At 45.6% G+C, this 57,671-nt stretch carries 55 protein-coding genes (2 of these 55 cut by a window edge); 15 read left to right on the top strand and 40 right to left on the bottom strand.

What is annotated here, in order from left to right:
• The 4 genes from KZE55_RS02100 to pth all read right to left on the bottom strand — a co-directional run.
• Positions 1 to 332 carry the 5' portion of an FtsB family cell division protein gene (locus tag KZE55_RS02100; RefSeq protein WP_222258891.1) on the bottom strand. It extends 25 nt beyond the left edge of the window, so the window shows 332 of its 357 coding nt (coding positions 1-332); its start codon is at positions 330 to 332; the stop codon falls past the left edge of the window.
• A 101-nt stretch (positions 333 to 433) separates the two neighbouring features.
• Positions 434 to 700, bottom strand: a complete 267-nt coding sequence (locus KZE55_RS02095) for an RNA-binding S4 domain-containing protein (protein WP_222258889.1) — start codon at positions 698 to 700, stop codon at positions 434 to 436.
• Positions 701 to 714: 14 nt separating this feature from the next.
• Positions 715 to 4,254 (bottom strand): transcription-repair coupling factor, encoded by a 3,540-nt coding sequence (mfd, locus tag KZE55_RS02090; RefSeq protein ID WP_222258887.1) that lies wholly within the window; start codon positions 4,252 to 4,254, stop codon positions 715 to 717.
• Between the two features lie 18 nt (positions 4,255 to 4,272).
• Complete coding sequence (pth, locus tag KZE55_RS02085) at positions 4,273 to 4,833, bottom strand: aminoacyl-tRNA hydrolase (RefSeq protein ID WP_222258885.1); 561 nt, start codon at positions 4,831 to 4,833, stop codon at positions 4,273 to 4,275.
• 210 nt (positions 4,834 to 5,043) lie between these two features.
• Here pth and cbpA point away from each other — a divergent pair, with 210 nt between their 5' ends.
• Together cbpA and KZE55_RS02075 are read left to right on the top strand one after the other, a co-directional pair.
• On the top strand, positions 5,044 to 5,682 hold the full coding sequence (cbpA, locus tag KZE55_RS02080; RefSeq protein ID WP_047770394.1) for a cyclic di-AMP binding protein CbpA: 639 nt from the start codon (positions 5,044 to 5,046) through the stop codon (positions 5,680 to 5,682).
• Positions 5,683 to 6,350: 668 nt separating this feature from the next.
• Positions 6,351 to 7,700 (top strand): IS4 family transposase, encoded by a 1,350-nt coding sequence (locus KZE55_RS02075; protein ID WP_222257956.1) that lies wholly within the window; start codon positions 6,351 to 6,353, stop codon positions 7,698 to 7,700.
• A gap of 60 nt (positions 7,701 to 7,760) precedes the next feature.
• Here KZE55_RS02075 and KZE55_RS02070 read toward each other — a convergent pair whose 3' ends face one another.
• Both KZE55_RS02070 and KZE55_RS10460 read right to left on the bottom strand, forming a co-directional pair.
• Positions 7,761 to 8,105: a hypothetical protein gene (locus tag KZE55_RS02070; RefSeq protein ID WP_222258883.1), complete on the bottom strand. Its 345-nt coding sequence runs from the start codon at positions 8,103 to 8,105 to the stop codon at positions 7,761 to 7,763.
• Between the two features lie 289 nt (positions 8,106 to 8,394).
• Positions 8,395 to 8,457, bottom strand: coding sequence for a hypothetical protein (locus KZE55_RS10460; RefSeq protein WP_302500217.1), 63 nt, complete (start codon positions 8,455 to 8,457; stop codon positions 8,395 to 8,397).
• 263 nt (positions 8,458 to 8,720) lie between these two features.
• Between KZE55_RS10460 and KZE55_RS02060 the strand changes: the two genes are divergently transcribed.
• Positions 8,721 to 9,638 (top strand): hypothetical protein, encoded by a 918-nt coding sequence (locus tag KZE55_RS02060; RefSeq protein ID WP_222258881.1) that lies wholly within the window; start codon positions 8,721 to 8,723, stop codon positions 9,636 to 9,638.
• Here the strand turns inward: KZE55_RS02060 and KZE55_RS02055 are convergent.
• From KZE55_RS02055 to KZE55_RS02020, 8 genes are all read right to left on the bottom strand, one after another.
• The gene (locus tag KZE55_RS02055; RefSeq protein ID WP_463674776.1) at positions 9,617 to 11,326 is read right to left on the bottom strand and encodes an IS1182 family transposase; all 1,710 of its coding nucleotides are present in this window, start codon (positions 11,324 to 11,326) and stop codon (positions 9,617 to 9,619) included. The two genes, KZE55_RS02060 and KZE55_RS02055, sit on opposite strands and share 22 nt — an antisense overlap.
• A gap of 283 nt (positions 11,327 to 11,609) precedes the next feature.
• Positions 11,610 to 15,071 carry a phospholipase D-like domain-containing protein gene (locus KZE55_RS02050; RefSeq protein WP_222258879.1) on the bottom strand — a complete coding sequence of 1,154 codons (3,462 nt, stop codon included), beginning with the start codon at positions 15,069 to 15,071 and terminating at the stop codon, positions 11,610 to 11,612.
• Entirely contained in the window at positions 15,064 to 15,498 is a 435-nt protein-coding gene (locus tag KZE55_RS02045) for a hypothetical protein (RefSeq protein ID WP_222258876.1), read from the bottom strand. Before KZE55_RS02045 ends, KZE55_RS02050 begins: the two co-directional genes overlap by 8 nt.
• A gap of 115 nt (positions 15,499 to 15,613) precedes the next feature.
• Entirely contained in the window at positions 15,614 to 16,963 is a 1,350-nt protein-coding gene (locus KZE55_RS02040) for an IS4 family transposase (protein WP_222257956.1), read from the bottom strand.
• Between the two features lie 129 nt (positions 16,964 to 17,092).
• On the bottom strand, positions 17,093 to 20,107 hold the full coding sequence (locus KZE55_RS02035) for an Eco57I restriction-modification methylase domain-containing protein (RefSeq protein WP_222258874.1): 3,015 nt from the start codon (positions 20,105 to 20,107) through the stop codon (positions 17,093 to 17,095).
• 19 nt (positions 20,108 to 20,126) lie between these two features.
• Complete coding sequence (locus KZE55_RS02030) at positions 20,127 to 20,336, bottom strand: helix-turn-helix domain-containing protein (RefSeq protein WP_222258872.1); 210 nt, start codon at positions 20,334 to 20,336, stop codon at positions 20,127 to 20,129.
• Positions 20,337 to 20,522: 186 nt separating this feature from the next.
• A complete protein-coding gene (locus tag KZE55_RS02025; RefSeq protein WP_222258871.1) occupies positions 20,523 to 21,248 on the bottom strand; it encodes a hypothetical protein in 726 nt (241 codons plus the stop codon).
• Between the two features lie 22 nt (positions 21,249 to 21,270).
• Entirely contained in the window at positions 21,271 to 22,011 is a 741-nt protein-coding gene (locus KZE55_RS02020; RefSeq protein ID WP_222258869.1) for a hypothetical protein, read from the bottom strand.
• Positions 22,012 to 22,205: 194 nt separating this feature from the next.
• Here KZE55_RS02020 and KZE55_RS02015 point away from each other — a divergent pair, with 194 nt between their 5' ends.
• Complete coding sequence (locus tag KZE55_RS02015) at positions 22,206 to 22,742, top strand: helix-turn-helix domain-containing protein (RefSeq protein ID WP_222258867.1); 537 nt, start codon at positions 22,206 to 22,208, stop codon at positions 22,740 to 22,742.
• Positions 22,742 to 23,638: an IS3 family transposase gene (locus tag KZE55_RS02010; RefSeq protein WP_261313284.1), complete on the top strand. Its 897-nt coding sequence runs from the start codon at positions 22,742 to 22,744 to the stop codon at positions 23,636 to 23,638. Before KZE55_RS02015 ends, KZE55_RS02010 begins: the two co-directional genes overlap by 1 nt.
• 60 nt (positions 23,639 to 23,698) lie before the next feature.
• Here KZE55_RS02010 and KZE55_RS02005 read toward each other — a convergent pair whose 3' ends face one another.
• Together KZE55_RS02005 and alr are read right to left on the bottom strand one after the other, a co-directional pair.
• A complete protein-coding gene (locus KZE55_RS02005) occupies positions 23,699 to 24,067 on the bottom strand; it encodes a type II toxin-antitoxin system PemK/MazF family toxin (protein WP_056962142.1) in 369 nt (122 codons plus the stop codon).
• Positions 24,068 to 24,077: 10 nt separating this feature from the next.
• Positions 24,078 to 25,202 (bottom strand): alanine racemase, encoded by a 1,125-nt coding sequence (alr, locus tag KZE55_RS02000; RefSeq protein WP_047768991.1) that lies wholly within the window; start codon positions 25,200 to 25,202, stop codon positions 24,078 to 24,080.
• A 282-nt stretch (positions 25,203 to 25,484) separates the two neighbouring features.
• On the opposite strand from alr, the gene KZE55_RS01995 reads away from it, so the two are divergent.
• From KZE55_RS01995 to dltD, 5 genes are read left to right on the top strand one after another with little or no spacing between them, the layout of a single operon-like run.
• A complete protein-coding gene (locus KZE55_RS01995) occupies positions 25,485 to 25,622 on the top strand; it encodes a teichoic acid D-Ala incorporation-associated protein DltX (RefSeq protein WP_082126064.1) in 138 nt (45 codons plus the stop codon).
• A gap of 16 nt (positions 25,623 to 25,638) precedes the next feature.
• Positions 25,639 to 27,165, top strand: a complete 1,527-nt coding sequence (gene dltA / locus KZE55_RS01990) for a D-alanine--poly(phosphoribitol) ligase subunit DltA (protein WP_222258864.1) — start codon at positions 25,639 to 25,641, stop codon at positions 27,163 to 27,165.
• Positions 27,165 to 28,388, top strand: coding sequence for a D-alanyl-lipoteichoic acid biosynthesis protein DltB (gene dltB, locus KZE55_RS01985; RefSeq protein ID WP_222258862.1), 1,224 nt, complete (start codon positions 27,165 to 27,167; stop codon positions 28,386 to 28,388). The genes dltA and dltB overlap by 1 nt, the downstream gene beginning before the upstream one ends.
• A gap of 22 nt (positions 28,389 to 28,410) precedes the next feature.
• On the top strand, positions 28,411 to 28,650 hold the full coding sequence (dltC, locus tag KZE55_RS01980; protein ID WP_222258860.1) for a D-alanine--poly(phosphoribitol) ligase subunit DltC: 240 nt from the start codon (positions 28,411 to 28,413) through the stop codon (positions 28,648 to 28,650).
• Positions 28,643 to 29,938 carry a D-alanyl-lipoteichoic acid biosynthesis protein DltD gene (dltD, locus tag KZE55_RS01975; RefSeq protein ID WP_222258858.1) on the top strand — a complete coding sequence of 432 codons (1,296 nt, stop codon included), beginning with the start codon at positions 28,643 to 28,645 and terminating at the stop codon, positions 29,936 to 29,938. Before dltC ends, dltD begins: the two co-directional genes overlap by 8 nt.
• Positions 29,939 to 30,002: 64 nt before the next feature.
• Here dltD and KZE55_RS01970 read toward each other — a convergent pair whose 3' ends face one another.
• The 4 genes from KZE55_RS01970 to KZE55_RS01955 all read right to left on the bottom strand — a co-directional run bounded on the left by KZE55_RS01970 (position 30,003) and on the right by KZE55_RS01955 (position 34,542).
• A complete protein-coding gene (locus KZE55_RS01970; RefSeq protein ID WP_222258856.1) occupies positions 30,003 to 31,502 on the bottom strand; it encodes a DEAD/DEAH box helicase in 1,500 nt (499 codons plus the stop codon).
• 71 nt (positions 31,503 to 31,573) lie between these two features.
• Positions 31,574 to 32,953, bottom strand: a complete 1,380-nt coding sequence (locus KZE55_RS01965) for a UDP-N-acetylmuramoyl-tripeptide--D-alanyl-D-alanine ligase (protein ID WP_222258854.1) — start codon at positions 32,951 to 32,953, stop codon at positions 31,574 to 31,576.
• A 127-nt stretch (positions 32,954 to 33,080) separates the two neighbouring features.
• On the bottom strand, positions 33,081 to 33,971 hold the full coding sequence (gene htpX, locus KZE55_RS01960) for a zinc metalloprotease HtpX (protein ID WP_222258852.1): 891 nt from the start codon (positions 33,969 to 33,971) through the stop codon (positions 33,081 to 33,083).
• A 10-nt stretch (positions 33,972 to 33,981) separates the two neighbouring features.
• Entirely contained in the window at positions 33,982 to 34,542 is a 561-nt protein-coding gene (locus tag KZE55_RS01955; protein WP_222258850.1) for a LemA family protein, read from the bottom strand.
• A gap of 134 nt (positions 34,543 to 34,676) precedes the next feature.
• On the opposite strand from KZE55_RS01955, the gene KZE55_RS01950 reads away from it, so the two are divergent.
• On the top strand, positions 34,677 to 35,138 hold the full coding sequence (locus tag KZE55_RS01950; protein WP_222258848.1) for a low molecular weight protein-tyrosine-phosphatase: 462 nt from the start codon (positions 34,677 to 34,679) through the stop codon (positions 35,136 to 35,138).
• Positions 35,139 to 35,193: 55 nt separating this feature from the next.
• Here the strand turns inward: KZE55_RS01950 and KZE55_RS01945 are convergent, their stop codons facing one another.
• The 6 genes from KZE55_RS01945 to KZE55_RS01920 all read right to left on the bottom strand — a co-directional run bounded on the left by KZE55_RS01945 (position 35,194) and on the right by KZE55_RS01920 (position 40,621).
• Entirely contained in the window at positions 35,194 to 35,904 is a 711-nt protein-coding gene (locus tag KZE55_RS01945) for a class A sortase (protein WP_222258846.1), read from the bottom strand.
• Between the two features lie 109 nt (positions 35,905 to 36,013).
• Positions 36,014 to 36,259: a type B 50S ribosomal protein L31 gene (locus KZE55_RS01940; protein WP_003714015.1), complete on the bottom strand. Its 246-nt coding sequence runs from the start codon at positions 36,257 to 36,259 to the stop codon at positions 36,014 to 36,016.
• Between the two features lie 93 nt (positions 36,260 to 36,352).
• Positions 36,353 to 37,630, bottom strand: coding sequence for a UDP-N-acetylglucosamine 1-carboxyvinyltransferase (locus KZE55_RS01935; RefSeq protein ID WP_222258844.1), 1,278 nt, complete (start codon positions 37,628 to 37,630; stop codon positions 36,353 to 36,355).
• A gap of 219 nt (positions 37,631 to 37,849) precedes the next feature.
• The gene (locus KZE55_RS01930) at positions 37,850 to 39,454 is read right to left on the bottom strand and encodes a CTP synthase (RefSeq protein ID WP_222258842.1); all 1,605 of its coding nucleotides are present in this window, start codon (positions 39,452 to 39,454) and stop codon (positions 37,850 to 37,852) included.
• Between the two features lie 174 nt (positions 39,455 to 39,628).
• Positions 39,629 to 40,174, bottom strand: a complete 546-nt coding sequence (gene rpoE, locus KZE55_RS01925) for a DNA-directed RNA polymerase subunit delta (protein ID WP_222258832.1) — start codon at positions 40,172 to 40,174, stop codon at positions 39,629 to 39,631.
• A 45-nt stretch (positions 40,175 to 40,219) separates the two neighbouring features.
• A complete protein-coding gene (locus KZE55_RS01920) occupies positions 40,220 to 40,621 on the bottom strand; it encodes a YwiB family protein (protein WP_261313283.1) in 402 nt (133 codons plus the stop codon).
• Positions 40,622 to 40,781: 160 nt separating this feature from the next.
• Here KZE55_RS01920 and KZE55_RS01915 point away from each other — a divergent pair, with 160 nt between their 5' ends.
• Genes KZE55_RS01915 through KZE55_RS01905 form a run of 3 tightly spaced genes read left to right on the top strand, consistent with a single transcriptional unit; the run spans position 40,782 to position 43,843 of the window.
• Positions 40,782 to 41,606 (top strand): lipoate--protein ligase family protein, encoded by an 825-nt coding sequence (locus KZE55_RS01915; protein ID WP_222258830.1) that lies wholly within the window; start codon positions 40,782 to 40,784, stop codon positions 41,604 to 41,606.
• 1 nt (position 41,607) lies between these two features.
• Positions 41,608 to 42,969, top strand: a complete 1,362-nt coding sequence (locus KZE55_RS01910) for an HD domain-containing protein (RefSeq protein ID WP_315853384.1) — start codon at positions 41,608 to 41,610, stop codon at positions 42,967 to 42,969.
• A 55-nt stretch (positions 42,970 to 43,024) separates the two neighbouring features.
• Complete coding sequence (locus tag KZE55_RS01905) at positions 43,025 to 43,843, top strand: Cof-type HAD-IIB family hydrolase (protein ID WP_222258828.1); 819 nt, start codon at positions 43,025 to 43,027, stop codon at positions 43,841 to 43,843.
• 62 nt (positions 43,844 to 43,905) lie between these two features.
• On the opposite strand, the gene KZE55_RS01900 is transcribed toward KZE55_RS01905, so the two are convergent.
• Positions 43,906 to 44,784: a linear amide C-N hydrolase gene (locus tag KZE55_RS01900; RefSeq protein WP_222258826.1), complete on the bottom strand. Its 879-nt coding sequence runs from the start codon at positions 44,782 to 44,784 to the stop codon at positions 43,906 to 43,908.
• A gap of 77 nt (positions 44,785 to 44,861) precedes the next feature.
• Positions 44,862 to 45,572, bottom strand: coding sequence for a hypothetical protein (locus KZE55_RS01895; RefSeq protein WP_222258824.1), 711 nt, complete (start codon positions 45,570 to 45,572; stop codon positions 44,862 to 44,864).
• A gap of 227 nt (positions 45,573 to 45,799) precedes the next feature.
• Between KZE55_RS01895 and KZE55_RS01890 the strand changes: the two genes are divergently transcribed.
• Complete coding sequence (locus tag KZE55_RS01890) at positions 45,800 to 47,128, top strand: ISL3 family transposase (protein ID WP_222258013.1); 1,329 nt, start codon at positions 45,800 to 45,802, stop codon at positions 47,126 to 47,128.
• A 274-nt stretch (positions 47,129 to 47,402) separates the two neighbouring features.
• Here the strand turns inward: KZE55_RS01890 and KZE55_RS01885 are convergent, their stop codons facing one another.
• The 12 genes from KZE55_RS01885 to metG form a co-directional block, all read right to left on the bottom strand.
• Positions 47,403 to 48,383, bottom strand: a complete 981-nt coding sequence (locus KZE55_RS01885; protein ID WP_222258823.1) for a ribose-phosphate diphosphokinase — start codon at positions 48,381 to 48,383, stop codon at positions 47,403 to 47,405.
• Positions 48,384 to 48,466: 83 nt separating this feature from the next.
• On the bottom strand, positions 48,467 to 49,834 hold the full coding sequence (gene glmU / locus KZE55_RS01880; RefSeq protein ID WP_222258821.1) for a bifunctional UDP-N-acetylglucosamine diphosphorylase/glucosamine-1-phosphate N-acetyltransferase GlmU: 1,368 nt from the start codon (positions 49,832 to 49,834) through the stop codon (positions 48,467 to 48,469).
• A gap of 1 nt (position 49,835) precedes the next feature.
• Positions 49,836 to 50,672: a pur operon repressor gene (gene purR / locus KZE55_RS01875; RefSeq protein ID WP_222258819.1), complete on the bottom strand. Its 837-nt coding sequence runs from the start codon at positions 50,670 to 50,672 to the stop codon at positions 49,836 to 49,838.
• Between the two features lie 132 nt (positions 50,673 to 50,804).
• Positions 50,805 to 51,602: a metal ABC transporter permease gene (locus KZE55_RS01870; protein WP_222258817.1), complete on the bottom strand. Its 798-nt coding sequence runs from the start codon at positions 51,600 to 51,602 to the stop codon at positions 50,805 to 50,807.
• Positions 51,596 to 52,270: an ABC transporter ATP-binding protein gene (locus KZE55_RS01865; protein WP_222258815.1), complete on the bottom strand. Its 675-nt coding sequence runs from the start codon at positions 52,268 to 52,270 to the stop codon at positions 51,596 to 51,598. Before KZE55_RS01865 ends, KZE55_RS01870 begins: the two co-directional genes overlap by 7 nt.
• Positions 52,270 to 53,181, bottom strand: a complete 912-nt coding sequence (locus KZE55_RS01860; protein WP_222258813.1) for a metal ABC transporter solute-binding protein, Zn/Mn family — start codon at positions 53,179 to 53,181, stop codon at positions 52,270 to 52,272. Before KZE55_RS01860 ends, KZE55_RS01865 begins: the two co-directional genes overlap by 1 nt.
• Positions 53,182 to 53,599: 418 nt before the next feature.
• Positions 53,600 to 54,451 carry a 4-(cytidine 5'-diphospho)-2-C-methyl-D-erythritol kinase gene (gene ispE / locus KZE55_RS01855; RefSeq protein WP_222258811.1) on the bottom strand — a complete coding sequence of 284 codons (852 nt, stop codon included), beginning with the start codon at positions 54,449 to 54,451 and terminating at the stop codon, positions 53,600 to 53,602.
• 201 nt (positions 54,452 to 54,652) lie between these two features.
• The gene (locus KZE55_RS01850; protein WP_222258809.1) at positions 54,653 to 54,886 is read right to left on the bottom strand and encodes a Veg family protein; all 234 of its coding nucleotides are present in this window, start codon (positions 54,884 to 54,886) and stop codon (positions 54,653 to 54,655) included.
• Positions 54,887 to 54,967: 81 nt separating this feature from the next.
• The gene (rsmA, locus tag KZE55_RS01845) at positions 54,968 to 55,861 is read right to left on the bottom strand and encodes a 16S rRNA (adenine(1518)-N(6)/adenine(1519)-N(6))-dimethyltransferase RsmA (RefSeq protein WP_222258807.1); all 894 of its coding nucleotides are present in this window, start codon (positions 55,859 to 55,861) and stop codon (positions 54,968 to 54,970) included.
• Positions 55,854 to 56,420: a ribonuclease M5 gene (rnmV, locus tag KZE55_RS01840; RefSeq protein ID WP_222258806.1), complete on the bottom strand. Its 567-nt coding sequence runs from the start codon at positions 56,418 to 56,420 to the stop codon at positions 55,854 to 55,856. Before rnmV ends, rsmA begins: the two co-directional genes overlap by 8 nt.
• Positions 56,407 to 57,219 (bottom strand): TatD family hydrolase, encoded by an 813-nt coding sequence (locus tag KZE55_RS01835; RefSeq protein WP_222258804.1) that lies wholly within the window; start codon positions 57,217 to 57,219, stop codon positions 56,407 to 56,409. Before KZE55_RS01835 ends, rnmV begins: the two co-directional genes overlap by 14 nt.
• Positions 57,220 to 57,222: 3 nt before the next feature.
• Positions 57,223 to 57,671, bottom strand: the final stretch of a protein-coding gene (gene metG, locus KZE55_RS01830) for a methionine--tRNA ligase (RefSeq protein ID WP_222258802.1). The gene runs 1,576 nt beyond the window's last position; only the last 449 of its 2,025 coding nucleotides appear in the window; the start codon falls outside the window, past its right edge — the gene reads right to left on this strand; the stop codon is at positions 57,223 to 57,225.

Raw genomic sequence — 57,671 nt, 5'->3', positions numbered from 1 at the left:
TCGCCCTTCTTTGAGTAATTGTACTTTGCCCGCAAAACTTGCTGAACATATTCAGGGTCATGAAGCAGCTTTATCTGGTGTTTCAGGTGCCTGCTTGTCTGTTGCTGGTCCTTCAGCTCGGTCTGACAAGCCGCAATATTGTTATTGACCTTGGCAAGGGTTCGTCGACTGCGAACAATCTGAATTCCGAGAACCAGGAAAATTACCAAAAAGGCAATAATTATTCGCTGACAGCGACGCTTATGAAACTGCCGCCTTTGCTGATCAGCTGAAAACTTATGGACATATGGCGTATCAAGCTGTGAAACTTTATTACCGGTCCGGTTTTTCATAATTTCCCCTCACTTTACTGACTTATAACAGTTTAAGTATAGCAAGGTTACCAACTAAATGTCCATATCAATGTTAATTAAATATCAATTTTTTTATAAAGTTAGTTAAAATTCTCGGCATAGGTTTCGTCAAGGAGCTCATACATGTCCTCAGCTTCGCTCTTTTTGGTTGTTTCCACAATCCGGTTGATTTTAACTGTTTCTGTTTTATTACCAAACTTAATGGTCAAGGTGTCACCGATCTTGACCTTCGTCGATGACTTAGCCGGAAGGTCATTTACCAAGATTCTTCCCTGGTCAGCAATTTCTTTAGCCACTGACCGCCGCTTGATAATCCGGGATACCTTTAAAAACTTATCTAATCGCATTACTTTTCCTCCAATTACTTACTACTTACTTTTTTGCCTTTACCGGTAACCTCATTGGCAAACCCGGTGATCAACTTTGATAGCTGGTTTAACCAATCAGCAGTTGACATCTTGGGCTGGATAACCAGACGAACCGTCAAACGATCATCCTGCTCCCCTAAAGTCGCTTTAAACTTAGTCTTAGCCAGCAGTTTAATAATCGTCGGTGCTTTAATCAAATGGCTCTCAACCTTCGTGAAGGTAACCAAGATATTATCACGCTGCCGCTTGACCTGCTCAATCATTGCCAGGTCGGCGTGCTGTTTGATTTTGCTGATCAGCAACAGGTTACCAACCGCTGCCGGATAGTCACCAAAGCGGTCAATCAGGTCACCCTGGATGTCGAGGAGTTCCTCATCACTTTGGGCCTGGCGAATCGTCTTATATAGCTCAATCTTTTGCCGTTGGTCGTTAACATAACTATCCGGCAGGTAGGCCTCGACACCGAGTTCAACCTCGGCATCTGCCCGCTCGGTCTTCTTCTTTCCCCGCTTCTTGGCAACTGCCTCGTTCAACATTGATGAGTACAGGTCATAACCAACGGAGTCAATAAAGCCGTGCTGCTGCTTACCCAAGATATTTCCAGCCCCACGAATTGCCAGGTCCCGCATCGCAATTTTAAATCCAGACCCCAGTTCCGTAAAGTCGCGGATGGCGGCCAGGCGCTTTTCACCGAGTTCGGTTAGGACCTTGTTTGGCTGGTACATGAAGTAGGCATAGGCCACCCGATTACTCCGGCCAATCCGTCCCCGAATCTGGTAAAGCTGGGCAAGCCCCAGGCGGTCAGCGTTTTCCACGAACAGGGTGTTAACGTTGGGAATATCAACCCCAGTTTCAATAATCGACGTGGTAACCAGAACGTCATAGTTACCCTGGATAAATTCGTACAGGACTGTCTCAAGCTCATTTTCACTCATTTTACCGTGAATATAGCCAATCTTGGCCTCCGGCACCAGTTCCTGAAGACGCATCACCGTCTCTTCAATGTCCCCTACCCGGTTGTGGAGGTAGTAGACCTGGCCGCCCCGCTGCATTTCACGAAGAATGCCGTCACGAATAGCCCCAGCATTTTGCTCCATCACGTAGGTTTGAATTGGGAAACGGCCCGCTGGCGGAGTCTCAAGGACAGACAGGTCGCGTACGCCAAGCATCGACATGTTCAGGGTTCGGGGAATCGGGGTTGCAGTCAGAGTTAGCACATCAACGTTGTTCTTTAATTCTTTTAGACGTTCTTTATGTTTGACGCCAAACCGCTGCTCTTCATCAACAATGACCAGGCCGAGATCTTTAAAGTGAACATCCTTCGACAGGATCCGATGGGTCCCAACGACAATGTCAATGGTCCCGTCGGCCAGACCCTTATCGGCGGCCTTCAATTCCCTGCCCGTTTTGAACCGGGACATAAGAGCAATCTTAACCGGGAAGCCGGTAAAGCGCTTGCTTAGCGTATCAAAGTGCTGCTGGGCCAAAACGGTGGTTGGTACTAAGAAGGCTACCTGTTTGCCGCCCGTGACCGCCTTGAAGATTGCCCGCATTGCCACTTCTGTTTTCCCGTAGCCGACGTCCCCCACTAACAGGCGGTCCATTGGCCGGGGCTTTTCCATGTCCTGCTTAACTTCCTTTATGCTCCGCAACTGGTCGCGGGTTTCATTATACGGAAAGTTAGCATCAAACTGGTTCTGTAGGTAGTCATCTTTGGGGAAGGCGTACCCCTTGGCCGCTTCCCGCTTGGCATAGAGGTCGACCAGCTCATCAGCGATGTCCTCAACTTTGGAGGCTACCCGCCGCTTGGTCTTCGCCCATTCATTACCACCCAGCCGGTTGATCCGGGGGTGCTTGGACTCTGATGAGACGTACTTCTGCACCAGGTTAAGCTGGGTAACCGGGACGAAGATCTGGGCGTTATTTCGGTAATTGATGATCATGTAGTCCTGGTGAACACCATCAACTTCCATGGTCTTGATACCACTGAAAATCCCAATTCCATGGTTGACGTGAACAACGTAGTCACCAGGCTTCAAGTCGGTGTAACTCTTTAGTCGTTCAGCGTTGGTAAGCTTTTGAGGCCGGTGGCGGCCCTTCTTGACCTGCTTGAACATTTCACCCTCAGTTATCACTACCAGGCCGGCCGCCGGCATTTCAAAGCCGTTGTTTAAACTCCCCGCCACGAGCTGGACAACGTTGACTCTTAAGTCAGTGGTGCTTGTTTCGGTCACCTGAATATCAAAGTCACGCATCGTCTGGGCAATTTGTTTACGACGCTCCTGGTTGGCCGCCATCAGAATCACCGTCTGCCCCTGGTCACGCCAGCGCTGCAGCTCACTCTTTAACAGGGGCAGTTGGCCAAAGAAACGCTGCATGGGCCGGCTAGTGAGTTCCGTTAGTTGGTCGAGGGTCAGGTTACCGACCCCTTTTTTAAACAGGGCCCCCAAGACCTGGGCGTGGTCATCCGCCTGTACCAATTGGGCAAAGTCATTGCCAACGGTGGGAACCTTCGTCAGCTGGTGGTACTTAGCCTTGTCCTCTAACCAGCCCTGGTCCTCATCCGTCAGTTTTTTGGCACTGTCCTTCAGGCGGGCAAAGTCATCCAAATAGATGATTCCTTGGTCACCGAGGTAGTCAATCAAAGAGTGCGGCGTTGGGTAAAGGAGGTTGCCAAATTCCAGTAGTTCGCTTGGTAGTTGGTGGTCCTTTAAGGCCGTCAACAGCGGTGTAAAGCGGTTGTTAACCTGCTGGGTAATATCCTCATCGCCATCCTGTAACCCAGCTGTGATGGTGTCATACTCCTGTTTAATTGCCGCCGTTACCCGGGGGAACTCCGCCGGTGGCAAAATCAAGTCAGTCGCGGGTAGAATCTCGACCTGCTTAACATTATCGATACTCTTTTGGGTGCTGGCGTCAAAGTAGCGCAGGGAGTCAATCTCGGTATCAAAGAGGTCGACCCGGACCGGGTTATCCGTATTCAGGGCGTAAATGTCAATGATCGAGCCCCGGACAGCAAAGTCACCGGGCCGTAAAACCATTTTTTGCAGTTGGTAACCCATTGCGCTCAGCTGCTGACGGGCCTTTTCGGGATCAATTTCCCCGCCCACTTTCAGCTGGAGGGTCGCCTGGGCAAAGAAGGCGGGACTGACGACGTTCCGCCGCATCCCCGCCACCGAGGTCACAACGACGACTGGACGGTTACTACTGAGGGCATTCAGTGCCTGGACCCGTTGAAGGCGGTAGTTTGGAGAACTGGTGGCCACCTCGGCCGCCAGGACCTCCTCGACCGGGAATTCGAAAACCTGGTCCGCCGGTAACAGGTTGCTGAAGTCATCCACTAGTTCTTCTAGATGCCCCAGGTTATCGGTGACCACCAGGAGGGGCTGTTGGCGGTCCTTTAACAACTCCGCTAACACAGCTGTCCGTGCCGAACCCGAAATGCCAGTAATCAGCTGGCGCTTCCCGGGCACTGCCTCCTTACTAATCTTTTTAAACTCTTTTGTTTTGGCAATAAAGTTTCCCAGACGCACTCCTCTTTTACACCTCTCTTAGTTATAATCGTTCATCAACTTGGCAAAGTCTTCCCCGTTAATCCAGTCTTCCAGCGCGTGCTCGGCCTGTTCAACTGCGTCGTCAAACTTAGGCCGCTCTTCTTTGGTAAACTTACCCAGGACGTGACTGACGACCGTCCCGTGTTGGGGGTGATCAATCCCCAGCTTGACCCGGTTAAAGTTCTTCGTACCGAGGGCACTGATAATGCTCTTTAATCCGTTATGGCCACCGGATGCCCCGTGGGTCTTAAGACGGACCTTACCAACCGGCATGTCAAGGTCGTCGTTGACCACCACCAGGTCCTTAAGGTCGAGGTTGTAATAGTCCACAAGGGGGCCCACTGCCCGGCCAGAATCGTTCATGAAGGTTGTCGGCTTAACCAGCATCACCTTTTCACCATTGATGACTCCGCTGACGGCCACCGCTTCCTGTTTTAAATGGGTAAAGGCGCCAAGGTGGTAATTAAGGGCCAGCTGGTCAACCACCATGAAGCCCGTGTTATGCCGCGTCTCGTCGTACCGTGAGCCAATATTTCCTAAACCGACGATCATTTTCATTGTGTTTTTCTCCCCTTTTTAATACAAAAAGGCCGCACGGGAATAACCCCCGTCCAGCAATAATATCTTCATCATTATACAGTAGAAGCGTCCAAAACTAAAACGATTGGTATCCTGTGGAGTCCTCTAATTTTTCTCATTTTATTCTCATACTGTTTTCGAAATATGTTATGATTGGAGTGCATTAAATAGGATTCGAGGAAGTTAAAAATGATTTTTAGTTCACTGATTAAGAAAAAAGACACCCTGACGACTCTGCCCGAGACCGCCACTTTAGGTGAAGCCCTGGCGTTGCTTGAGGATACTGGTTTTCGGTGTGTGCCCGTCCTCGATAAGAGTGGTCACATTTTTCGGGGAAACATTTATAAAATGCACCTTTACCGCCATAAGTCCCGGAACGGTGACATGTCCCTCCCCGTCACCGCCCTTTTGAAGAACGCCACTAAGTTTGTCTCTATTAAGGCCGAATTTTTCTCCGTCTTCTTCGCCATGCGTGACCTACCATACATCGCTGTCCTTGACGATGAAAACCAGTTCTATGGCATCCTCACCCACAACAGCATGCTCCGGATGCTCGCTGCGGGGTGGAACGTCAACAACGGCAGCTACGTTTTGACCGTAACCACTCCGGACGAACGGGGCTCTTTGATGAACGCCAGCAAAGAAATTACCCGTTACTGCCAGATTGTAAACGTCATTTCCTTTGACCCTGAGCACTCGGCAATGAAGCAGGTTCTCTTTACCCTACCGGCGAACGTCGACCATGACAAGATGATCAAGGTGGTTAAACGGTTGGAAAAGAAGGGCTTTAAGGTCCCCGAAATTGAAGATCTCCATAATCAGTATTAAAAAGTAAAGAGGAGCGGAAAGATGAAGTGCCCTTTTTGTTAATATAGTCTAGTTTCCAAGTAAATCAGCAATCTTTACTGTATGAGCATCATTCTTACCACCTGCGGTTGTATCACTATCAGATTGTGTCCAGTAGGTAACCGTATCGCCATTAATTTGGAACTCAACAGTACTATCAGCGCTATGATACTCATTGCTTACATAATAACTATCTCCGTCTTTTTCAACAGAATCAACCTGTTCAGATGGGAAAACACGGGCGTAAACTGCTCTGCCAATCTCATCTGGATCAGCATTTTGACTGTTACCTTTATCGCTAGTGTTTTCTTTATTATTGGATTGGCTATTGCTTTGATCTGAATCAATATTTTTATTGTCTTTATTTGATTCACTTCTTAGCTTATCTAGTTCTTTTTTATACTTTTTATAGTTCTTATTAAACTCTTCTTCAGTAATTGCATCCTTTTTATTGAAATAATCTCTATCTTTACGATTGCCGATTTGTTCCCAATCGCCATTCTTTTTTATTTCATAGCTGAAACTTGAAAGCCCTGAATTGCAATGAAATCATTGTGGTTCAGGGCTTTTGGACGAAAAAAATAAAAAACGCAAGAACTCTTACGCTATACTTTAAGTGTCAAAATCAAAGTAGAAAAGAGTCTTGCGCTATGCAAATTATAAACCATTTCAGTACTGAAAACGATTCTCAAAACATTATTTCTCACTTCTTAAGCCTAATTGGTCTAGCTAAGCTAACTCACAGGGTGAATTTTAAGCGTCACTCATTATGTTCATTGAAAATGATCGTAGCTTGGTTAATGACAGCTCATTTTGAGCGTCTTTCGATCAATCGTGCTCATCCAGATTGCCATTTTACCCCAAGAACGGCACGGAATGTTTTGAATGATGGCCGTATTAACTGGCAGAAATTAGTCTGTTTAGTAGCGATTCAATTAATTCGCATCTTAACCCCGTTTATTGATGGTCGACGTCGTTTGGCATTAGTGCTTGATGATACTCTGTTAGCACGTCGTTGGTCCCAAAAGACTGAATTATTAGCCAAGACCTATGACCACGATAAGCACGAGTATGTAAATGGTTACCGTGGCTTAACTCTCGGTTGGAGTGATGGTAATACTTTTTTGCCTATTAATTTTGCTTTAATGTCAACTCACCAGCCTGCTAATCTGATTGGATGCTTAGCGCAGATTACTGACCAACGTCAAATTGCCGGTCAAAGAAGGGCTCAAGCTCAACGCCCAATGAACCAAGTGGCTCTAGAATTGATTAGACAAGCGCAAACACTAGGCGTGTCAGCTAAATACGTCCTTTTTGATTCTTGGTACAGTTCGCCGAAGATGTTTTGGCAACTCGCTCAGCTTCAGCTTTTTGGTGTGGGTATGCTCAAACGCAGCGCAAAAGTCTATTATCGATATCGTGGTCGTCACTATAGCATTAAGGGTCTTTATCAACGTTTAGCAGCTTCTAAAATGAATTGTCGGCATCACTATCTTTACAGCAGTGTCATTCAAGCCCAATATCATGGCCATCAGTTTCCGCTAAAAGTGGTTTTTGTATCCAAAAAGGGGCACCGTCAGGACTACCTAGTTTTAGCGACCACTAACTTAGCTATGCGGCCAGAAGAAATCATTCAATTGTACGGACGCCGCTGGCAAATTGAGACCTATTTCAAAGCTGCTAAGCAGTATTTAGCTCTTAATCGATCACAAATTCAAAGTTACGACGGTCAATGTGGTTATATTGCCGTCACCATGATTACTTATGACTTATTGGCTTGGCAAGAACGACTTAATACTGATGATCGCACAATTGGTGGACTCTTTTACATTATGAATCAAGCACTGCCAGATATTCGTTTTATGGACGCATTGGTCTACTTATTTCATGAACTGGGTCGAGCTGAGCTCAGCCTAACTGATCACATTGATGACATCATTAATCGATTCATAGCTCAGTTGCCAATAACGATCCAAAAAGCATTGAATACTGGCATCTAAAAGTCTAATTTAGGCTGAGAAAAGCCGAAGCTGACGCAGCTCCGGCTAGTTTTCGTGCTTTCAAGTTTCAGTTTCATAGGTTGACTTAACATAAGCACTTGATTTGCCAAAATATACTTTTGGTATTCTCTGAGTCACAACAATCTTGTCACCCTTAAGCTTCCAGTTGCCGTACCAAACTTCACTATATGTAGGAGATATTATTGTAACTGCTTCTTTATTTTTCTTTAACCATATATAACTTTTCGGCTTAATAGGCTCATGCCTATTTGATGAAACTACATAATCCATTCTATAAATACCGACGGGTCTATTTTCTCTGTAATAGTTATAGCCAAAGATTCCCCCGATAATTATAATGACTAGAACTAAAACACCTAGAATCCACTTATTTTTCTTTGACATAAGGTTTCTCCTCCTTGAATAACAATGTTAGTTTATCGAAGAATAAATCCTTATGTCAATAATATTTATCAAACAATTACCAAGGCTAAAAGCGAACACTAATTAGCATTCTAAAATGAATGTTTTATAAAACAACATCACTGAGCATTCGTCAGCTACTCACTAACTCTCATTCATGTTATAATATAAGTACATAAAAAGCAGGCCCGTTTCAAAGACGGTGACCTGGTTACTTAGAGCTAATAAAAGATCGTCCGTAACCGGCCAAAGTTAGTAGGACGGTCTTTTATTATGCACAAAATGTGAAAATAAAAGTCAGCAAAGCAACTATGAAAGTCGCAAAAGCCAGCATTAACATAAGTGCTTGGTAAGCGCTCATGTGCCGATAATCCTTTCATCAGTCTAAGGTTCATAGGAACCACCTCCGAAATGTTTGTCGGCCACCGTCCATTAAACTTGCCTGCTATGTAATTTTAGCATTGTTATGATATTTAACCAATAAAGCGTCCCACATTAAATTGTGAGACGCTTTCGCTATTTATAAATAGTCTAGCTTTATATGTTTTGCGTTACAATAAAATATTAGAAAATCAATTAAACTAATGAGATGATCTTATGTATATTAGATATGCCAAAAATTGTAAAGAAAATTATGACCTTAATCAAAATGATGATTTAAGTGCTGTTATATTAGATATTGTTTATTCTGCCGCACTGGATAATCCAATGCAACTTGATTTAAAAAAGTCGGACAATTATTACGCAAACGAAGATATTCTATATATTTTTCATAATGACAGCCCTTCATTTCTATCTTATGATTTTTATATCATTACTAATTTCCGCATTCTAGCAATCGATACTGATTATATTAATAATATTTTAGATAACAAAAAGCTAGAAAAGACCGTAGACAAAAATTATCTATTATCTAAACTCGATACAATTAAAAGCAAAAAAAGTAACAAGGGACTCTATTATGTAGATATTACAGGTAACGATGATACATTCCCTATAAAATCTAGCAATCCAAGTACCTCTAAACTAATTGAAACAGACATTACCCCACTTTTGTTTAAACTAAATGATAGGATAGTTAAAGCATACAATAAAACTTTACTATTAAGTGATAATCAATTAGACGTTAATTCTATAACTATCTCTCCAAAGGAAAAGCCTTTCCTCAATGCTGAACAAAGGATTCCCTTCCCTACTGATGTTGAAAAGGAAAATTCAGCTTTTGAAATGCAAAGTAGAGTCAGAAAAACTAAGCATAATGCTCCGCAAGTTGCCTTTGGTCCTGCACCGGAGGGTTATCACTTAGACCGAATTGCTTATTCACAGGGACAAGTTATAAATGTCATTAACGAAAATGGTAATTTTATAAAAGCTATGCAACGAGCTATTGATTCTATTGAACAAGACCTTGCTCCTGATGAAATGATGTGTAATATAAAATTTCAGACCCAAAATATGGAAGAAACTTTGGCCGTTAATTTAGGCTGTGACATTTATAAGAAGGATAAAAAATAGTAATCATGCAGTAGAAAAGGGGTTGTGACAAAAAGCCTCTGAATCAGAAGCTCCATTCGGAATTTAACAAAAATTCTGAATGGAGCTTTTTGATTATCTGAATATTTTGAGAAAATGAGCGGCCTTCCGGCCATTTTCTTCATGTTTAATGCCATTAAAGCAATCCCAATTTGTCTTTTGGCTTTCTTAAGACCACGTACTGTGAATCTTTTAAAACCCAAATAAGCCTTCAAGTTACCAAAAACAGTCTCTACATCGTACTTACGACGGGAGTAAGTGTTGGAATTTGAAAGCGACTCGCGAGCTTTCGACTTAAAATATTCCCACTGTGGGTTCACCATAAGGTACTTAGTGTTCCCATATGGTGTTAATGCCTGAGAAATAATTTGATGATTCTCATCATACTTCTCTGCTTGATATACTTTGAAATCACGACGGAATTTGTATTTATCATTTCGGTATGCGTATCGTTTAAAGTTGAATCGGACGCCCTGTGGGTTTACATAAAAGTCATCAGCCTCATGATATTCCCAGTTCATTACTTTTCGATCATCAGAACGCCACTTACGGCTATTCTCTTTAATCATGGTGCTGTAAGGAATTAAAGCTGTACAATCAGATAGCTCATCTTCGATATACTTATAATTGCGTTCTGATCCGTAACCAGCATCGGCAACAATTTCTCGCCCCAAAACTTCGTTCTGGGCGAGATGAGATAAGAATGGGATTAATGTTCTAGTATCGGTTGGGTTCTGCATGAGTTCATAACCCAGCACGTACTGTGAGCTAGTCATAATTTGAAGATTATACGCTGGCTTTGTTTGACCATTACGCATCGGATCTTCCTTTAAACGCATAAAAGTAGCGTCATGATCGGTTTTGGAATAGCTATTACGTTGGCCAGCAATCTGCGATTGGGCTTGGTATTCAAGATGCTTTTGACGACAATGGTCTAAAGCATGGAGATACTTTTTGGCATGACGTCGTTCCTGCTTGACCGGATTGGGCGAAACCTTTGCGGTTTCGGCCACCCGTTGGTTTAACTCTTCAATCCGTTGTTCAAGTAAGGCAATAATCGTATCAAGTTGATCAATGTCAAAGCTATCTTCATCAACATCAATCTTAACTTCTGCTTGCTTAATTTCACGAATTAGTTTTTGAGCCTTTTCAACGTTTAATTCGCGATACTTAATGGTGCGTTTCTTCCAAACAAAGGAAAACTTATTTGCGTTAGCTAAAATCTTAGTGCCATCAATGAATGAAGCCTCATCGATCATTCCCTGAGCCTTTAAATAGTCATGAAATTCCTTGAAACTACTCTGAATCATATCTTCCAATTCTTGGGAGACAATGAAGCGAGCAATGGTGCGGTAGGCTGGACGCTGTTCTTGAGTCAACCACATCGCAACAATGTTTTCACGAGCAAAGCGTTCAATTTTCCTAGAGGAAATGATACCATAGCTGTAAGCCAGTAAAACTAACTTTAACAGCATTCGTGGATCATACTCTCTTGGTCGACCCATAATATTGGGTCGCCGCAGCGCTAAGCTTTCAACCAGCCGATTAATATAACGTGCTGGATGATTTAACTCAGGTTCATAAGCAGTAGGTATGTTCAAACTAAGTTGATTCATGTTATAATCAGGTTCCAATGTTTTTGTATCCTTTCGAGGGTATTTTGGAGGCATCGACGGTCAAGTCGATGTCTTTTCTTTTACTAATATTTTAAAGGAAAATGGAGTTAAATGAAATCCGAAAATTTCATCTAACTCCAATTATTTGGGACTTATGTCACAGCCCCTTTGATTATATAAAATATCAGTTTTATAAATATCCTGTTAAAACGATAGTCGGTGTAAGTCTATCAATGCAAAACTGAATTGTGGATTAATCTTTCAATTATTCCCACTCGAATTAAGTACAGAGTTGCTTTTTCCATTATACTCATTAAATTCGCTATTTTATTAGTTTCTACTTGTATGGTAAAACCAGGTTGCCTGTCAATACGCGATAATCTGTCTGGTTAAGGTCAGCTTTCCGTTGATCTACTCGTCTAATGTTCTTCCCCACCCGCTCCATTTCTTTGATCTGGTCAGGATTGAAGAACTCAATGTAGTCTTTGATGTTCATCCAGAACACATCTGCATTCCCGGCAATTTCTTTAACTATTGGGAAGAGGTCATCATCCTTGTCGATTGTTTGGATGTACTGGATAATGTCCCCAAATTGTCTTGGTTCAACGTTCACAGACTGGAGCTTTTGCAAAACCATATTTTCATTCTTGCTTGCGCTCTCTCGAAGATTCTTGGCTGCCCGAATAGCCGTACTGTTCGTAAGACTCCGGGAGTTCTCATCAAAAAATTCTCGTTGTTTGTTTAAGCGCTCAACCAGCCGTTTTTTGACCTGTCCAAGTCCTTCTTGGATACTTTGAGTTTTGGCTGATGCAACCGATATAGAAAGAGCTTGTGAGTTATGCCAGTCATGATTGATGGCCTCATTAAGATTCTTTTCAGCGTCAATGATGCCTATTTCTTCTCCCTTATCCGCATTCACCAGCACTCTCTCACGGCTTATTTGTGCACCATTAACGTCCTTATAGTTAATTTCCATAACTACTACGGAAAATTGCTCAGAATTGTCAGAGAAACTATATGTAGGTAGCAGAGGGTGTTTTTGTGGCTTAATCTGATTAACCTTGAAGTTGTACATACGTCGGTTAGCCATTTGATAAGCCTCGGAATGCTTTTCAGAAGAGAATTTTGTATGATTCATCAATTGTTTCTCAGTCTGATCAAGCATCGACTTAACAGCGTTATGCTTCTTAGCCTGACTGGCCTTCAAGTAGCCTTCGTATTGAGGCAGCACCACGTTATCAAACTCGGTGTCATTAAGCACGCCAGCCATTTTATTTCCTAACCGCTTTAGCATTTTCAGTTGTGAGTTAATGGACTCGTAAATAGGAAACGTGTAGATGTAGATCTGGTCCTTATCACTACTTTCTGGCAAAGGCCGGTCAATACGTCCGATCCGCTGTTCAAGTGTCATCGGATTGTATGGCAGGTCAATATTCATCAAGGTTACGGCATCTTGTAGGTTTTGTCCGGTTGAAACAGTATCTGTCCCCACTACCAGGTCAATCGTCTTGCCTTCTTTGATTAATTCCGGCCTCTTCTTTGAGATAGGTGAGAAGTGAACTAGAACATCTGCCTTATTGGAGCTCTTCTGGTTTAGCATAGCATTTGTTTCTCCGTTACCTTTGTTAATGCCGCCGGTAATCATACCCATCGGGAACGTGACTTTGGAGCCGTTATAATGCTGATACAGACGCTCATAGTAATACCGAACCGTATCCGCAAATTGCGAGATTAGGAGAACCTTGTGGCCCTTTTGATGCTCTTCATCGACACACTGAATAATCTTATCAACCTTCTCGTCAATCTTGCTATAAGCTGCCTTCAAGTTGCTAATCAAAGACTTCAAAGTGTCTAAATCCCGGTCACAGTCGGCTGTCATCTGAGCAACTGCTTTTTTAGCTTGGGGGAGCTTAATACCTTCGACCTGGGCAGTAATTTTTTCTAAATATTGGTGCTGACGGACCTTGGCCTGCATGCTCTGGTCAGCACTTTTAACTGCGCCCTGTGTCTCATCCAATGCATCGAAAGCGCCGATGTTCTTGAATTGATACTCGGTTAGATGATAGGCCACTCCCAGATAAGCTTTGTAGTGTTCCAGGAGACCGTGCCCTTTGAGCTGGGCAAACTGGTCCAGATGCAGGCTCTTAAGCTGCTCCAACTTATCAACAATATGCTGCAAAGAATTGGCAAAGGCTTCCCAGCTTGAATCAGCCCGCTTCAGAAGCATCATCTTCAACTGTTTGGCACCAAGTTCTTCTTTGCTATCATCAATGTATTTGATGGGGTCCTGATAAGGGAACTTCAGTTGCTCAATAATCTGGAAGTTATCCGCAAAAATTTGGTTTTTCCGTGGTTCGTATTGAATATCAACGCTTGGAAAGTTCCGGTGTGGAAATCGTGCTCCTTGGCCACCGTAAGTCTTCCGAGTTCGCTGCAAGTAAATATCATTCCAGAATTCCTCAAAGGCCCTATCATCGGCTGCTAACCGTTTGACTACCTTATTTGACACTACATTTGGGGACAAAAGAAAGTATTGCTTGTATAGGCGGTCATTCGGGATAGCATCAATGTTTAAGAACAATGATCCAATATTGATAACATCTTCCCGCTGGTTATTCCAAGGAGTTGCTGTCATCATCAAGCCCTTCATTTTTGGGTTGGCCTGCTTCATCATGGCTACTTTGCGGTAGGCCTTAGTGTTGTTATTTTTGAAGCCAAGGTGTGCCTCATCAATCACCATTAAGGTATAATTTGCCTCTCGTAATTGTTTATCAGGCAGTTCTACCAGCTTTTGGCGGGAGATAAATTGATAATCATTAGGCTTCACCCCCACTGCCTTTAGTTCTGACCGCCATTGGCCCTTCAATTTTGTGTCAGCTACAACTAAGATATTATTGATAGTTTCAGACGCCAGGTAAAGTCTAATTACCCCTGCTGCTGTCCGGGTTTTTCCAAGCCCAACACCATCCGAAAGCACTGCTGTATCTAATGAGTCGAGTTTCTCTTTAACACTGATTACCCCAGTGCGCTGGTGCTGGTAAAGTTCTTTAACCCAGTTTTGTTTAGGATCTAATTCAGAGTATGGGTGGCCATACATGTTGGCAAAGTTATAGTAATTTTCCTTAACTGGAATATATTCTTGAACAGCTTGCTTAGCCCCGCTACTTTTAACGATCTTAATTAAATCGGGCGAAAAGTCAGCAACTTCATCATTGGATAGCCAAAGATCGTTATACCAGTTATGTAGAGCAAAGAATCCATCCTGGGTAAGTACATTCAACTCGGTGTTTCCTTGCAACCCGGCCTTTGAAAAATTAGATGAACCGACAATAGCTGTTCCTCGATCAGAATTAAGGGTAGACGCAAACAAATAGCTTTTAGCATGGAAGTAATTAGCCTGGCCAACGTAAACCTTCACTTCTATCCGGCCAGAGGTAATCCACTCAGCAATTTTGCCAAGAAACTCTTTATCAGAAATATTTTGTGTATCGCGTTTGCTCTTAGATGCAATTAGCTCAGCATAGTTTCGATAGTTAGAGCCATCTAGAACATTAACGGTATCTCCATTAGTTTCGTTCCCCATTAGGATCCGAAAGTGGCCATTTCGCCGATCCATGAAATCTGTAAACTCATCTTTCAATAGTAACAGACCGGTGATATAGAAGTACCCCACTGCAACATCCAGGGTTTTAAACTCTTCCTGCTTTAACAAGTATTTAAGAGCATCAACCATTGACACGCGGCGGTTATCAATAACGTGTTCTGAATATAATTTATGTTCAATTGATTGGCTACTCATTCTGGTCACCTTCGCTTAATCTATCATAGCAGTCTATAATTCGCTGGGTTTCCTCTTGCACAAATTTTTTATATTTAGCACTTTTAAAGGTACGCATTAATGTGATCGCTTCTTGCCTGGTTATTCCGAAATCAATCATTACTCTAGCGTTGAGTTCTGCAATTAAAGTATCATGTTTATAGCCTTGATAATCTTCTCCAGGGACCAACGCATCTAAATCTCCATATTCGTCTTTATTTTCTTTAAGTAATTCTTTAACAATTTGAATTATAGAATTACTATCCTTAAAGTCTTCTTCATTAGGTAGAGGTACAGTGTATAAAGAGGTAAGACTTACAGAAGAAGAGGTTATAACCGAACGTAGTACCAAGTCCAAAACATACGAGTTCAAGACACCGAGGATAAAAAGCTTATTTTTCATATCCATCTTATTAGCATTTATTTGAGTTTGGACATTCATAGAAGTAATAACTGAAACTTGAAAGCACGAAAACTAGCCGGAGCTGCGTCAGCTTCGGCTTTTCTCAGCCTAAATTAGACTTTTAGATGCCAGTATTCAATGCTTTTTGGATCGTTATTGGCAACTGAGCTATGAATCGATTAATGATGTCATCAATGTGATCAGTTAGGCTGAGCTCAGCTCGACCCAGTTCATGAAATAAGTAGACCAATGCGTCCATAAAACGAATATCTGGCAGTGCTTGATTCATAATGTAAAAGAGTCCACCAATTGTGCGATCATCAGTATTAAGTCGTTCTTGCCAAGCCAATAAGTCATAAGTAATCATGGTGACGGCAATATAACCACATTGACCGTCGTAACTTTGAATTTGTGATCGATTAAGAGCTAAATACTGCTTAGCAGCTTTGAAATAGGTCTCAATTTGCCAGCGGCGTCCGTACAATTGAATGATTTCTTCTGGCCGCATAGCTAAGTTAGTGGTCGCTAAAACTAGGTAGTCCTGACGGTGCCCCTTTTTGGATACAAAAACCACTTTTAGCGGAAACTGATGGCCATGATATTGGGCTTGAATGACACTGCTGTAAAGATAGTGATGCCGACAATTCATTTTAGAAGCTGCTAAACGTTGATAAAGACCCTTAATGCTATAGTGACGACCACGATATCGATAATAGACTTTTGCGCTGCGTTTGAGCATACCCACACCAAAAAGCTGAAGCTGAGCGAGTTGCCAAAACATCTTCGGCGAACTGTACCAAGAATCAAAAAGGACGTATTTAGCTGACACGCCTAGTGTTTGCGCTTGTCTAATCAATTCTAGAGCCACTTGGTTCATTGGGCGTTGAGCTTGAGCCCTTCTTTGACCGGCAATTTGACGTTGGTCAGTAATCTGCGCTAAGCATCCAATCAGATTAGCAGGCTGGTGAGTTGACATTAAAGCAAAATTAATAGGCAAAAAAGTATTACCATCACTCCAACCGAGAGTTAAGCCACGGTAACCATTTACATACTCGTGCTTATCGTGGTCATAGGTCTTGGCTAATAATTCAGTCTTTTGGGACCAACGACGTGCTAACAGAGTATCATCAAGCACTAATGCCAAACGACGTCGACCATCAATAAACGGGGTTAAGATGCGAATTAATTGAATCGCTACTAAACAGACTAATTTCTGCCAGTTAATACGGCCATCATTCAAAACATTCCGTGCCGTTCTTGGGGTAAAATGGCAATCTGGATGAGCACGATTGATCGAAAGACGCTCAAAATGAGCTGTCATTAACCAAGCTACGATCATTTTCAATGAACATAATGAGTGACGCTTAAAATTCACCCTGTGAGTTAGCTTAGCTAGACCAATTAGGCTTAAGAAGTGAGAAATAATGTTTTGAGAATCGTTTTCAGTACTGAAATGGTTTATAATTTGCATAGCGCAAGACTCTTTTCTACTTTGATTTTGACACTTAAAGTATAGCGTAAGAGTTCTTGCGTTTTTTATTTTTTTCGTCCAAAAGCCCTGAACCACAATGATTTCATTGCAATTCAGGGCTTTCAAGTTTCAGGTAATAAGTGGTGGAATTAGGGAGGCTATTAAAGTTCTTTGATTGGTAGAACTAGCTATTCTTCTTACAGACACTTGATACTCATTAAGATCCTCCTTTACCTTATTTTTAACATATTCAATAGGCAAACCATATTTTAATTTACTTCGCATAAATTTAAATTGGTTATAATATCTTCCTTCTGCAACAGGAATTAAATTAGGCTTTGAATCTAAATTAATTAAATGAGTAGATTTAAGATTCTTATCAAATTCACGCTTAAATTGAATAATGTTACTATTCCTAATTGCCGGATAACGAGAATCAATTTTTTTAATTAGCTCGAATAAATCCTTGCTTGTTGCTTCAAACATTGCGTAAGTATCTGGTTCCATATTTAACAAAACCTTGAATGGGTAAAAAAGTTTTATGTCATTTTTATTTAGATCTTCAATTGAATGACGATAAAAGAACACATTAAACCCTTTTTTCTCGGTGCTAGATTTCCTGCCTTTAAATGATAAAACAGCGAATTTATAACTTCTATGTACCGCTGTAAATATTCCTTTTCTATTTTCAAATGAGAGGAATTCATCAATTTGATAATTATCAAAAACTAAATGTCTAACACCAGTAGACCCATCTCCCATCGCAAAATCGTCCTGAACCAATACGCTGAATGAAGCATCTTTTCTTGCTAATTGAGTAAAGCGCTCTAGCGAAAGTCTGTATAAGTTCAAATCAGATGATTTTGTTCTTCCATTAATTTTCCATGATTGGTAACGGAAATTATCATTCAATCTATAATATTTAGAACCAGCTTTAATTCTTCCTTGCTCATCATGCCATTTTTCAGCAACAATAGGCATCTTAGCTATTATTTTTTCTTCTAATTCAACCTTGGCGCGCTTATTCGGTAGGCCGCGATATCTCTCATCGTATTGAGAGAAAAACTCATCAGAGTTGCTCTTCCATTTATCCCAAGGTGGGTTACCAATAACAATGTCCATTCCACCATGAATATTAAGGCTGCCATCCTCGTTAAAATAAATTTCGGGTAAGGCGAATTCAATACAACCAATTTTAAGGAAATCGGCATAGTTTGCCACATCTCCAGCTTCGGGGATGACCTTATCAGTTAACTTATCTCTCAGTTTTATAAATTGGTTGAAATCTGTAAACTTCAGTTTACGTAGTCTGGCAATATCGTCCTTATACTTCGCAAATACTTCTTCTCTCCTGTAATAAGGGACTGCATTAATAAGCGAGTTCTGATGGATTAAGGTTCGTCCGATTAATTGAGGCAGTTTTGTGTTCTTAGGCTTATGTTGAAGAGTTGAAAGTGTAAGTGTTAGGCTGGCGATAATTACTGCTTTGTAGTCAATATCAACGCCATAGATCATGTGTTTAAGCACATAGTCTTCCCACTGATATTGACTATCAGCTGAACCATCCAAGAAATTATACTTATTTTTAATCTTTTCTGGGTAGTCCAAACTATTAAGCAGCTGAAACTGATCGGCAAGCTTTAAGAAAGCGCCGCGCAAGAAAGAACCACCGCCACAGGAAAAGTCGGCAATCTTTAAATTGAGCAAATGTTTAATTGTACGGTCGATTTCTTCTGCCTTACCACCCTTCACTGCTTTACTAATTGCTTGGAATCGCTTCTGAAATTCAGGAGCAACTGTCTGGTTAACCATGTAGTTAACAAAGCGTTGGTCGGTGTAATATGCCCCCTTATTTTTCTGCTCAACTTCATCGTCGCCGAAGAAAACTTCTGGCTTATTTTTCTCCTTATTAAAAGCAATCTGAACGTTCTGACTCATTGAATCTTCATATTGCTTTTCAATAGCTTCAGGTGGCATATCCTCAAAACGAAAACTGTAATTTCCGGCTTTCGTGTCAATATAGGGCTTCACCCAGTCGATCTTATTATGCTTGGCTAATTCGTAATCAATCTTAGTGGCCACTTTGCCAATGCTGCCAGCAAAAAGGTCACCGCCATATGCTAAGCGGAATTGTTCGTTAGCCTTCTTGCTTAAATCAGCAATATAATCACCTTGGCCTTTTTTGACTTCAACCCGCGAAGTAACATTTAGTTCCTCATCAGTAAAGCCAAGGTTAAAAAGGTCTAACTGCTCAATCGGCGCCTTTTCTCGGTTGATCTTTTTAATTTTCTTTTCTTCACCCATATTGCGGGCAATGGTAACAGCACGTTCAATGGCTTCGTCAAGTGTTCCACTACCAACACCAAGAGCAATTCCATTCACATTAAATGAATCAGCACCGTAGTACCCTTCCAGAAACCGTCGCATAAGTTGGCGTAAAGAAATGGTATCGACAACAGTTGAAAGGACGGACTTGTAAGACTCGTTCTGGGCCAGTGAATTTATATCTCGCCGTTTGATATAGAACTTGGCTTTATCATCAACCAAATCATAAAGTTGGTTCTTTAGATCAGAAGCTGTGATCCACTCAGAAAGTTTTTTCCGATACATTGAAACCATCGTTAGGAAGCCTGAAGACAATTCTCTCCTAAAGGCTCCGTCATTAACCTTAGCTTCCGCACCAAATCCAAAAGGGCTCGTTTCCACAACAATACTTTCATTTTTTAGATAACTAAGGTTACGAATGTAGAGGTCTTTATCAATAGTTGCTGGGTTAAGGTCGAGACGAGTATCACGGTTGCCCCCAACAGTCTTAAAAAAAACAAGCCGTTTCTTACCAATAAAGCCAATTACAGGAACCGTAAAGTCAACACTCAGTTTATTATCTTTGATTTCAATAACCTTTTCATATAATTTACGGACATCAACTGTGGTTGAGCTAGTTGTTAGCTCTGGTAGAGGGAGGACAGCCACTACTGCTATATTTTGACCATTATCAGTGTCCGTAAAAAATATACGAGTATCTCCTTCAGGGTCAACAGGATTCTTACCGATTTTATACCCTAAGTATTCAGAAAGGATTCTAGCTGATTCTTGGTCGCCTTCCATACTTTGAATTAAAGTTTGTTCTTTTGTTTCAGTCATAGTTATCTCCTAATTTGAATTACCTTTTACGAGGGTCCTTGACCCCAGTAATAGCTTCCATTCCCTCTGTGGTAACGATCCATTGTTTACCGAATTTACGGATACTCCCTTCAGGGAATTTTGAAGGATCACTCTTATAAGTCCTTCTTACATAATTCTTAGCATGACCCCAAATTTCAGATGCATCTCCAGCATCCATAATATCGGGATCATTAAGGTTAATTTTCATTAAATCACCCCTTAAAGTGCTTACAGTATTATGATAGTACCGTATGGTACGCATAACAATAGCAAAAAAGGACAAGAAACAAATAAACTCCCACCCATATTCTGAGTGAGAGTTTTCGTTTATAAAATACACATTTTATTTGGAAATTATTTAATTCCAAAATATTCGCTTCTAGTCCTAAAGCTATTAATTACTTCCATGTTCTGCTTGATAGCGCGCTAGATTCTCAGGACTGTTGACAGCTTCTTCTCCTGCCTCCCATTGACTCCATTCAGCGGCGGAATGTCCACCGACATCCTTAAATCCCTTTGCTCTCGCAACATCATTAGGATCACTTTGATTGGTTGTTGTTTGAGACGTCGTATTACTTACTTGGGTTTGTTGATTACCTGCAGGAGATGATTGATTATTAGCAGAAGAATTATTTACTTTTGTTGAAGATGAACCATTATCATTATTCAGGAGTTGATCAATAGTACTCTTCTGTTGCTTAATGCTATTGTTTAATTGCTTCTTGCTATACGTTTTATGACCATTACCTGATCCCATATGGTCACCCTCAACTTCATCATAGGTAACATCAACAGAATCCTTATTGACAGTCATGGTAGTAGTATGGCCTCCAAAACCAATTGTGTAACTATTGCCATTTGCTTGCCAATTCATATTTGCGGTGTCTTGTTCTAAGTCCGAAGCAGTTTGATTTTGTAATTTCAAATATGCTGCTAAAGCATATTCATCATCCTTGTACTTATTAACATTTTCATCAGTCTTGGAGCTATTTTTAGCTCGTAAGCTAGAGTTTTCAGCTCTCAAAGAACTATTTTCTTTTGACTGGTTGCTATTATTGCCACATGCAGATAAGGCACCCCCAAGTAATAAGACAGCAATTAAACTTAATAGTCTTTTCATTTTAGTGCTCTCCTTTTATAAATTAATTATGCATTGTTCCACGTATACTACTCATCAGTGATTGGCCTTGCGCATTAACAGAACCATCAGGAGTATTACGATACTGTGGGTCACCCGCAATGCTCATCATTTGTGCTTGCTTAGCACCATCGGGATTACGAGGATCTGAAAGCGGTAGATCATAACGAGCATCATCAGAAGATTGGCTTGAACTAGATGAAGTAGTATTAGCTTTACTTGCCTGTGTACCTGTTTGTGAGGATTGGTTTTGTTGGGAATCCTGGTCTTGACGTTGCGCAGATAAGATATCATCGATAGTCTGTTTCTGTTCCTTAATCAACTTAGCCAATTCAGACTTGGAATATGTCCTATGTCCATTGCCATTGCCCATGTGGTCGCCTTCAACATCATCATATGTAACGGTGACATCATCCTTATTAACTGTCATTGATGTTGTATGCCCACCAAATCCAATAGTGTAACGATTCCCTTGTTGTTGCCAAGTCATATTACTATCATTTTCTTGAATATCTGAAGCACTCTGATTTTGTAACTTCAAATAAGCAGCAAATGCATATTCGGAATCATTATATTTAGTCTGCTTTTGACTAGCCTGATTACTACTTTCAGCTTTAAGTGAAGAGTTTTCTGCCTTCAATGAAGAATTAGTTTTGGCTTGCTGACTATTATTTGAAGTTCTCCCACAAGCTGTTAGTGAAAGACTAGCTAATAACAGTGTCGATAATAGTATTGCTTTTTTCAATGTATCCACCCCAACAAATAGTATGAAGAAATTAGCTTATTTACTTTATTCTACAGTATTTTTGCAGTTCTGTTACGGAAAACTATTAAATAGTTAGTGAAAGCATGTCAATAATTCAAAAAGAGAGTCGTAGCAGTGTGAAGTGCCCCATAATTGTTGGACAAAGGATCCAATGATTGTGAGGTACTTTTTCTATGTCAAAATATTCTTCAGAATTAAAATCACAGATTGTTAGTGAATATTTAGCTGGTAACCCCACAGCTGAATCGTCTAACAATTACCATGTTTCAAAGAAACGCATCAATAAGTGGGTACAATTATTTAGGATGAATGGATCTCAAGCGCTAAAACGACGGCGTCATAAACGAGTATTTACACAAGATTTTAAGCTAAACGTGATAAACTACTACCAAACTCATGAGGAGTCATTAGCTGAGGTTGGAGCTAAGTTTGACCTGTTGCCTACACAAGTAAGTTATTGGGTCAATATTTTTCAACGTGACGGCATCGAAGCTTTGAAGCCTCATCAGAAAGGTAGGCCGCCAAAGGTGAATAAGAAGCATAATCCAAAACATATACGTCATTTGGCTGAGAGGAATGAACTCGACCGGCTCAAAGAAGAACTTGCCAAGAAGAATCAAGAGTTACATGAGGCCAAATTGGAGCTAGGAATCACAAAAAAATCTCTGGCCCTGTTCGGACCCTCAAAGCACGCGCCAAAACACAAATAGTGGATCAGATCAGGGCAGAACAATCACAGCGTCCAAAAGAACAACGCTTTACCACTGGCGAAATTTTGCGAACAATTCAATTACCTAAGGCTACTTATTATGATGAGCGCCAACGGATTGCCCATCCATCCACTAAGTATGCTCGTGTAAAACAAGTCATTCTTAAGATTGTGGAAGAAGGCCGTGTTCGTGGTCGATCAACCTACGGTTATCGACGAGTTAAAGCAAAATTAGAAGAACTAGGAATTCATTTAGCAGACACGACAGTTGAGTCATTGATGCATCAATTAGGTGTTCAAGTTAGTATGTATAATCGTCATCGCAATCATCAGTATCACTCATATAAGGGTCATGTGGGTACCACCGCGGACAATTTACTTGACCAAACTTTCAACGAAACGAATCCGTATCAGGTTATTCACACTGACGTTAGTCAAATTAAGCTGGCTAATAAACAGTGGGCTTATATCTCAGTCATGATTGATGAAGCCAGTAAGGAAGTCTTAGCCTTTCAAGTCAGTGATAGTCCCAATCGTTTATTAATTATGAACACCCTAGAACAATTAGAGAATCAGTTACCAGCCACCGCAACCCCAATTATCCATTCTGATCAAGGATGGCACTATCAACTTCCATACTACATTCAACGGCTTAAAAATCATCATTTTGTACAAAGTATGTCCCGTAAGGGCAACTGTTTGGATAATGCCCCCGTAGAAAGCTTTTTCCATCTTTTCAAAACCGAACTACTTAACGGTTTTCCACCGTGCAAGAATTTGTCAGAATTTAAGCAGTTAGCTACACAATATGTTCACTATTTCAACTATGAACGAATCTCTTTAAAAACTAAAGGCATGACCCCCGTTGAATATCGGAATCATGCCCTAGCAGCTTAATTATCTAATTTTGTCCAACTTTTGTATTGCACTTCAAGATTGCAACCTTTTCGCTCCTCTTTACTTTTTGCCGATTGTCATTAAGCCGAGGCTAATCTTAAGCGCCCGGTCAACCTCTTTCATCCGTTGCGGGCCAATCTTAGCAATCCGGTCCTGGAGGCGCTGCTTATCAATTGTCCGCACCTGTTCCAAAAGGATCACCGAATTATGGGCCAGCGGTGTCTCCGTCTTGGTCAGTAAAACGTGCGTTGGCAGACGCTTCTTTTGGACCCGGGTTGTAATTGCCGCCACAATCACTGTTGGGCTGTGCTGGTTGCCCACATCATTTTGCAAGATGAGGACCGGGCGAACACCGCCCTGTTCGGACCCCACAACTGGTGACAGGTCAGCAAAGTAGATTTCCCCACGGCGCACCTGTTCTTTTGCCATCGCTTACCTCTCAATAATGATAAACCCGGTGGACCCGGTTACTAATGTTCGTCAAAATTTCGTAGTTGATCGTCCCCACCTTATCGGCCAGGTCTTCGGCAGTAATCGCCAGGTTACCAGATTTGCCCATCAGCACTACCGGTGTTCCAACCGGGTAGTATTTCGGCAGGCGAACCATCATCTGGTCCATGCAGACCCGGCCGGCAATATCACAGTAATGACCATCAACTAACACCTTAAAGCCGGTTAAACTCCGCGGGTAGCCATCGGCATAGCCAATCGGCAAAGTTGCCAGCCACTCGTCCTTAGCAGCAGTGTAGGTAGCCCCGTAGCTCACCGACCGACCGGCCTTTAACTGCTTGACAAAGCAGATTGTGGTCTTCAGGGTCCCAATCGGCTTTAACGGCAGGTTCGCCTTTAGTTCCCGTCCTGATGGGTTGTAGCCATACATTGAGATCCCCATCCGCACGGTATTAGCGGTAATCTGGTCCCGGTGCCATAACCCGGTTGCCGAATTAGCCATGTGAACGTACGGCGGCAACTGGTCAAGGCTGCCAATAAATTCTTGCCAACGGTGAACCTGCTTTTCAAAGTATTGGTCATCAGCACTATCAGCCGTTGCAAAGTGGGTAAAGACCCCTTCAAATTCAAATTCCGGGTTTTGCTCAACCATCTTAACCGCCCGGTGGAATTCATCCAGGTCGGTAAAACCGATCCGCCCCATCCCGCTGTCAATGCCCAAGTGGACCTTGAGGGGCTTTTGCCAGGTAAACTGTTGGGCAAGCCGGTGGTACTGCTCCAGCCAGTCCACGGAACCAACCGTGAGGGAGACCCCCGCCTCTGCCGCCACGTTGGCCTCTTCGACCGGGGTAATTCCCAAAACAAGGGTCATTGCCTCAACCCCACTGTCCCGCAGCTCTAAAGCCTCGTCCAGGATAGCAACGCACATCCCCGTTGCCCCGGCACGCAGTGCTGCTTGCGAAACCGCCAGCAGACCGTGACCATAAGCGTTGGCCTTCACAACTGCCAAAATTTTACTCCCTGTCGGCAATGCAGTCCGCTGGGCACGAATGTTGTCCTGTAAAGCCTGCAAGTCAATAACATATTCGGTATTTCGTAACCGACCAGTAATCATTTTTGTTCACTTCTCATTCCTATTTTTCAGTATCGGATACAATTCTAGCAAAAATGTCCTCCTAACGCATAAATCATTTCAAATTTAACCTAAACATAACTAATTTTCCTCTTTGCTTACCAGGTAAATTGACATATAATCCAAGTTGCTATAATCATTCCCGCCCCAATAAGTTATAAAAAAGTTAAAATTGCTGCGACACCTCCCCAATTGTGCCGTAGCGCAGTACACTTTTGTGGTAGGATTAGCTATTGATAGCGAAAGGAGTGATTCATAATCTTAATCCAAAGTATTAAGAATCATCCCACACTAAAGTTCATCTTAAAGACGGTCTTCTATTTTGCCGTAATCGTTCTATTAATTTACTTGTATGGATATTACGGTGCGGGACAAGAACCGTTTATTTATAATGAATTCTAACGTGGAGGAAAGAAAATTGAATACAAACATTGTTACTGACTTTGACCAGATTGCCACTGCTACCCCTGACCAGGTCGCCTATGACGAAATGGGCAAAGTTACCACCTATAGGGAATTAAAAGCCGCAAGCGACAGTCTGGCAGAATGGCTTGACCAGCAAAAACTAGCCAAGCATAGTCCCCTACTTGTGTTTGGGGACCATCAGGTTGAAATGGTGGCGTGTTTCTTGGCAGCCCTGAAAACGGGCCACGCCTATATTCCAGTAGCATCGGATTCGGCCTTACCCCGAATCCAGTCAATCCTCGATACCGGTCAGCCAAGTCTGGTGATTGGAATTGATAGCTTCCCTGCTGACCAACTGATGGTCAAAGTACCGGTGGTTGATGCGCGGCAAATTGGCGACGCTATCAATGCGCAACATTCATTTACGCCTGAGGACCCTGTCCAGGGTGACGAACTAGCTTACATCCTGTTTACTTCCGGGACGACCGGTTCACCAAAGGGGGTTGAGGTTAGTCATGACAACCTGAAGACCTTCGTTGATTGGATGCTGGGGCCCGAATTCAATTTGCCAAAGAAGACTAATTATCTTGGCCAACCCCCCTATTCATTTGACCTGTCAAACATGTTCTTATATCCGGCTTTGCTGAGTGGCAGCACCATCAAAGCGGTGCCACACAGTGTGGTCGAGAACTTTGGCCAGTTATTTACAGCCCTACCGCAACTTGGCTTTAACGTCTTCGTCGGGACCCCATCATTTGCTGATATGCTAATGCTTAGTCCGGCTTTTAGTGAAAAGCAAATGGGCGACCTCCAGTACTTCCTGTTCTGCGGGGAGGAGCTCACGGTTAAGACCGTGAAGAACCTCGAGCAGCGGTTCCCACATGCCCACATCTTTAACACGTATGGGCCCACCGAAACAACGGTTGCCATTTCAGAAATTGAAATCACCCCAGAAATGGTTGCCAAATGTGACCGCCTACCCGTTGGTTACGCCAAGCCGGGTACGACCCTTTCAATCTGGAAGGGTGACCAGCAATTGACCACCTCCGGTGAACAGGGAGAAATCATCATTGCCGGTAGTAGTGTTGCCCAAGGGTATATGAATAACCCGGCAAAGACTGCCAAGTCATTCTTTAAGCTCAACGGGCAAAATGCCTACCGGACCGGTGATGCTGGGGTCCTTGATGAAGACGGCCTGCTCCACCATAAGGGTCGGATGGACTTCCAAATCAAGCTCCATGGTTACCGGATTGAGCTTGACGAAGTCCGGGCCAGCTTGGAAAAGAGCCCGCTGATCAAGCAGGCGGTGGCCCTGCCGAAATATAATCAAAGCGGTCAGGTTACCCACTTGATTGCTGCAGTAATTCCTAAGAAGCAACCGGATGATCCGGCTAAGTTAACGGCCGCTATCCGGGAAAGCCTAAAGGGCCTGATTATGCCCTACATGATGCCGACCCAGTTCACTTACCGCACCAGCTTTCCGATGTCTGCAAATGGCAAGATTGCAGTTAAACAACTGATCAAAGAGGCTAACGAATAATGATTAACTGGATTGCTAGTCTCCCTAACTTCAGTGCTTACGGCACCCCAATGTATTTTTTCTATTTAATCCTTGCCATCTTACCATTGGGGATTGGCCTTTACTTCGGAAAACGGTTCAGCTGGTATGAGGCATTAATTAGTTTCATCTTCATCTTCCTGATGTTTGACGGGAGCAGTTGGCAACAGGGAATTTCCCTGATTGTCTACGTCATTTACGAAACCTGCCTGGTGATGTATTACACCCACTACCGTAAAAAGCAGAATGGGTCTGGAACCTTCTATTTGATCTCCGCTCTCTCCATTTTGCCACTGGTCATCGTGAAGCTTTCGCCGGCAATGGTAGGTCATAACTCACTGCTCGGCTTCCTCGGAATCTCTTACCTGACTTTCCGGGCGGTCGGAACCGTGATTGAGACCCGGGACGGAATGATCAAAGAAATTTCCCCATGGAAGTTTATCCGCTTCATTCTCTTCATGCCGACCATTACTTCGGGGCCAATTGACCGTTACCGGCGCTTTGAAAAGGACTACCAAAAGGTTCCCAGCCGGGACGAATACCTACAGCTAGTTAGCAAGGGGATTTTTTACCTCTTCCTCGGCTTCTTATACAAGTTCGTCATTGGCTACTTCTTTGGCCAACGTTTCTACCCGTACTTTGAACGGCTGACCTTGGCTGAACACGACCCGTTTAGTTGGCACATGCTGGGGGTCATGTACACCTATGGTTTCTACCTGTTCTTCGACTTCGCCGGCTACTCCTTGTTTGCGGTGGCCATCTCCTACTTTATGGGTGTCAAGTCACCGATGAACTTCAAGCAACCGTTCAAGTCCAAGAACATCAAGGAATTCTGGAACCGGTGGCACATCAGCCTATCCTTCTGGTTCCGGGACTACATCTTCATGCGGTTTGTCTTCATGGCCACCAAGAAGCGGTGGTTCAAGAACCGGAACGCCCTTTCATCAACCGCCTACATGCTTAACATGGTTTTGATGGGCTTCTGGCACGGAATCACCTGGTACTACATTCTCTACGGCTTCCTGCACGGGATTGCCCTGGTGGTTAACGACTGGTGGCTCCACTATAAGCGCAAGCACCTGAAGAAGCTACCACACAATAAGTTCACAACTGGTGTGGCCATCTTTATTACCTTTAACTTTGTAATGTTTACATTTTTGATCTTTAGTGGTTTTCTAGATACTTTCTTCTTTAACAACCACTAGTATTTTGAGGAGGATTTATATTATGCAAGAACAAATTATTAACATTTTAGCTGATGCAACTGGTCGGGACGCTGCGGACTTCAGTGACGCTAGCCAAGATTTGTTCACTAGTGGACTGTTGGACTCGATGGCAACCGTTAGCTTACTTTTGGGCTTACAGGATAAGTTTGGTATTCAAGTTCCGGTGTCTGAATTCGATCGGAGCAAGTGGAACACTATTGAAAAGATTGAACAACGGGTAAAGGAGCTTCAAAATGCATAGCCACCGGAAACTGTGGTCCATCTTTGGCCCGGTTATCCTTGCCTTCGTGCTTGTGATTATTCTTTTTTCCCTACCGATTAAGAACCATCACACTACCGCAACCGAAAAGCAGGCGGCGGTTTCTCTTAGTCCCATTGTCTTTAAGAATCAATCGATCAAGCAACAGGCACTGAGCGATAAGCAGACCAAGTTTGTACCATTCTTTGGGTCAAGTGAGCTGCGGCGGATGGACCGTTTCCACCCGTCAGTGATGGCAGCCCGCTACCATAATTACACGCCATTTTTGTTTGGCTCACGTGGTACCCAATCTTTGCCCCAGTTTTTCAATATTAACTCGATGGAAAACCAGCTGACTGACCAGAAAGCCGTCTACATCATCTCCCCGCAGTGGTTTACCAAGCAGGGAGTCCTACCACCGGCATTCAAGTATTACAATGGTTCATACGCCAACCTGACTTGGCTGCAGAAAGCTAACCCAAATTCACCGTATGACCGTTATACTGCTCGTCGGCTAATTACATTGATTGGTAAGGACGGGACGGTCGGGGCCGATGCCCGTAAGATTGCTATGGGAAAGTCACTCAATAGTTGGGACCGGTTAGTTATCAAGACCCGGTTGGGGATGCTTAAACATGAGGACGCCCTCTTCTCAGAGTTCCAGCTCAACCGTAACTACCAGCGCTACATCTTGCCGAACATTAAAAAGCTTCCTAATAAGTATCACTACAATACTCTCTACAAGAAAGCAGTTGCGGTCGGTAAGCACAACACTACTAACAACCAGTTCAACGTCAAGAATAGTTTCTACACCAAGCGAATCAAGCCTCACTTAAAGGACGTCAAGGGCTCACAAAAGTACATGAACTACACGAAGTCGCCAGAGTACGGTGATCTTCAGGTCGTTTTAAACGAGTTCCGCAACACGAACACCAACGTTCTCTTTGTGATTCCACCGGTCAATACTAAGTGGGAAAAGTACACGGGATTAGACATGCAAATGTACTACCGAACCGTTGACAAGATCAAATTTCAGTTGCACGAACAAGGTTTCAATAACGTCATGGACCTTTCACATGATGGCGGCAAGCAGTCATTTATGGAAGATACAATCCATATTGGCTGGGCCGGTTGGGTTAAGTTTGACAAAGTAAGCAACGCTTTTATCAGTTATCGCCAACCCGCTCCTCATTACCACCTCAATGACAAGTTCCTGCAGCCGGATTGGACAAATCTTGACCCGACTCCCGCTAACTTGACAAGTTTTAAGGAACAACAATTGAATCGTTAAGATATACAAAAAGGAGCCATACAATCATGTGTGGCTCCTTTTTGTGTACCTTAAATTTTCTAACCTATTCCTTATCCTTCCGGTGACGGATATTGAAAGAATGGCGACTGGAGTGACCCCGCCCGTGGTTATCATGGCGGCGCCCATGAGAACGGTAACTTTCCCTGTTATGACGGTGATTATTATTGTGGTGACGGTAGTGGCTACCACCGTGATAGTCATTACGCTTGCCGCGGTGACGCCGGGAAAGCGGTCGCTCTGGCGTAATCTTAACTGGTACTTCGCTGGCAGCTTCTTTCGTCATATCATTCAGCAAGGCAGCAACCAGGTCCGTTGCGTTATGGGTTTCCAGAAGCTCCGCTGCGGCCTTCTTGTAGCGATCCGTTGAGTCCTGGGCAATCAACTGGTCAATGTCGTTGAAAGCACTGGCCACCTGCCCCCGGAATGCTTCCTCAGCCGACGGTGGCTTGAGAGGCAGCATCCGGACCCGGGTAAGCTTTTCGATTTCGTGCAGGTACTCCATCTCGTTAGGCGTGACAAAGGTCAGCGACGTTCCGTGGTGCCCGGCACGGCCAGTTCGTCCAATCCGGTGAACATAAGAGTCGGGATCCGACGGGATATCGTAGTTATAAACGTGGGTTACCCCTGAGATATCAAGCCCCCGGGCCGCAACGTCAGTGGCCACCAGAATATCAAGATCCCCATTTTTGAACCGCTTCATGATCTTGGTCCGCCGGTCCTGAGTCAAATCGCCGTGAATACCAGCGGCATTGTATCCCCGCGCAATCAGGCCCCGGGATAGCTCATCAACCCGTCGCTTTGTCCGTCCAAAGACAATTGTTAAGTCGGGGTCCTGGACGTCAATCAACCGGGTCATAATGTCGAATTTCTCGTAGTCTTTGGCCCGCACGTAGTACTGGTCGACCAGGTCAGTAGTCAGTTCCTTGGCTTTAATCCGAACTGTCTCCGGGTTAGTCATGAACTGCTCGCCGATCTTCTTAATCTCCGGCGGCATCGTTGCGGAGAATAGGAGTGTCTGTCGGTCAGCCGGTGTTTGGTTGATGATCGCCTCAATATCTTCTAAAAAGCCCATGTTCAGCATTTCATCAGCCTCGTCCAGGACCAGGGTCTGAATGTGGTCCAGCTTGACGGTGTGACGGCGGAGGTGGTCCCGCAGCCGGCCTGGGGTCCCAACAAGGATTTGGGGATGGTGTTTCAGGTTCTTGATTTGCCGTCGAATATCAGCGCCTCCATAAACAACTTGTACCCGAACATGCTTATCTTTCCCTAACCGGTACAATTCTTCCTGGGTTTGAATTGCTAGTTCCCGGGTTGGCGAAATGATAATCGCCTGGATGTTGGGATTATCGGTATCGACGTGTTCAATAACCGGTAAACCGAAAGCAGCCGTTTTCCCGGTCCCGGTTTGGGCCTGGCCGATAACGTCTTGCCCCTTTAAAACCATTGGAATCGTCTGTTCTTGAATGGGCGTTGCTTCTTCGTACCCACTCCGCTTAATGGCCTTCAATAGGCTCTTTGACAAACCTAATTCGCTAAATTTCAAAAAATTTCCTCCTAAAAAGCAACCAGTCGGCCGGTGAAGTATTTGATCACCGAATGCCGGTTGGTGCAAAATTATTGTTCTTTAATTACTGCCAGGACATTTTCAAGGTGAATGCCATGGCTTGCCTTTAATAGGACCATATCTTGGTCCGTCAAATCAGCTTTTAAATCCGCGGTGAGCTGGTCCAGCTGGTCCGCTTGGTAATAGTGGATAGCTTCCTTGGGATACCCATCTTCAAGCAGCTTATCTCGTAGAGCCGCCATCTCTGACCCTACCAGGTACACTTCCTGAATTTTTGCCGGGTCAATCTGGGCGGCAAGACTAGCGTGCAGCCGTGGCGCTGCATCCCCGAGTTCCAGCATGTCCCCAAGGACCGCAATCCGTCGTCCATTAACTGGCATTGTTGAAATCGTCTTTAAGACCTGTTTTGCAGCCGTGGGGTTTGAATTGTAAACATCACTCAGAATCTGGGCTCCCTGGGTACTCTTGAACCATTCAGCCCGGTTTTCCGTCAATTCAACATTGGCAAGGGCGGTCTTCATATGCTGAGGAGTGATGTGGAGCTGCTTACCAACGGCAATCGCCGCCAGGGCATTGTTAACGTTGTATTCACCCGCCATCGGGATGGTAAATTGCTCGTCTGGCCACTCGTTGACCGTGAAGTCAATTGCACGCCCCTTGTCCGTCACGCTAGTTGCGTAGAAGTCATCACTAAGCTGCCGACCAAAGCGCACTGTCTGCTGAGTGATCTTCTTAACCCGTTCGTTGAGGAGGGGCTCATCCCCATTAAAGACGAGGGTTCCGTCTTCCTTTAGACCGTTGACAATTTCCATCTTGGCATCGGCAATCCGGTCACGGGTACCGAAGAATTCAATGTGGGCCTCCCCAATCATCGTGATGACGGCAATATCCGGGCTTACCAGCTTACTCAAGAAGTCTAACTGGCCAAACCGGTCCATCCCCATCTCAACAACGACCACTTCGGTATTGGCTTCCATGTTCAAGAGGGTGATTGGGACCCCGATTTCGTTGTTAAAGTTGGCGTAGGTCTTGGTAACGTTCAGCTGGGTGCTAAGGATTGAGGCAATCATATCCTTGGTGGTCGTCTTTCCGTTACTACCGGTAACGGCCACTACCATCGGATTAATCTTACGCAGGTAGTACTTACCAAGTTGTTGAAGGGCCTTGAGGGGGTCGGTCACGACCAGCAGTGGGTGGTCATGATCAACAAGCTCGTGGTCACTGGCCCACAGGGAAGCAGCGGCGCCGTTTGTGAAGGCCGTTTCTACATATTGGTGGCCATCATGCGCACCTTGAAGGGGGATAAATAACGCGCCGCTTTCCAGGTGCCGACTGTCAAAGGAAACACTCGTTACTTCAACATCTTGCCATTTGCTAATATAATTTTGCGCATTGATTGCACTAGCAATCTCCGCTAACTTCATCTTCATTGAAAGCTACCTCTTCTTTTGATACTTTGGTCTAGCTTTTTAATTATACCACCCTCATCCCGTTAATACGATTTAAAAAAGAAGAAAGCGGTGACCGCCATCTAATCGCGGTCATTCCGCTTTGCAATTACATTTCTTCAAGGCGTTTGATTCGCGCATCTAGCGGCGGGTGGGTATCAAAAAGGTTCTCATACCACCGATGCTTACGATTTAGCTCTGGATCGCTAATATACAGGGCGCTGCTGCTGGGGTTAACATTTTTCATCGGCTGGGCCCCCTGCAACTTTTCCAGGGCACTAATCATCCCGTGGGGGTTCCGCGTTAATTCGACGGAGCCGGCATCGGCAAGGTATTCCCGGTTCCGGGAAAGGGCCATCTGAGCAATCGTTGCCGCCAGTGGGGCCAGGATGATTAGCAGGATCGACCCGATGATGGCGAAGACGTTTACTCCATCGTCATCATCGTCACGACTGCCACCAAACCACCAGAAGTTCCCGGCAAAGTTAACCAGGGCAGAAATTGCTGCCGAAAGAGCCAGGGCAATCGTCTGTAGGCGAATATCATAATTGCGGACGTGACTCATTTCGTGCCCCATCACTCCTTCTAGTTCTTCCCGGTTCATCATAGCTAAGAGACCACTAGTGGCCGCCACCGCTGCGTGCTCCGGGTTATTCCCCGTCGCGAAGGCGTTCGGGCTCGGGTCATCAATGATAAACACCCGGGGCATGGGGACCTGGGCAACCATCGCCATGTCCTCAACGACGTGCCACAAAGCGGGCGCCTCCTGGGCAGAATGTATCTCCCGGGCGTTATTCATATTCATGACGACGTCCGTTGACTGACCGATGATTACCACCATGTAAATAAGAGCAATCACAGCCGCAATAACGATTCCGCCGACCGTTGAGCCAGCGAAGAGATATCCCACGGCCGCCCCAATTAGGGCCACAAGGATGAAAAAGCCGCACATGACAACAATTGTTTTACGCTTATTGCGTGCAATCTGCTGGTACAACATTCAACTCACCCTAATCATCAAACGAAACCTTTGGCGTCTGCTTGGCATCGTCGGGCACTTGCAGGTATTCCATCTGGGTAAAGTGGTGAACCTTAGCAACCAGGTTACTAGGGAAGGTCTGAATTTTGGCATTTAAAGCTGCCACCGTACTGTTGTACAGCTGCCGTGAGTAAGCAATCTTGTTTTCCGTATTGCTTAGTTCTTCCATCAGTTGCTGGTATTCCGTACTGGCCTTCAGGTCGGGGTAGTTTTCAGATACCGCAAACAGGGTCCTTAATGTTCCCGTCAGCTCGTTAGAAACAGCCATCTTCTGGGCATGGTCATCGTCAGGAACGTTGTTTAATGCTGTCCGCAACTGGGTGACTTTCTCCAAAGTCGATGCCTCATACTTACTGTAACCCTTGACCGTCGAAACCAGGTTAGGAATTAAATCGTTTCGCCGCTGAAGCTGGACGTCAATCTGGCTCCATGATTCTTGCGCGTGGACCCGTAACTGGACCAGGCCGTTGTATAGGACAACGTAAATCCCAATCAAAATTACGAGGACCAGGATGACAATTAATATCGTCACTGTCATTCCTCCTTTATTTTGTCTGCTTGTATTTTACCAAATTTAACCGCTCGCGGGAATTAATCAGCCAGACATTTAGCAAATACTTAGAAGTTCGTGTATGCTTAAACTAAAGACGGTGAGAGGTGTTAACTATGAACGTATTATTTGTTTGTCTGGGAAATATCTGCCGGTCACCAATGGCAGAAAGCATGTTCACCAAGCTGGTCGATTCAGCCGGTGAAAGTGATCGGATCAATGTCGACTCAGCGGGAACCAGCAGCGAGGAAGAAGGCAATCGCCCCCACCCTGGCGCGCTTAAAACCATGCGTAAGCACGACCTGCCGACCACCGGCCTTGTTTCCCGGCCAATCACTGACAAAGACTTTGACTGGGCCGACTACATCATCTGCATGGATAACATGAACATGTACAACCTTAAGCGCCAGGCACCTGTCGATGACATCAACAAGATCCACCTGGCAAATGAGGTTGTTCCTGGTCACGAAACAGAAGAGATTCCCGACCCCTGGTATACCCACCGCTTCGAAGATACCTACCAGAGTTTAGCCCGGGCCCTCCCACTGTGGTTGGCCAAAATTGAAAGTGAACTTTGATTTAAAAACAGGCCCCAATAACCGGTCATTCCGGATATTGGGACCTGTTTTGCTTTTAAGAGTTACGACCCGTTGTGTACTTTGTACTAAAGTTCTTCTGAACGTTTTGGGATGCCTGCTTGAAGGGCTCCGACTTAACGAAGTGTCCCCGCAGCATCAACCGCCGTTCACCGTTGGCGTTGCAAGTGATCAGCGTGATAATTGGCTGCTGGGTATCGTTAACTACCTCAACCTGGTGGGGGTCAATGAACTTCCGCTGGTAGAGTTTGTATTCATACACCCGCTTCAAGTCAGTGATGTAAACCATCTGGCCAACCTTGGCATGGTAGTAAAGGGGTGAAAAAAGGATTTTACTGCCGTTAGCCATGTTATGACCAACTAACGCATAGTTACCCTTTCCCATCTTCATATCGGGACGCATCGTCCCCGCCGCCAGGGCCAACGTTGTGTTGCTTGTTCCGTTTGCAATGGGAATTGTCATCCCTGCTGACGGCATTGTAATCTCACCAATAATGTTGATGGGTTGCTTCTTTGCCCGGGCCTTGGCGACCGTTTGAAGGTTCAGGTCCTGGACGTCGGCGTAATTATAGGTAGCCTTCTTCTTACTATTTTGCTGGATTGTCTGACGTGTAATGTTGGGGCGGTAACTGCTAACAAAGTGCTCCTTAATCTGTTGGTTAAAGATCAGGCAGACTGATATCAGCAGCAAGACAACAACCGCAATCCACCGTAGCCATTCTCGTGACCGGTACTTCTTTTTGTTCACCGTTTTCACTCCCCTTTTCGGTAATCATTGTCTCAGTTTACCATAAATAATCAAAAAAGACTGGAAAAAGACAATCGCCCTTTCCAGTCTTTTCGAGGTTGTACTAATCTTACTTGAGACCGTACTTCTTGTTGAACTTGTCCACCGCACCATCGGCCTGGGTAAACTTTTGCTTACCAGTGTAGAATGGGTGTGAATCGGAAGTAACTTCAACCCGAATCAATGGGTATTCATTACCGTCTTCCCACTTGATGGTTTCCTTTGAAGTGGCAGTTGAACCAGAGATAAACTTGTAACCAGTAGAAGAATCTTCAAATACTACTGGGTGGTAATCTGGATGAATTCCTTGTTTCATAACTTAATACGCTCCTTTTGCCATGAATCATTGCCTGAAACATAGATAATCAACTCTAACAGAATAACATGAATTAATTATCAACGCAACAGTTTAGCTAATTTTTACTGATGAATCGTCCTCAATTGCAACGTTTGCGTGGAGACGGTTGAGCTTCCACACAATCCGGTCATAGCCGCGCAAAATGTTACCCGCATTGTTAATCACCGTTGTTCCATCAGCCATCAGGCCCGCAATTGTTAGGGCAGCCCCGGCACGAATTTCGCCTGCTGTGACATTAGCCCCGTGCAGGTGGTCGGTATGCTTGATCACAATGGTCCCATCATGGGCCTCAATCCGCATCCCCATCTTTTGCAGTTCAGGAACATGCTTGACCCGCTTCGGGTAGATGGTATCAACAATCACGCTGTCCCCCTCTGCTAACGACATCAACGGCGTCAACGGTTGTTGTAAGTCAGTTGCAAAGCCCGGGAAAGGCATTGTTTTTACGTGCACTGCCTTGAGCTTGGTTGTCTTCGGGACATAAATCTTGTCGCTATCAATTTGGAGGTTAACCCCCATCTCAATCATCTTACTGGTGAATGATTCCAGGTGCTCCGGAATAACGTTGTGAATCATTACTCCATCCCCAAGGGCAGCTGCCAAGGCTAGGTAAGTCCCTGTTTCGATTCGGTCGGCAATAATCGTGTGGGTGTTCATTGATTGCAAGGTGTTAACCCCCGTAATCCGGATTGTATCCGTGCCCACGCCCCGAATCTTAGCGCCCATGTTATTCAAAAATGTAGCTAAGTCAATGATTTCCGGTTCCCGAGCGGCGTTTTCGATTACCGTCGTCCCTTCAGCACGAACTGCTGCCAGGATTGCATTGATTGTCGCTCCCACGGAAACCATATCCATGAAGATGCGAGCCCCATGAAGACCGTCCTTAGCTTCGAGGTGAACCGTTCCGTTATTTTCACTGACAGTCGCCCCGAGAGCCTTAAAAGCCTTTAAATGCTGGTCAATTGGCCGCGGCCCAATGTTGTCCCCACCAGGGAAGGTTAAAGTTGCACGGTGAAAACGACCTAACAGTGCGCCCATAAAGTAATATGAAGCCCGGAGACTCTTAATGGTCTTGCTTGGAAGTTCAGCTTCGATGATTTGGGTTGGGTCAATGTCGAGAACGCCATGGCTAAACTCTGATTTGACGTTCATTGACTTTAAAATGATCATCAGATTGTGAACATCCAAGATATCCGGAACCGTGTCAAATTGTACTGGCGTATCCGCTAAAATGGCAGCCGGAATCAACGCAACGGTGCTGTTTTTTGCACCACCGATTGTAACTTCGCCCGACAGTCGGTTTCCTCCTTGAATGATCATTCTTTTCATTTCCGTGTTTCCTCACTTAAAATAGTTAGTTTTATAGTTATTTTTATCTTGTTAAGTATTGCTATTAAACAATCAATAGTAATGATAATTAATTGTTTATTAAATTACAACCTTTTCCGGGTAATCTTAAGGAAATTAAAAGGAGGGCGGCTGGAAAACAAACTAAGCTAAATAGTGGAAACTAAGATTGACGAATTTTGGCTTTCACTATTTTTAAGATTACTTTTCACTGGCGGCCGCTTTGATAAAGGCAGCAAACAGTCCTTCTGGCCGGTTAGGCCGTGACAAAAATTCTGGGTGGTACTGGGCAGCAACAAAGAACTTCTTCTTTGGCAGTTCTACTACTTCAACCAGGTTCCGGTCCGGGTTGATCCCCGAAACAACCAGACCGTGGTCTTCCATCTCTTGCCGGTAGGCGTTGTTGAATTCATAACGGTGACGGTGACGTTCACTAATCATAGTTTTATTGTCGTAAGCAGCAGCGGCAACCGTCCCCGGCTTTAGTTTGCATGGGTAAGCTCCTAGCCGTTGGGTTCCACCCATGTTTTCAACGTCTTCCTGGTCTGCCATTAGGTCAATGATGTTATGCTCCGTGTTCGGATCAAATTCGGTCGAATTAGCATCCTTGTAGCCAAGAACATCACGGGCAAATTCAATGCAGGCAGTCTGCATCCCTAAGCAGATTCCTAAGTACGGTACATCGTTTTCCCGCGCATACTTAATCGCGGTAATCATTCCTTCAATCCCCCGGCTTCCGAAGCCACCTGGTACCAGGATACCATCGTAGCCTTTCAGAGTATCGGCAACGTTGTCAAGGGTAATATTTTCCGCATTGAAGTGGTCAATCTTAACCTTAGCATTAACTGGATATCCGGCATGACGGAGGGCCTCGTTAACGGAAATGTAAGCATCTTGCAGGTCGGTGTACTTCCCGACCATGGCAATTTTAACTGTCTTGGTAAGTTCATTTTCAATATGGTTGACCATGTTGGTCCATTCCCGCATATCGGCAACCGGGACATCAAGGTTAAAGTGATCAACAACCAACTGGTCCATCCCCTGCTTTTGTAAATTCAACGGAATTTCGTAGAGGGTGTTGACATCTAATGATTCGATTACCGCCTTTGGGTCAACATCACAGAAAAGGGCAATCTTTTGCCGCATCTCATCGGTGATTGGCTTTTCTGTCCGGACCACCAGAATATTCGGTTGAATTCCCAGGCCGCGTAGTTCCCTAACACTGTGCTGCGTCGGCTTGGTCTTCATTTCACCAGCAGCCCGTAGGTACGGAACCAATGTGGTATGAATGTATAAGACGTTCTCGGATCCTACCTCTTCACGCATCTGCCGGATAGCTTCCATGAATGGCTGAGATTCGATATCCCCAACGGTCCCCCCGATTTCCGTAATGACGACTTCTGCATCCTTACTTTCACCGGCCCGCTTGATCTTGTCCTTGATTGCGTTGGTAATGTGTGGGATAACTTGAACCGTCCGTCCTAAGTAGTCACCACGCCGTTCCTTGCGCAACACTTCGGAGTAGATTTTACCAGTAGTGACGTTTGAGTACTTGTTCAGGTCATTATCAATAAACCGTTCGTAGTGACCGAGGTCGAGGTCAGTTTCGGTACCATCATCAGTAACGAATACTTCACCGTGTTGGTATGGGCTCATCGTTCCGGGATCCACGTTAATGTACGGGTCAAACTTCTGAATTGCCACCTTCAAGCCCCGGTTTTTCAATAGGCGACCTAATGAAGCGGCAACGATCCCCTTTCCTAAGGATGAAACAACCCCACCAGTTACAAAAATGTATTTCGTCATTGCTTTTACTACTCCTTTATTTTAATTGTAAGCTGTTATAAATAAAGAAAAGCTCCCTATTTCAACTGAAACAGGGAGCTTACTTATTTACGAACTTCATAGCCTGTATTTTACAGGCGCCCAATACAGATAATACAGGGTCACCGTAAAATAGTCAAGAGCGACGCTTAAGATTTATTCGTCATCATCGTCGTCATCGTCTTCATCATGCAGTTCGGATAATTGGTCTTCAATGTTGTCGTCTAAATCGTTATCGTCATCGTTTTCTTCATCGTAATCATCGTCATTGTTGTCGTCATCGTCGCTGTCATCCAGGTCTTCATCTTCTGGATCATCATTATCGTAGTCGATAACGTCATCATCGTCATTGGAATCTGCCAAGAAGGCGTTAACCTTACGACGCTTCTTCTTTGGTCGGTCTTCTTCGTCCTCATCGTTTTCACCAACCGTGGCTTCGTCAATGGATTCGAATGGGTACCATGCCCGCAGGCCCCAGGTATTGTCACCAAGGGAAATAAAACTGCCGTCAATGTTCAAATCAGTGTAAAACTGGGCGAGCCGTTCACGAATTTCCTCATCGCTCTTGCCCAGGTATTGTTGAATTTCATTGGTCAGGTCAACAAACGCCATTGCTTCTCCATGGTGAGCTAAGATAGCGTGTGCCACCTCAACCATTGAAAGTTCTGATTTGTCTTGGCCGTCAAAAACCTTTAATTCCAAATTGGTGCACATCCCTTCAAAAAGTCTAAACTACATCTTACAATATTAGGCCTTAAATTGCAATTGAAGTTGGTAATTTCCCACCTCTTGGCCCCCAGTTTTTAGAACATAGTCTACATTGAGATGCCCCATGGGAACGGCCGGGTCCAAATCCTTTTCCAGTCGTTTGGTAACGACTTCCAGGCAGATTACCCCATACTCAGTCCGGTAACGGGTAACCGTTTCTTTCTCTTGGTCAAATTCAAGTTGGGTCCGCATTGTTCCTTCGCGGTGAAGGTGGACCTGGCTGTCCAGGCGAAACTGAACCGGGATGGCCTGGCCATTCTGGTGTTCGATATACCGTAAGTAATATTTGCCGTTTAATTCAACAAAGTTGCCGTCCTCACTGAAGGAGAAGCTTTCCTGCTGATTATCCTGGCGAATTGTCGTTGTCAGCTTAACCCGCACCGTCGTAATTTTCTTGATAATTCATCGCACCCTTTCTCTGTCCGTAATTTTCCTCCCAATTATACTTGAAATCAGACGAAAAGGTGACCAAAAGCCATTAATTTCTGCCGGTTTCTTGTATAATAAATGTATAAAGAATAAGAAAAGAAGATTATTAATCATGAATGACTTTACTAAGCAACCGGTTGCTGAATTCGACCAGCCACTGGTTCCCCAAAATAACACAACATCTTTCATTTACACTAACGCCCTCCTCCAGTCGAGCAAGAAAATGGCCACCCCCCTTCTTCACTTCTGGACCCTGGAAAAAACCGTCATCCTGGGACTTAAAGACCAGCGCCTCCCTCACCTGGATCAGGCATTAAATGTTTGTCAGCGACACGGCTACCATTACTTTCTCCGTAATTCCGGTGGCCTCGCCGTGATTAGTGACGATGGCATCCTAAATTTCTCCCTCTTCTTTCCATGGCACCTCGAAACACGCCAATTGACGATTGATGAGGCCTATAAACGGATGATCACTGTCATCAAAGCCGCCTTCCCTGAATTGCAAATTGAAACCGGGGAAGTCACCCACTCATACTGCCCGGGGTCCTTTGATGTTCATGTCGACGGGCAAAAGATTGGTGGAATTTCCCAGCGGCGCAACATGAACGGCGTCGTTGTAATGCTTTACCTCGGAATCAGTGGCCCGCAAATGACCCGGGGGGAACTGGTTCGTGACTTTTACGATGCCGGCCTCGGTGATGAAGAAAACAAGTGGCACTTCCCTGATGTTTGGCCGACTTCAATGACGACCATCAGTAGCCTGCTTGGTCATGAGGTCACGGTGGCCGATGCCAAGCAACGCTTGCGTGACGTATTCCCCCACCATCAGCAAGCTAAGTTTGACCAACTGATGTGGCAGGCCGACTTCATCAAGTCTTTAAATGATGAACGGATTGCCATTAGTAAACTTCAACAACGACTTTCAAAGGAGGACTAATTTGCTAGCGTTTTACAAGGAAAAGCTCCCACGAGAAAAGGTCTTTAGAGATCCCATTCACGGGCAGATCATTGTTGACAACCAAATTATCCTCGACCTGATCAATACGCCGGAGTTCCAGCGTCTCCGCCGGATCAAGCAACTCGGCACCTCATCATTCACCTTTCACGGGGCTGAGCACTCCCGCTTTGGTCACTGTCTCGGCGTTTATGAAATTACCCGGGAAATGTGTAATTACTTTCAACGTAACTACCCCCAGCAGGTGCCGGGCGATGGCCTGTGGGACGATGGCGAGCGACCAGTCGCATTGTGTGCCGCTCTCCTGCACGATCTTGGTCACGGGCCATACTCCCACACCTTTGAGCACATCTTCGCTACTAACCACGAGCAAATCACCCGCCAGCTAATTACGAGTCCGGAAACCAACATTAACAAGATCCTCCGCCGGGTTTCACCTGACTTCCCCCACCAGGTAGCTAGTGTGATCGACCACACCTACCATAACCAACAGGTTGTCCAGATGATTTCAAGCCAAGTCGACGCTGACCGGATGGACTACCTCCAGCGGGACTCTTACTATACCGGAACCAACTACGGTAAATTTGACCTTGACCGGGTCCTCCACGTCATGCGCCCCGTCAAAAACGGAATTGCCTTTGAAATCTCGGGGATGCACGCGGTAGAGGATTACATCATCAGCCGCTTACAGATGTACTTACAGGTTTACTTCCACCCGGTCTCCCGGGCAATGGAAGTTATCTTGGACCACCTCTTGATGCGGGCAAAGTACATTTATGAGCACCCTAGTGACTTTGAACCGGAGTTTACCCCGCATATGTTGATGCCCTTCTTCAATCATCGGTTCACCCTCGATGACTACCTCGCCCTCGATGATGGAGTCCTGACAACCTACTTTAACCACTGGACCCATTCGCGCGACGATATTTTAAGTGACTTGGCGAACCGCTTTTTAAGTCGGCGGCCGTTCAAGTCCGCTATCTATGACCAGGAATCGGCGAAATTCTTACCATGGTTACGCGAACTGATTCAGACAGCGGGCTTTGACAGTCGTTACTACACGGCTGTCAACGATAGCTTCAAGCTTCCATATGATACCTATAACCCGAAGGCATCTAAGCCACAGACCCAAATTGAACTACTCCAGCCTAACGGTGACTTTGTCGAATTGTCCCAGGTCAGTACCCTCGTGGCGAGTGTTTCTGGGCGGGAAGCCGGTGACCAACGGTTCTTCTTCCCGAAGGAAATGCTAGAGAAGCACCAGGACATTGAGATTTTCGAGCCAATTTACGAGAAATTCCAGAGTTATATAAAAAATAACCATATTGTTGACCCGAAAAAATAATCCGGGCCAGTTTTTGGTGATCAATGGCATTTAAGATTAAAAGGAGAAATTAGTAATGGCAATTAAAATGATAGCAATTGATATTGACGGAACCTTAATCAACGACAACCGCCAGATTACGCCCAAGACCGTCGACGCAATCAAAAAGGCTAGCCAGCAGGGGATTAAGATTGTCCTCTGTACGGGACGACCAATGACCGGTGTACGCGCCTACCTTGACCAGTTAGGCCTGGCAAACCGCGAGGATGAGTACGTTGTCAGCTTTAACGGGGCCCTCGCGCAAACCACCAGTGGGAAGGTCATGGTTGACTACAGCATTTCCTTCAATGACTATGCAGACTGGGTTAACTACTGCCTCAAAGAAGGTGTCCACTCCCAAATCGAAACCCGCGATTATATCTACACTACCAATCAAAACCTTAGCTACTACACCATCTACGAATCCGAACTGGTCAGCATGCTGGTTCGTTACCGTTCCCTAGATGAAATGGCCCGCATTCAGGACCAGTACACGATAGCCAAGGCGATGATGGTTGATAACAAGGAAAAAATCGACCAGGCTGTTAAGGATCTGCCTGCAGACCTTGCTAGCCGTTTCTCAATCGTGCGAAGTGAGGACTTTTACCTTGAATTTATGCATAAGGAAGCCAGCAAGGGTAAGGCCTTGGACCGGCTCAGCAGCGAACTGGGACTGACCGCTGATGAAGTAATGGCCCTGGGGAACGCTCAAAACGATAACTCAATGCTTGAGTTTGCCGGACTCGGGGTGGCCATGGGTAACTCAGTCGATAAGACCCTTGCCGTGACAGATGTTGTTACCGGTGATAACAACCACGATGGGGTTGCCCAGGCAATTGAAAAGTACGTCTTTTAACTCACTAACTACTAAAAGCCACTATCCGTTGACATCATGCCAATGGATAGTGGCTTAACTTTTTAAAAACGGTTGGGCACTGGCCCGGTTAACAATGCCAGATTTTTGTGGATCTCCTGGCCATTTGTCAGGTCATAGAACGTATACTCGCCACGATAACGGTCGATGATTGCCTGATAATGAGTGTAGTTGTGAGCGTGGCGTTGGTTATGAGGCACCGTGACGTCCTGCAGAAATATCCGCAATTGTTGGGAAGTGTTTGGCTGACCCCGCCACCGGGCAAGGGCGGCCCGCTTAAAACGGTCGACGGAGCTTCCCCCTTGCGGCTCGGGCTGGGAATAGGTCTGCAGCCGGTGAATGGTTGCCCGGCTAAACTGATGGCCGGTTAAGCCCAGCATTGTATTTAAGTGACCAACCTGCTGATCAAGATCAGGAGTATTGGTAAATACCGATGCGGGATTAGGCCGGGCCCGCAGTCGGCCGTTAAGGGGCTCAATCACGAAGGTCCCCCTCCTGTCCATCAGTAACCAGTGAAAGGGGTATTGTTGCCTATCGAACCATGGCTGGCCGACAACTGAGACCTGGTTTAATTCTGCCAAGACCGCGGCCACCGAGTCATGACTACCCAGTACCCAGTTAATGAAGTCCTGAGGAGTAAGGGCCAGCGTTTGGGGGCGCACCCATTCCTGGTAATCCGCAGCAACAGGAAAGAAGAGCTCCGCACAGACTAGCCCGGCATCATTAATACCGTCACCAATCAGGTAGTGGCCGGCAAAGTAGCGCATCCCGCCAAGAATGCGGTGGTGGTTAATCACAACCCGGTGCCCAATGGCCGGCTGCCATTGGTAGTCGGCTGGGAGGTAAGTTAACTTCCATGGTGTTCGTGGCGGAAAATCCATTGTCCGACTAAAAAGTTGTTCCGTTGTAATTACTGTACACATTTTATTCCCCACTTTTTTGGTCAGAAACAAAAAGGGAGCCCGACAAACGTCGCACTCCCTCAATATTCATCCGTAAATTAGCTCAACTTGGTAACAGCACCGGTTTCGCTATTGTATTGGTAGAAGCCGACCATGTTTGAAACAGTGTTATCACTGTTGTTTCGCCGAACTTCAAACTTGTAGGTATTACCAGACTTACCAGTGGTGATAATTTGGTAACCCTTTTCGCCGCTAAAGCCCATCTTATTAGCAAATTCAACCACAACATCATCAGTCGTCTTAGCGGCAGTCGTTGACGATGAAGAAGCGGCGCTCTTGGCAGCGTTGCTTGTTGTAGCCGCTCTGTTAGTACTCTGATTTGTACCAGTATTGCCCTTTTGAGCGTTATCAATCTTATTTTGCAACTCGGAATATGCATCGCGCATTGCCGGACTAGTTGACTTTTGTTCCTTTAGATTATTAGAAGCAGTAGCATAGTCCCCATTCCGGTATGCCTTGCGAGCACTCATGTAGTTTTGCAAATCAGTAGCAAGATTGTCTGCCTGCGTTGAACGGTTGTTAGTATTGTTCAAACGGTCATATGCGCCCTGGTAGTCCTCGTTACGAATCAACTTGTTAGCAGCACGGTATGCACTGCCTGACGTTGTCTTAGAGGACCGTACAGATGAACTTGTCGAAGAAGTACTAGATGTTGCTGAGTCGTGATTGCCACAAGCAGCAAGTGTTAGAGCAATTGCCATCGCAGCCGCCCCAGTAATCACCTTATTAAATAGTTGCTTTTTTTGCATTTTTATCCTCCTTCGCTACTGCCCATTTTATTATATCATGGATTGGAAGTCTCTCCAAAATCTTAAGGAAATCTACATAAATACCCAAAAGGAAAGGGGGTGAGAAAAAGGGTTCTACAATTTTAAGTACTGATGGATTTAACATCAGTGCTTATTTTGGTTTAAATTTAAAATAAAAAACGAAAGATGGCTGACCCCCGTCTTCGTTTAAGAAAGGACCATCTTTCATGGATAATTCTATCAGAACTGCTCTCGGAATTAAAGACACTCATCTTGAACTTGATACCAATACTAAAGAAGACTCGATTGCCGATCACGGCGATTATATTGTGGTCCATCTTGTTCAATCCTACCCCATGCATTGTCCTCATTGTGGCCGGCTAATGTACAAGAATGGCATTAAAATCGTTAACTATCATGGGGCAGACCTTCATTACAAGCCGACTGTTTGGTCGATTAAAAAGCAGAAGTATATTTGCCCAGCTTCTCCTCAATGTCCACAAACAGTGACGAAATTAGCTCCGGTCGAGGATGTCCAATATCGTCACCATATCGCCACGAGTATTAAGCAACGCATTATGATGCAACTGGTTAAGAATGAATCCCAAACTGATATCGCCGATGATTTTTCTGTTTCGGGCTGGACCGTCAGGCGCGTAATTAATCACCTTGATCATGTCTTTAAGCCTAACTACCATTGGCTTCCCCGTCATATTGCCTTCGATGACTTTCATTCTGGTCGCTTTGCGCCCAGCGGAATGAGCATGATTCTCGTAAACATTGAGAACCATCGAACGCTCGATATCATTCTTTCACGCCGGAGTAGCTTTCTTCGCAATTACTTCCTGCGTTATAGTCACCGCGCTCGTTTAGCGGTTCAAACTGTTACGGTCGATCTCTATACTCCTTACCGCCGCTTGATTCAAGAGCTATTTCCGCATGCTTTAATTATCGCGGACCACTTCCATGTCGTAGCTCAAGCTTATCGTGCCCTGAACCAAACTAGGATTAAAGTAATGAACCGTGCCGGAAAAAGTTCCCGGCAATGGCGAGCTCTCAAACATTTTTGGAAACTGCTCTTAACCCCTAGTGCACTCCTCAAGTATGATAACTTTTGGCGCCGCCGCAATTTTGGTTACGCCCAGCTAACTGATATTGAGGTTATTCATCGTTTATTAGCTTTCGACGACGAGCTTAAGCAGGCCTATCAATATTACCAAGACCTGATTCTAGCAGTTAATCATCGGAGTAAGTCAGCTCTCAACCAACTATTAGCTATCAAATGGACCGCGCTGCCCCAAGCGTTTCAGAAGGTCCAACGCACTCTGCGAACCCATCGTCAAGAAATCATCGCCAGCTTCAAATATGATCATTACACGAATGGTCCCGTTGAGGGTACAAACAATAAGATTAAAGTTATCAAACGGACTGCCTATGGCTTTCGTAACTTCTTCCACTTCCGCGTTCGTATCCTGATTTCCCTGCCGAATTCTTATATCGCCATTAATTGGCATAATAAAACAGCTCATGTCCAGGGTCAGGCAAGAGCTGCATAGAACTTATTCAATTTATCTTATCAGTACTTCTTGACGAAGAGCCAGAAAAAGATACAATCTATTCTTACTCCCTTTTTATTTCTCGAATATTACACAGTAATCGCGGAAAAGCCAAATAGGCTTGCTCCGCGTCAAAGCGTGCTCCTAGTGTTCTAGCGCCGCGAAGCAAGTCCATTGATTCCGGACAATCGCTGGCTCGTACCGTGCCAACGACTGTCCTATACTAGCCAAAGGCGCACTCTGATGCTTCTTTTCAGCTGCCTTCGTTTAATATCTATGCCTTTGCGCTTTGAAAGACTTGCTTAAACAACGGGCTGACCGGCCGGTTTTCGTTAATCCGTTTAATTGCAGCGGCAATCAGCGGGGCCACAGAAACCTGCTTGATCTTCGCAATTTGCTTTTCATCCGGTAACTTAATCGAGTCTGTCACAACAACTTCCTTCAACGGAGACTTTGAAAGGCGCTCGATGGCTGGCCCCGAAAGAACAGCGTGCGTACATGAAGCGTAAACTTCCTTTGCACCCGCATCAATCAAGGCTTGAGCACCAAGGGTAATCGTCCCGGCGGTATCAATCATATCATCAATCATGATACAAGTCTTACCCTTAACATCCCCAATGATGTTCATAACTTGGGCAACGTTAGCCCGTGGCCGCCGCTTATCAATGATAGCAATCGGTGACTTCAAAAATTCAGCCAGTGCCCGTGCCCGGGTCACCCCACCGTGGTCTGGGGAAATGACGACCGCATTATCGGCAACTCCTTCATTGATAAAGTATTCAGCCAATAGTGGCGCTCCCATCAGGTGGTCAACCGGGATGTCAAAGAAGCCTTGAATCTGGGCAGCATGCAGGTCTAATGCAATTACCCGGTCAACACCAGAATTTTGTAACATGTTGGCAACTAACTTGGCGGTGATTGGTTCCCGGCTCCGGGCTTTCCGATCCTGCCGTGCGTAACCATAGTACGGCATTACGACATTAATGGTCTTAGCACTGGCCCGCCGTAATGCATCGACCATAATTAAAAGTTCCATCAAGTTGTCATTAACTGGTGCAGAGGTTGATTGAAGAACATAAACGTTGTCTCCACGGACACTCTCTTCAATGTTAATCTGAATTTCACCATCACTAAAACGGTCAACAGATAACTTACCAAGCTCAACACCAAGGTGCTTAGCAATCTTTTCAGCCAGCGGTCGGTTTGAGTTTAAGGCAAACAATTTGAGATTAGAATCAATATTAGACTGTGTCATTAGATCCTCCGGAAGTTTAAGTGAGTCAATTATCTACCTCTTATGATATCGACCCCAGAATTAAAAAGCAAGCAAAAGTGAAATTACCACGGTAACTTCTTAGCGTAATCCTTCTTATTGGTCTGCCGTGACCGGGCAATTGCCATGTCATACTGTTCCGTACTGTCAGTAATCGTGGAACCGGCCGCAATAAAGGAATCCTTGGCAATGTTAACGGGAGCAACCAGGTTACTGTTGCTGCCGATAAAGGCGTGGTCCCCAACATTGGTATGGTGCTTGTTGGTTCCATCGTAGTTGACAAAGACGACCCCACAACCGACGTTGATATTCTTACCCAAAGTGGCGTTCCCAATGTAGGTCAGGTGGCCCACCTTGGTACCGGCACCGATGTAGGCCTTCTTAACTTCACAGAAGTTACCGATGTGGACGTTTTCGCCAATCTCTGCTTCCGGACGCAGGTGGCTGTTCGGACCGATGTCACTGCCGTTGTGCATTTCTGCACTTTCCAGCGTTGAGGAGGTAATCTTGACCCCATCGTGGATGGTCGAGTCCACAATCCGTGAGCCTGCAGAGATGTAGCAGTCCTTGCCAATTACGGTGTGGCCCTTGATAACAACGTTTCCTTCCAGGACAGTATCGTTACCAATCTGGACATCAGCATCGATGTATGTGGTTGCCGGGTCAATCATGGAGACCCCTTCTTGCATCCAGTGCTTGTTGATCCGCGCCCGCATTACCTTGTTGGCCTTGGCCAAAGCAATCCGGTCGTTAACCCCCATTGATTCTTCAAAGTTATCCATCTTGTAGGCGGTGACGATTTCACCCTCCTGTTTGAAGATCCCAATCACGTCGGTCAGGTAGTACTCACCCTGAGCGTTATCATTCGTGATTTTGGTCAGGGCTTCGAAGAGCTTCTTGTTGTCAAAGCAGTAAACCCCGGTATTGATTTCCTTGATTGCCCGCTCTTGAACATCGGCATCCTTTTGTTCAACGATCCGCTCAACAATACCGACGTTGTCCCGGACAATTCGGCCGTAGCCGGTTGGGTCCGGGGCCACTGAAGTTAAGATCGTTACGGCCGCGTGTCGCGATTCGTGGTATTTAAATAGCTTTTCAAAGGTATCTGCAGTAAACAGCGGGGTATCACCGCTAACGATAATTGTTTCCCCGTCTTCATTAGCAAGCAGGTCCCGGGCTTGCATTACCGCGTGGCCGGTGCCTAGTTGCTGACGTTGCAAGGCGTAACGGGTCCGGTGACCCAGTTCTTCCTTAACCGTGTCGGCCCCGAAACCAACAACCGTGACGATCGTGTCGATGTGGGCCTTTTCCAGTTGAGTCAAGACGTGGTTAACCATTGTCTTTCCACAAACTTGGTGTAAGACCTTATGGAGCTTGGAACGCATCCGGGTCCCCTTACCAGCTGCTAAAATAACTGCATTTCTCTTTACCATTCTAATTTTCCTTTCCGAAGACATTTTCCATAAAATTACCAGGACGTGCGGTGATGGTCTTTTGATCGCCATCTTCTGCATCAACCGTGACTAATGACGTGCAATCATCAACTAAGCGGTGATCACTATTGCTGCTTTCAGCCAAGACGGTCATCCCCACCAGGTTGGCATCGAATTCCCTAATCAAGGACGCCATCCCGTTCAGGGTTCCGCCACCCTTCAGGAAGTCATCAACAACGACGACGTTGGCCCCTGCCGACAAGGTCCGCCGTGACAGTTCCATCTTCTTAATCCGCTTGACTGATCCTGAGACGTAGTTAACACTCACCGTCGGCCCTTCGGTAATGTGGGAACTATTCCGAACGATCACAAACGGCTTGTTCATGTACATTGCCGCGCTCTGGGCAATCGGAATTCCTTTGGTCTCCACCGTCATCACTACGTCGACGTCCTTATCCATGTACTGAGTCGCAATTAGCTGACCCACTTGGTGGAGGATGTCCGGCCGGCCAATCAGATCCGACAGGTAAACATAGCCGCCGGGAAGAAAGCGGGAGTCATCGTTGACCTCGTTTACCAGGTTAGCGATTGCCTTTTCCGCGTTCTCCTGGGAGTAAAAGGGCGCTAACACAGCACCACCACTAGCACCGGGGATAGTCTTCAGGCGTCCTTCTCCCCAAGTCTGGAAGGTGTGCTTGATAATACTCAAGTCCTCACTGATTGAGGATTTTGCCGAACCATAGCGTTCACTAAAGAGCTTAAGCGACACTAATGTTCGGGGGTGTTCTAGTAGGTAGCGGGTCATATCGACCAGCCGGTTGCTTCTTCGTACTTTCATAATCGTCATTGTCCGCCTTTCCAAAAGGATTAATTCATAATGAATTTTACCATAAAATGTTCGGCTTTTCTGAATTATTTCCAAAAAAGCCCGCGTTGGCAAAGTTTTTTGCTGACGCGGGTTTAACCAATTCTAGTTTGCTTCAATGAAGTTCTGGTATAAAAGGGCAATGACGTAAATGATGACCTCAATCACGGCAATGAAGAAGCTGACCGGCCAGTTGGTCAAGTAGCCTAATAATAGCCCGGCCCAGGTTCCTAGCAGTGAGAAAAGGATTGCCAGCCCCATCATCTTCGCCACACCATGAGTAAAGTACCTAGCACTGGCCGAGGGAATCGTTAAAAGAATAAAAATTAGTAGTGAACCAACAATCTGGGCAGCCACACTGACGCTCAATGCCAGGAGAAGTAAAAAGGCAACCGAAATGACCGTCTGGTTAACCCCACTTACCTGCGCCCCAACCTCATCAAAAGAGGAAAATTTCAGTTGACGGTAAATCAGCACAGTAATTGTCAAAACCACTGCCGACAGGATAATCAGCTGGTGGACTTCACTGGTACTAATTCCCACTACGCTCCCGAAGAGGATGCTGGTAGCAGAACTGGCCGTCTGGCTGCTGAGGGAGAGAAAGAGGATTCCTAGACCGATGAACAGACCTGATACCGCGCTGATGACCGCTTCCCGCCGCGATTCTTTAATACTCATCTGCCCCACCAAAACGGAGCTGAGCATGGTAAATAGGATCATTCCGTCGAGGGGTGCCCAGCCAGCAAAAACCGCAAGGGAAGCACCGGCAAAACCAATTTCTGACAAAGTGTGGGTCAGAAAGGATAGTCGGCGGGCCACCACGAACACCCCAATTACCCCGCTGACGATTGCAATAAAGGTACTGGCGACAAAGGCGTGCCGCATAAAAGCAAGGCTTAGCATTCTTCTCCCCCCTTTACGATTACTGCAAGTTCATTAATCGATCCCGTCGTGTACCCATCCGTCTGCATGTGAAGGTAGCGGGTACCGTATCGTTGGGCAAGGTCACAATCATGGGTAATGAACATCACACTGAGGCCGTCCTCTTGAAAACGTGCCACCAGGTCCAATAAACTGTACTTCATCTCGTTATCTAAACTAGCAGTAGACTCGTCTAAAATTAGAAGGTGGGGGTTGGTAAGCAGGGCCTGGGCAAGGTAGGCCCGCTGCTTTTCCCCACCAGAGGCGAGGCCCAGGGGTCGTTCCGCAATCTTAGTCAGGTCAGTAATCCTGATAATCCGGTCCAGGCGGTGCCGCTCCTTCTTCGTCAACCAGGGCCACCGCGACTGGCGGCTGTTTAGGGCCACAAAGTCGCGAATTGACAGGGGATATTCCTCATCGAGATTCCGAAACTGGGGTACGTAGCCTATGCGGGTATCTTGGGGGATGTTAATCGTCCCCTCTTTAGGCTTAATCAACCCTAAGAGAGCCTTTACAAGGGTCGTCTTTCCTACCCCATTTTCACCGACCACAACAAGAAAGTCCCCACTATTGATGGTGAAGCTGAGGTTGCTAAAGACGGTATGGTCCCCATAAGCAACCGTTAAGTCATCTACCGATAATACTGCCATTATCGTACCTCCTTTTGCTGAATCTTGGCGAGTTCCTGATATTGGTCAATCATCCATTGCTGATAGCTTTTTCCATTTGGCTTTGATTCCGTCACCTTCAAGACTGGGACATCATGCTTGTGGGCTAGCTGAACCATATTATTGATCACGTGGTCGTCAGACTGGGCATTCTCCACAAAGAAGGCGATTCGGTGGTTAATGATGGCGTCTTGCAGGTCCTTGACATCCTGCGGCGATGGATCATTACCGTCCTCGGTTGCCTTCGCAAAGTGGCTGTCGACCACTTGGTAACCCAGGTTAGCTAGAGCATAGTCAAAGACGGGTTCGCTGACGGCAACTGACCGTTGCTGGGCAACCCCCCGTTTAACCTGGGCGATTTCCTCATCCAGCGGGCGCAATGACTTGAGGTACTTCCGGGCCTGATGGTGATAGTAATCAGCATGGTCGGGGTCCATCCGTGAATATTGGTTGGCAAGTTTCTTTGCTAACTTCTTCATCGTGGTTGGCTGGTACCAGATGTGCTCGTTGGCCCCCGCCCGCTTTCCTGCAACCTGGCGACCAACATCAATGATCCGCAATTTTGAATTGCCACTTGCCCGGGTCATCTTAGTTAGCCAGTGGTCATAGCCAAGACCATTTTGAATTACCAGGTTGGCCTTCACCATCAGCTGTGACTGCTGGGTACTGGGCTGGTAATCATGGGGGTCAATTGAGGCGTTATTGATCACTGAGGTCACCTGGCCATACTTACCGGCAACCTGCTGGGCTACCTCACCATAAAAATTAAGACTGGTGACGACCCGAATCGGTTTCTGTTCTCGCGGGCCCTCCTTAAGTGGCAGGCAGGACAGTACCAGGATAATTACGAGGATGCTCAGCAACGCAGCAACACCGGTCCAATACTTCTTCATTACATAACCCTCTCCTAAATCGTAACGATTACTATTTACAACAAAACTATCTTAACGAAAATCACCCCGCAATGCAAGTCCATCAAAGTAAAAATAAGATTGGGAGTGAAACCGAAACTGGCAAAAAGCCTTAGAGTACGACTCTGTCAGTAACTCCGCGGCGCTAGGAACTAGGAGCATCCTTCGCCGCGAAGCTAACCTGCAGAGACACCCCGGCCGAAACGAAGCAAGGCTTTAAAAAGCACAAAGGAGGCTCCAGCTTTTGAAAAATTCCAAACGCTAGAGCCCCCTTGTATGTTCTACTGTAGCATTTTCAACTATATCGGGGACTTACGTCACAGCCACACTCTTTTCAGTTCTCAAATCTAACTACTAATTATTCCGGAGTACTCAAATACCTTTCCCGACCTGTTCATTATCATAAAAGGGTCACCACATGAACATCACGGCAAAACCCCCGGATACTATTTTGAATCCGTTTGGCCCGCGACTCGGTATGACAGATGGCGAACACGGTGGGTCCAGTACCACTCATCTGGGCAACGTCGGCCCCCAGTTCAACCATTTTTTCCTTAAGTTGTCTGATTTCTGGATAGAAGCTCATCGTGACCGGTTCCAGAACGTTGCCCATGTACTTAATTGCTGTTTGCCAATCTTGGGCCCGCAAGCTAGCAAGTAGCTGGTCATTGTTCAGGTGGTCAATTTTTTCGTAATTGATCTGCCGTAAGATCTGGGGCGTTGAGACACTAATCTGTTGTTTGGCAATCACGACCCAATAGTGGGGCTGGGGCGGTAAAAGTTCAATCTTTTCACCATGACCAGAGACGTAGGCTAACTGGCTATAAATACAGTAGGGAACATCAGAATCAATCGTTAGGGCAATTGTCGCCAATTCCTGCTGTGAAAGCCCCAACCGCCACATACTATTGAGGGCACGTAAGACTGCCGCCGCATCGGATGACCCCCCACCAAGGCCCGCGGCAACCGGGATATTCTTCCTAATATTAATCGTGACCCCTTCCTTGCAGTGAAAGCGGCTGCGCAGGATGTGGGCCGCTTGATAAGCAAGGTTCCGCTGGTCGTTCGGCAAGAAGCCACTGTTGGTGTACACCTTAATCGTTGCTGGGCGCCGGTGGGTTTCAACCGTCACATAGTCAGCCAGGTCGGCCGAAATCATTACCATGTCCCAGCGTGGCGACCCATCGAAGTAACGCATTGGCGTATCAAGACTTAAGTTTAACTTTGCTGGCGCCTTCTCAGTTACACGCATGAAATCTTCCCTCCCAACCACATATAATCTACTTAATTTGATTATACTAACGGGAGAAATAAACGGCAAGCTCTTACCGGTCCAAAGGCATCAATCATTTATGCTCCCATGCATGACGGGAATATAAATAGCCTCCAGTGTTCGGCAATGCCGGGCACAGGAGGCTATTGCGTATTTAACCGTTCAACTTTCACGGTTCTATTATTCAAAAGCTAACGAAATGTTATGCGTTAAAATATCCGTATAGCTGTAAGAGATTCGGTCAAGGGAACCTTGACCATCGTTTAAGTGAACAATGAAAATTGCTGGATAGGTCTTGCTCAAGACCCCGTGGTGTGTTGCCACCCGTTTACGTCCAGCCTGCGCCTTCACTAAAACTGGCTGGCCAATTCGATCATCTAATTCCTTTTTGATCTCCACAATCGTTTCTGGCACTCCACTTCACCTCACTGCAATAAACAGTACCATTAAATTATTAAACAATTAATATTACCATTATATTACAGAAAAGTCAATTTAGAGGAGGCCCGCGGCGTGGAGGAGGTTGGCCAAGTCAATGAACTGGTCGAGGGTCAGCCTTTCCGGCCGAATTTGTGGAGAAATTCCAGCTTGATCAAGAATCGCCCGCATCTTTTCCTTGACGTCCGCTTGCTTGCTAATAACTGATTGGAGGTTATTCCACAGGCTCTTCCGCCGGTGGGCAAAGCAACCACGAATGAAGTCAAAAAGCTTCTGCTGGTCAAAGGGCTGGACTGACAGTGGCTCAACCCGGGGCTTAAGAACAACGATTGCTGAATCAACGTTGGGCGATGGTACAAAGGCATGGCGGGAAACGTTAAAGGCAATCGTTGCCGTCATCTGGTATTCAATCGCCAAAGTTAGGGTCCCATATTGCTTAGTTCCCGGCTGGGCAGCCAATCGTTGGGCCACCTCCTTTTGCATCATGACGCAAATGGCATCCCACTTAACAGGGGCCTTCAGGAGGTTCATTAAAATCGGGCTGGTAATGTAGTACGGCAGGTTGGCGACCACCTTGATTGGCTTCGTCGGGTCTTTAAACTGGTCCTGAATCAGTGCCGGCAAGTTAGCCGCCAAAACATCTTGATTTATGATCTTAACATTAGAATACGGCTTGAGAACCTCATTTAAAACTGGAATCAGGTCCTGGTCAATTTCCAAGGCTAGGACCTCACCGGCCGCCTGGGCTAGCTGCTCAGTGAGGGCCCCAATTCCTGGGCCAATTTCAATCACGTTATCCGCCTTGGTGATCTCCCCGGCATCGACAATCCGCTTCAACACGTTGAGGTCAGTCAAGAAGTTCTGACCAAAGCTCTTCTTGGTGTGGATACCGTACTTTTCCATAATGGCCCGTGTGCGGGTACGACTTCCAATTTGTGGTGTCCTACTCATTTTCTTCCTCCTGGTCAATTTGCTTTACTGCGGCGGTAAATTGGTCAACGGTCACCTGGAACATGTTCAAACGATGAACCAGTTGCTTACCGTTTCCGTAGCCAATTCCTAGGATCTGACCCAGGCGTTCCCGCCGGCGCTTCGAGTTTTGCTGACCGGTTAGCCCTGTCGCCTGTAAATCACGCTGGGAGAAAAGCGGGTTCGTTGCGGGCGCCTGGGTGTAAAGGTGCTCCAACGCTGCTTTGATCACTGCGGGGTCAGCGTGTTCAATCCCTAAACTGCCATGCGCTTCACTGGGCACTCCTTGATCACGGCGGATGAAGGCGTGCTTAATTCCCGGTACGGCCGCACTGATTATCTTCCGGAGGCGCTCGCCATTAAAGTCAGGATCAGTAAAGACAATCAGCCCCCGACTTTCTTGAAGTTTTTTCAGCCGGGCCAGGTCAGTGGCATTCAGTGCGGAACCGTTCGTTTCGTAGGTGTCAGCATCAACTGCCTTTTGAACCTGCTTCGTATCGTCCTTGCCCTCAACGACAATTACTTCTTTAATCTTCGTCATAATGTCTTTTTAAAAAGAGCCTCCTTGCGTTCTGGTAAGTATGGTAGGCCACCTGGCTAAACGAAACCTGCTTGAGATTGGCAACCGCATCAACAACGAACTTGGTAAAGGCCGGTTCGTTCTGTTTCCCCCGAAAAGGCGCCGGTGTTAAATACGGGGCATCCGTTTCCACCATCATCCGTTCCAGGGGAACCGCCTGAACAGCGGCATGCACATCCTTGGCGTTTCCAAAGCTGGCTACCCCGCTAAAGGAGATTGCCATCCCCAGTGCCAAGAACTTTTCCGCCCATTCGGGAGTACCGTTAAAGCTGTGCATCACCCCACCAAAATCGCCCACATGGGCATTTTTCAGGATGGCATAGGTATCAGCCAGGGCGTCCCGACAGTGGATAGAAACGGGCAAGTGCCGTTCCCGAGCCCAGGCAAGCTGCTGCTCAAAAATATCTTGCTGTTGTTCATGGGGCGAATGTTCGTCGTTATAATAATCCAGGCCAATTTCACCGATCCCCACAACCACCGGATCATCAAGTTGCTGGTGAAGAGTTTGCCGGGCTAGTTCATCAAAGGTCCGAATATCCTCCGGGTGCCAGCCAATGATGGGGTGCAGGTTGTTAAAGCGGCGCCCCAAATCAAGGGCTCGCTGATTCAGCTTGGCATTTGAACCCACGATGTTCATCTGGGTCACCCCATAATGTGCTGCCCGGTCCTCAAAGGCCGGCACGTCGTCATAAAAGGGGTCATCGTTCAAATGGGTGTGGGAATCATACACCTGCCGCCAATCACGTTGCTTCTTTCCCATGGCTTAACCCAGTTCCAGGCCTGGCTCTAAGGCATCATCAATCGCTACGACCGTTACCTGGTTGTCCTTTTCAACGGAAAGTAGCATCCCCTGGCTAACTTCACCGCGCATCTTCCGGGGCTTCAGGTTAGCAACGATAACAACTTTCTTGCCAACCAGAACACTTGGGTCCGGGTACCACTGGGCGATTCCAGAAAGGATCTGTCGGCCGTCTGGGGTTCCATCATCCATGTGGAACTTCAATAACTTATCAGCGCCCTTCACGTGGTCAGCAGCGGTAATCTTGGCCACCTTAAGGTCCACCTTATCGAAGGCCTCAATCCGAATCAGCTTCTTGCCATCTGTAGCCACTTCTCCCTTCTTAACGGCTGCTTTCTTGGCCTCTTCCATTGCCTTGCGTCCCTTCGTCTTTTGGTTGGCACTCATCTTGCTCTTGATGAACTCAACTTCCT

The organism is Limosilactobacillus panis, assembly GCF_019797825.1.
GTDB lineage: Bacteria > Bacillota > Bacilli > Lactobacillales > Lactobacillaceae > Limosilactobacillus > Limosilactobacillus panis_A.
This window is presented reverse-complemented; position numbering and strand designations above follow the sequence as displayed.

Bases quoted from the DNA above. Each gene is read 5' to 3' on its own strand.
- KZE55_RS01940 (WP_003714015.1), bottom strand. From the start codon at position 36,259: ATGAAACAAGGAATTCATCCAGATTACCACCCAGTAGTATTTGAAGAT.
- rnmV (WP_222258806.1), bottom strand. From the start codon at position 56,420: ATGACGAAGATTAAAGAAGTAATTGTCGTTGAGGGCAAGGACGATACG.
- KZE55_RS01930 (WP_222258842.1), bottom strand. From the start codon at position 39,454: ATGACGAAATACATTTTTGTAACTGGTGGGGTTGTTTCATCCTTAGGA.
- KZE55_RS02035 (WP_222258874.1), bottom strand. From the start codon at position 20,107: ATGACTGAAACAAAAGAACAAACTTTAATTCAAAGTATGGAAGGCGAC.
- KZE55_RS02070 (WP_222258883.1), bottom strand. From the start codon at position 8,105: ATGTCAAAGAAAAATAAGTGGATTCTAGGTGTTTTAGTTCTAGTCATT.
- cbpA (WP_047770394.1), top strand. From the start codon at position 5,044: ATGATTTTTAGTTCACTGATTAAGAAAAAAGACACCCTGACGACTCTG.
- KZE55_RS01965 (WP_222258854.1), bottom strand. From the start codon at position 32,953: ATGAAGATGAAGTTAGCGGAGATTGCTAGTGCAATCAATGCGCAAAAT.
- KZE55_RS01950 (WP_222258848.1), top strand. From the start codon at position 34,677: ATGAACGTATTATTTGTTTGTCTGGGAAATATCTGCCGGTCACCAATG.
- purR (WP_222258819.1), bottom strand. From the start codon at position 50,672: ATGAAAGTACGAAGAAGCAACCGGCTGGTCGATATGACCCGCTACCTA.
- ispE (WP_222258811.1), bottom strand. From the start codon at position 54,451: ATGCGTGTAACTGAGAAGGCGCCAGCAAAGTTAAACTTAAGTCTTGAT.
- KZE55_RS02025 (WP_222258871.1), bottom strand. From the start codon at position 21,248: ATGAAAAGACTATTAAGTTTAATTGCTGTCTTATTACTTGGGGGTGCC.
- pth (WP_222258885.1), bottom strand. From the start codon at position 4,833: ATGAAAATGATCGTCGGTTTAGGAAATATTGGCTCACGGTACGACGAG.
- dltD (WP_222258858.1), top strand. From the start codon at position 28,643: ATGCATAGCCACCGGAAACTGTGGTCCATCTTTGGCCCGGTTATCCTT.
- KZE55_RS02030 (WP_222258872.1), bottom strand. From the start codon at position 20,336: ATGAAAATTAACCTTAATGATCCCGATATTATGGATGCTGGAGATGCA.
- KZE55_RS02060 (WP_222258881.1), top strand. From the start codon at position 8,721: ATGTATATTAGATATGCCAAAAATTGTAAAGAAAATTATGACCTTAAT.
- KZE55_RS01885 (WP_222258823.1), bottom strand. From the start codon at position 48,383: ATGACACAGTCTAATATTGATTCTAATCTCAAATTGTTTGCCTTAAAC.
- KZE55_RS01935 (WP_222258844.1), bottom strand. From the start codon at position 37,630: ATGAAAAGAATGATCATTCAAGGAGGAAACCGACTGTCGGGCGAAGTT.
- KZE55_RS02005 (WP_056962142.1), bottom strand. From the start codon at position 24,067: ATGGCAAAAGAACAGGTGCGCCGTGGGGAAATCTACTTTGCTGACCTG.
- KZE55_RS01905 (WP_222258828.1), top strand. From the start codon at position 43,025: ATGGCAATTAAAATGATAGCAATTGATATTGACGGAACCTTAATCAAC.
- dltC (WP_222258860.1), top strand. From the start codon at position 28,411: ATGCAAGAACAAATTATTAACATTTTAGCTGATGCAACTGGTCGGGAC.
- KZE55_RS01915 (WP_222258830.1), top strand. From the start codon at position 40,782: ATGAATGACTTTACTAAGCAACCGGTTGCTGAATTCGACCAGCCACTG.
- KZE55_RS01895 (WP_222258824.1), bottom strand. From the start codon at position 45,572: ATGCAAAAAAAGCAACTATTTAATAAGGTGATTACTGGGGCGGCTGCG.
- KZE55_RS02055 (WP_463674776.1), bottom strand. From the start codon at position 11,326: ATGCCTCCAAAATACCCTCGAAAGGATACAAAAACATTGGAACCTGAT.
- htpX (WP_222258852.1), bottom strand. From the start codon at position 33,971: ATGTTGTACCAGCAGATTGCACGCAATAAGCGTAAAACAATTGTTGTC.
- KZE55_RS02045 (WP_222258876.1), bottom strand. From the start codon at position 15,498: ATGGATATGAAAAATAAGCTTTTTATCCTCGGTGTCTTGAACTCGTAT.
- KZE55_RS02015 (WP_222258867.1), top strand. From the start codon at position 22,206: ATGTCAAAATATTCTTCAGAATTAAAATCACAGATTGTTAGTGAATAT.
- alr (WP_047768991.1), bottom strand. From the start codon at position 25,202: ATGATTACTGGTCGGTTACGAAATACCGAATATGTTATTGACTTGCAG.
- KZE55_RS02075 (WP_222257956.1), top strand. From the start codon at position 6,351: ATGCAAATTATAAACCATTTCAGTACTGAAAACGATTCTCAAAACATT.
- KZE55_RS01860 (WP_222258813.1), bottom strand. From the start codon at position 53,181: ATGAAGAAGTATTGGACCGGTGTTGCTGCGTTGCTGAGCATCCTCGTA.
- KZE55_RS02095 (WP_222258889.1), bottom strand. From the start codon at position 700: ATGCGATTAGATAAGTTTTTAAAGGTATCCCGGATTATCAAGCGGCGG.
- KZE55_RS01870 (WP_222258817.1), bottom strand. From the start codon at position 51,602: ATGCTAAGCCTTGCTTTTATGCGGCACGCCTTTGTCGCCAGTACCTTT.
- KZE55_RS01900 (WP_222258826.1), bottom strand. From the start codon at position 44,784: ATGTGTACAGTAATTACAACGGAACAACTTTTTAGTCGGACAATGGAT.
- KZE55_RS01865 (WP_222258815.1), bottom strand. From the start codon at position 52,270: ATGGCAGTATTATCGGTAGATGACTTAACGGTTGCTTATGGGGACCAT.
- dltB (WP_222258862.1), top strand. From the start codon at position 27,165: ATGATTAACTGGATTGCTAGTCTCCCTAACTTCAGTGCTTACGGCACC.
- KZE55_RS01890 (WP_222258013.1), top strand. From the start codon at position 45,800: ATGGATAATTCTATCAGAACTGCTCTCGGAATTAAAGACACTCATCTT.
- glmU (WP_222258821.1), bottom strand. From the start codon at position 49,834: ATGGTAAAGAGAAATGCAGTTATTTTAGCAGCTGGTAAGGGGACCCGG.
- KZE55_RS02040 (WP_222257956.1), bottom strand. From the start codon at position 16,963: ATGCAAATTATAAACCATTTCAGTACTGAAAACGATTCTCAAAACATT.
- rsmA (WP_222258807.1), bottom strand. From the start codon at position 55,861: ATGAGTAGGACACCACAAATTGGAAGTCGTACCCGCACACGGGCCATT.
- KZE55_RS01835 (WP_222258804.1), bottom strand. From the start codon at position 57,219: ATGGGAAAGAAGCAACGTGATTGGCGGCAGGTGTATGATTCCCACACC.
- KZE55_RS02050 (WP_222258879.1), bottom strand. From the start codon at position 15,071: ATGAGTAGCCAATCAATTGAACATAAATTATATTCAGAACACGTTATT.